38 protein-coding genes, 3 tRNA genes and 2 CRISPR repeat arrays (1 of these 43 running past the window's edge) are annotated in these 57,671 nt (G+C 71.4%); of the genes, 28 read left to right on the top strand and 13 right to left on the bottom strand.

From position 1 onward, the window contains the following. Positions 1 to 1,138, top strand: the 3' portion of a protein-coding gene (gene dnaG, locus ACIG3E_RS07130) for a DNA primase (protein WP_399612302.1). It extends 761 nt beyond the left edge of the window; only the last 1,138 of its 1,899 coding nucleotides appear in the window; the start codon falls outside the window, past its left edge; the stop codon is at positions 1,136 to 1,138. A gap of 227 nt (positions 1,139 to 1,365) precedes the next feature. Further along, the gene (locus ACIG3E_RS07125; protein ID WP_399612300.1) at positions 1,366 to 2,691 is read left to right on the top strand and encodes an RNA polymerase sigma factor; all 1,326 of its coding nucleotides are present in this window, start codon (positions 1,366 to 1,368) and stop codon (positions 2,689 to 2,691) included. 111 nt (positions 2,692 to 2,802) lie between these two features. Here the strand turns inward: ACIG3E_RS07125 and ACIG3E_RS07120 are convergent, their stop codons facing one another. The 4 genes from ACIG3E_RS07120 to ACIG3E_RS07105 form a co-directional block, all read right to left on the bottom strand. Then, on the bottom strand, positions 2,803 to 4,701 hold the full coding sequence (locus ACIG3E_RS07120; RefSeq protein WP_399612297.1) for an ABC transporter ATP-binding protein: 1,899 nt from the start codon (positions 4,699 to 4,701) through the stop codon (positions 2,803 to 2,805). Positions 4,702 to 4,727: 26 nt separating this feature from the next. Next, complete coding sequence (locus ACIG3E_RS07115) at positions 4,728 to 6,461, bottom strand: ABC transporter ATP-binding protein (RefSeq protein WP_399612294.1); 1,734 nt, start codon at positions 6,459 to 6,461, stop codon at positions 4,728 to 4,730. 456 nt (positions 6,462 to 6,917) lie between these two features. Continuing rightward, complete coding sequence (locus ACIG3E_RS07110; protein WP_399612292.1) at positions 6,918 to 8,345, bottom strand: FGGY family carbohydrate kinase; 1,428 nt, start codon at positions 8,343 to 8,345, stop codon at positions 6,918 to 6,920. Between the two features lie 175 nt (positions 8,346 to 8,520). Further along, the gene (locus ACIG3E_RS07105; RefSeq protein WP_242717777.1) at positions 8,521 to 8,823 is read right to left on the bottom strand and encodes a YtxH domain-containing protein; all 303 of its coding nucleotides are present in this window, start codon (positions 8,821 to 8,823) and stop codon (positions 8,521 to 8,523) included. Positions 8,824 to 8,991: 168 nt separating this feature from the next. On the opposite strand from ACIG3E_RS07105, the gene ACIG3E_RS07100 reads away from it, so the two are divergent. From ACIG3E_RS07100 to ACIG3E_RS07075, 6 genes are all read left to right on the top strand, one after another. After that, positions 8,992 to 9,064 (top strand) — tRNA-Asn (locus ACIG3E_RS07100). 5 nt (positions 9,065 to 9,069) lie between these two features. Further along, positions 9,070 to 9,142: transfer RNA gene (locus ACIG3E_RS07095), tRNA-Asn, on the top strand. Between the two features lie 264 nt (positions 9,143 to 9,406). Next, positions 9,407 to 9,480 (top strand) — tRNA-Ile (locus ACIG3E_RS07090). 301 nt (positions 9,481 to 9,781) lie between these two features. Beyond that, positions 9,782 to 10,408, top strand: coding sequence for a hypothetical protein (locus ACIG3E_RS07085; protein WP_399612290.1), 627 nt, complete (start codon positions 9,782 to 9,784; stop codon positions 10,406 to 10,408). Between the two features lie 278 nt (positions 10,409 to 10,686). Beyond that, entirely contained in the window at positions 10,687 to 11,754 is a 1,068-nt protein-coding gene (locus tag ACIG3E_RS07080) for a hypothetical protein (RefSeq protein ID WP_399612287.1), read from the top strand. Between the two features lie 80 nt (positions 11,755 to 11,834). Beyond that, positions 11,835 to 13,052, top strand: coding sequence for a hypothetical protein (locus tag ACIG3E_RS07075; RefSeq protein WP_399612284.1), 1,218 nt, complete (start codon positions 11,835 to 11,837; stop codon positions 13,050 to 13,052). Positions 13,053 to 13,133: 81 nt separating this feature from the next. Here ACIG3E_RS07075 and ACIG3E_RS07070 read toward each other — a convergent pair whose 3' ends face one another. Beyond that, complete coding sequence (locus ACIG3E_RS07070) at positions 13,134 to 14,060, bottom strand: nucleotidyl transferase AbiEii/AbiGii toxin family protein (protein ID WP_399612281.1); 927 nt, start codon at positions 14,058 to 14,060, stop codon at positions 13,134 to 13,136. A 1-nt stretch (position 14,061) separates the two neighbouring features. Next, complete coding sequence (locus tag ACIG3E_RS07065; protein WP_399612279.1) at positions 14,062 to 15,303, bottom strand: hypothetical protein; 1,242 nt, start codon at positions 15,301 to 15,303, stop codon at positions 14,062 to 14,064. A 90-nt stretch (positions 15,304 to 15,393) separates the two neighbouring features. Here ACIG3E_RS07065 and cas3 point away from each other — a divergent pair, with 90 nt between their 5' ends. The 6 genes from cas3 (at position 15,394) to cas6e (ending at position 23,718) form a co-directional block, all read left to right on the top strand. Continuing rightward, positions 15,394 to 18,294 (top strand): CRISPR-associated helicase Cas3', encoded by a 2,901-nt coding sequence (cas3, locus tag ACIG3E_RS07060; RefSeq protein ID WP_399612276.1) that lies wholly within the window; start codon positions 15,394 to 15,396, stop codon positions 18,292 to 18,294. A gap of 116 nt (positions 18,295 to 18,410) precedes the next feature. Next, positions 18,411 to 20,192 carry a type I-E CRISPR-associated protein Cse1/CasA gene (casA, locus tag ACIG3E_RS07055; protein ID WP_399612274.1) on the top strand — a complete coding sequence of 594 codons (1,782 nt, stop codon included), beginning with the start codon at positions 18,411 to 18,413 and terminating at the stop codon, positions 20,190 to 20,192. Beyond that, positions 20,189 to 20,851: a type I-E CRISPR-associated protein Cse2/CasB gene (casB, locus tag ACIG3E_RS07050; protein WP_399612271.1), complete on the top strand. Its 663-nt coding sequence runs from the start codon at positions 20,189 to 20,191 to the stop codon at positions 20,849 to 20,851. The genes casA and casB overlap by 4 nt, the downstream gene beginning before the upstream one ends. 35 nt (positions 20,852 to 20,886) lie before the next feature. Next, entirely contained in the window at positions 20,887 to 22,035 is a 1,149-nt protein-coding gene (gene cas7e / locus ACIG3E_RS07045) for a type I-E CRISPR-associated protein Cas7/Cse4/CasC (protein ID WP_399612268.1), read from the top strand. Next, positions 22,032 to 22,895 carry a type I-E CRISPR-associated protein Cas5/CasD gene (gene cas5e / locus ACIG3E_RS07040; protein ID WP_399612265.1) on the top strand — a complete coding sequence of 288 codons (864 nt, stop codon included), beginning with the start codon at positions 22,032 to 22,034 and terminating at the stop codon, positions 22,893 to 22,895. Before cas7e ends, cas5e begins: the two co-directional genes overlap by 4 nt. A gap of 4 nt (positions 22,896 to 22,899) precedes the next feature. After that, the gene (cas6e, locus tag ACIG3E_RS07035) at positions 22,900 to 23,718 is read left to right on the top strand and encodes a type I-E CRISPR-associated protein Cas6/Cse3/CasE (protein WP_399612263.1); all 819 of its coding nucleotides are present in this window, start codon (positions 22,900 to 22,902) and stop codon (positions 23,716 to 23,718) included. A gap of 10 nt (positions 23,719 to 23,728) precedes the next feature. Here the strand turns inward: cas6e and ACIG3E_RS07030 are convergent, their stop codons facing one another. From ACIG3E_RS07030 to ACIG3E_RS07020, 3 genes are all read right to left on the bottom strand, one after another. Continuing rightward, a complete protein-coding gene (locus tag ACIG3E_RS07030) occupies positions 23,729 to 23,947 on the bottom strand; it encodes a hypothetical protein (RefSeq protein WP_399612258.1) in 219 nt (72 codons plus the stop codon). 696 nt (positions 23,948 to 24,643) lie between these two features. Beyond that, positions 24,644 to 25,396 carry a class I SAM-dependent methyltransferase gene (locus tag ACIG3E_RS07025; protein ID WP_399612256.1) on the bottom strand — a complete coding sequence of 251 codons (753 nt, stop codon included), beginning with the start codon at positions 25,394 to 25,396 and terminating at the stop codon, positions 24,644 to 24,646. A gap of 156 nt (positions 25,397 to 25,552) precedes the next feature. Next, entirely contained in the window at positions 25,553 to 25,993 is a 441-nt protein-coding gene (locus ACIG3E_RS07020; protein ID WP_399612253.1) for a glycine-rich domain-containing protein, read from the bottom strand. Positions 25,994 to 26,193: 200 nt separating this feature from the next. Between ACIG3E_RS07020 and ACIG3E_RS07015 the strand changes: the two genes are divergently transcribed. Both ACIG3E_RS07015 and ACIG3E_RS07010 read left to right on the top strand, forming a co-directional pair. Beyond that, entirely contained in the window at positions 26,194 to 27,501 is a 1,308-nt protein-coding gene (locus ACIG3E_RS07015) for a helix-turn-helix domain-containing protein (RefSeq protein WP_399612251.1), read from the top strand. Positions 27,502 to 27,943: 442 nt separating this feature from the next. Further along, the gene (locus ACIG3E_RS07010; RefSeq protein ID WP_399612248.1) at positions 27,944 to 28,405 is read left to right on the top strand and encodes a hypothetical protein; all 462 of its coding nucleotides are present in this window, start codon (positions 27,944 to 27,946) and stop codon (positions 28,403 to 28,405) included. A gap of 43 nt (positions 28,406 to 28,448) precedes the next feature. Here the strand turns inward: ACIG3E_RS07010 and ACIG3E_RS07005 are convergent, their stop codons facing one another. Next, a complete protein-coding gene (locus tag ACIG3E_RS07005; protein WP_399612245.1) occupies positions 28,449 to 29,867 on the bottom strand; it encodes a hypothetical protein in 1,419 nt (472 codons plus the stop codon). A gap of 522 nt (positions 29,868 to 30,389) precedes the next feature. Beyond that, positions 30,390 to 30,966: a CRISPR direct-repeat array (repeat unit 25 nt; unit sequence CCACCCCCGCACGCGCGGGGACCAC). A 611-nt stretch (positions 30,967 to 31,577) separates the two neighbouring features. Here ACIG3E_RS07005 and ACIG3E_RS07000 point away from each other — a divergent pair. Next, positions 31,578 to 35,876: a DNRLRE domain-containing protein gene (locus tag ACIG3E_RS07000; RefSeq protein ID WP_399612242.1), complete on the top strand. Its 4,299-nt coding sequence runs from the start codon at positions 31,578 to 31,580 to the stop codon at positions 35,874 to 35,876. Next, positions 35,873 to 36,313, top strand: a complete 441-nt coding sequence (locus ACIG3E_RS06995; protein ID WP_399612240.1) for a hypothetical protein — start codon at positions 35,873 to 35,875, stop codon at positions 36,311 to 36,313. The genes ACIG3E_RS07000 and ACIG3E_RS06995 overlap by 4 nt, the downstream gene beginning before the upstream one ends. A gap of 155 nt (positions 36,314 to 36,468) precedes the next feature. On the opposite strand, the gene ACIG3E_RS06990 is transcribed toward ACIG3E_RS06995, so the two are convergent. From ACIG3E_RS06990 to ACIG3E_RS06980, 3 genes are all read right to left on the bottom strand, one after another. Further along, the gene (locus tag ACIG3E_RS06990) at positions 36,469 to 36,960 is read right to left on the bottom strand and encodes a hypothetical protein (RefSeq protein ID WP_399612237.1); all 492 of its coding nucleotides are present in this window, start codon (positions 36,958 to 36,960) and stop codon (positions 36,469 to 36,471) included. A gap of 142 nt (positions 36,961 to 37,102) precedes the next feature. Next, the gene (locus tag ACIG3E_RS06985) at positions 37,103 to 37,777 is read right to left on the bottom strand and encodes a response regulator (protein ID WP_399612235.1); all 675 of its coding nucleotides are present in this window, start codon (positions 37,775 to 37,777) and stop codon (positions 37,103 to 37,105) included. 14 nt (positions 37,778 to 37,791) lie between these two features. After that, positions 37,792 to 39,018, bottom strand: coding sequence for a sensor histidine kinase (locus ACIG3E_RS06980; protein WP_399612233.1), 1,227 nt, complete (start codon positions 39,016 to 39,018; stop codon positions 37,792 to 37,794). Between the two features lie 191 nt (positions 39,019 to 39,209). Further along, positions 39,210 to 39,726: direct repeats of the CRISPR family, unit length 29 nt; unit sequence GGGACCACCCCCGCACGCGCGGGGACCAC. 467 nt (positions 39,727 to 40,193) lie between these two features. On the opposite strand from ACIG3E_RS06980, the gene ACIG3E_RS06975 reads away from it, so the two are divergent. The 10 genes from ACIG3E_RS06975 to ACIG3E_RS06930 form a co-directional block, all read left to right on the top strand. After that, positions 40,194 to 40,820 carry a flavin reductase family protein gene (locus ACIG3E_RS06975; protein ID WP_399612232.1) on the top strand — a complete coding sequence of 209 codons (627 nt, stop codon included), beginning with the start codon at positions 40,194 to 40,196 and terminating at the stop codon, positions 40,818 to 40,820. Between the two features lie 545 nt (positions 40,821 to 41,365). Then, complete coding sequence (locus ACIG3E_RS06970) at positions 41,366 to 42,349, top strand: LuxR C-terminal-related transcriptional regulator (protein WP_399612230.1); 984 nt, start codon at positions 41,366 to 41,368, stop codon at positions 42,347 to 42,349. Between the two features lie 704 nt (positions 42,350 to 43,053). After that, entirely contained in the window at positions 43,054 to 43,914 is an 861-nt protein-coding gene (locus ACIG3E_RS06965; RefSeq protein ID WP_399612228.1) for a 3-hydroxyacyl-CoA dehydrogenase family protein, read from the top strand. Next, positions 43,914 to 44,585, top strand: a complete 672-nt coding sequence (locus ACIG3E_RS06960) for an O-methyltransferase (RefSeq protein WP_399612226.1) — start codon at positions 43,914 to 43,916, stop codon at positions 44,583 to 44,585. The genes ACIG3E_RS06965 and ACIG3E_RS06960 overlap by 1 nt, the downstream gene beginning before the upstream one ends. 14 nt (positions 44,586 to 44,599) lie before the next feature. Then, positions 44,600 to 44,875, top strand: a complete 276-nt coding sequence (locus ACIG3E_RS06955; RefSeq protein ID WP_242717732.1) for an acyl carrier protein — start codon at positions 44,600 to 44,602, stop codon at positions 44,873 to 44,875. Then, positions 44,868 to 45,968, top strand: coding sequence for an acyl-CoA dehydrogenase family protein (locus ACIG3E_RS06950; protein WP_399612222.1), 1,101 nt, complete (start codon positions 44,868 to 44,870; stop codon positions 45,966 to 45,968). Before ACIG3E_RS06955 ends, ACIG3E_RS06950 begins: the two co-directional genes overlap by 8 nt. 28 nt (positions 45,969 to 45,996) lie before the next feature. Further along, the gene (locus ACIG3E_RS06945) at positions 45,997 to 47,088 is read left to right on the top strand and encodes an HAD-IIIC family phosphatase (protein WP_399612220.1); all 1,092 of its coding nucleotides are present in this window, start codon (positions 45,997 to 45,999) and stop codon (positions 47,086 to 47,088) included. A gap of 87 nt (positions 47,089 to 47,175) precedes the next feature. Continuing rightward, positions 47,176 to 49,041 carry a BTAD domain-containing putative transcriptional regulator gene (locus ACIG3E_RS06940; RefSeq protein ID WP_399612217.1) on the top strand — a complete coding sequence of 622 codons (1,866 nt, stop codon included), beginning with the start codon at positions 47,176 to 47,178 and terminating at the stop codon, positions 49,039 to 49,041. Positions 49,042 to 49,124: 83 nt separating this feature from the next. Beyond that, positions 49,125 to 55,556 (top strand): SDR family NAD(P)-dependent oxidoreductase, encoded by a 6,432-nt coding sequence (locus ACIG3E_RS06935; protein WP_399612214.1) that lies wholly within the window; start codon positions 49,125 to 49,127, stop codon positions 55,554 to 55,556. A 46-nt stretch (positions 55,557 to 55,602) separates the two neighbouring features. Then, positions 55,603 to 57,671: type I polyketide synthase (locus tag ACIG3E_RS06930; protein ID WP_399612212.1), on the top strand; the 2,069-nt coding region annotated here is incomplete at its 3' end.

Below are 57,671 nucleotides of genomic sequence, written 5' to 3'. Positions count from 1 at the left end.
GAAGGAGATCGCCAAGTCCAGCAGGGCCGTCGTCGTCGAGGGCTACACCGACGTCATGGCCTGCCACCTCGCGGGCGTCACCACCGCCATCGCGACCTGCGGCACCGCCTTCGGCGGCGACCACATCAAGATCCTCCGCAGGCTCCTCATGGACAACGGCTCGGCGCGCGTGATCTTCACGTTCGACGGCGACGCGGCCGGGCAGAAGGCGGCCCTGCGCGCCTTCGAGGACGACCAGAAGTTCGCCGCCGAGACGTACATCGCGATCGCGCCCGACGGCATGGACCCCTGCGACCTGCGCCTCGCCAAGGGCGACGCGGCCGTCACCGACCTGGTCGAACCGCGCACGCCGCTCTTCGAGTTCGCCCTGCGCCAGATCGTCGCGCGCTACGACCTGGAGACCCCCGCGGGCCGCGCCGCCGCCCTGGACGAGGCCGCACCCGTCGTCGCCCGCATCAAGAACAGCGGCGCGCAGCACGAGGTCGCCGTACAGCTCGCGGGCATGCTCGGCATCCTCGACACGCAGTTCGTCGTCAAGCGGGTCGCGCAGCTCGCCCGCTGGGCGCGGGACCGGGGCGGCAAGGGCCCGGCGCCGGGGCGCGGCCCCCAGGCCCTCACGCAGGCCGCGCCCGCGGTCCCCTCGGGCCCCGCCCTGAACCTCCGCAACCCCGTCTACGCCACCGAGCGCGAGCTCCTCAAGCTCGCCCTCCAGCGCCCGGACCTGGTCTCCCCGGCCTTCGACGCGTACGGCGTAGACGAGTTCACGGCCGCCCCGTACGCGGCCGTGCGCCAGGCCGTCATGGAGGCGGGGGGCGCCGAGCTCGGCGCCCAGGACCCGCAGGAGTACCTGGTCCGCGTCCGTGACGCCGCCCCCGACGACGCGGTCCGCGCCATGGTCACCGAGCTGGCCGTGGAGGCGATCATGCGCCGCACGGTCGACGAGGCGTACGCGGGGGAGCAGCTGGTCACCGTGCGGCTGCGGGCCGTCGACCGGCGCATCCGCGACGTCCAGGGCACCTTCACCCGCCTCAGCGGCGGCCACGGCGACCCCCAGCAACTCGCCAACGTCCAGAACGAGTTGTGGGTACTCCAGCAGTACGCCCGCGCCCTGCGCGAACGGGGCGCGGCGGCGCTCTGACCTGTGCGTCTCGTCGGGCGTGACGGAGATCTCCCAGCCCGTCCGGCGTTTGAGGACGAGGCGCGGAGCGCCGATTTCGGGGGGTACGGGGGGCGGAGCCCTCCGGAGCGGGAAGGGGAGGGTCTGGGGCGCCCCGCGAGGGGTAACCGACTGGTTACGGACCGGACTCAAAAAGTCACCGCACGCCCCTCGTGGCGGCCGTGTGTCGTACTCCACACTGGGTGGCGGTGCCTGAGTCCTCGGAGCGCGGCCGGCCCGCAGACAGTGCCTGCGGGTCCGACGATTCCGCGGTTCCACACATCGTGTTCGGGACGGACAGCGGCGAGGCCGTCGACGCCGGTCCCGTTGTACCGCTGCCACCCGCCTCAGCAGCGATCACCCTGGAGGTCGCCCCCGTGCAGACCCAGACCCTCACCGAAACCGACACCGCGCCGGGCACGGACGTGGAGGCGGAAGCCGACGTCATCACGACCGTGCCGCCGCAGAGCCGCGGCACCCGGCACCCGGAGCTCGCGCCGGACGAACGCCTGGCCGACCCGCCCGGGGCCGAAGCCGTCGAGGCCGCCGAGCCCGCGGAGGCCGCCGAGACCGTCGTCGAGACGATCGAGCTGCCGAGCCCGCGCGGCCGCGCGGATACCGGCGGCCCCTCCTCCGACCTGTTCCGCCAGTACCTGCGCGAGATCGGCCGCATCCCTCTGCTCACCGCCGCCGAGGAGGTCGAGCTCGCCCGCGCCGTCGAGGCCGGGCTCTTCGCCGAGGAGAAGCTGGCAGGCACCCCCGACCTGGACTCCCAGCTGGCCCTCGACCTGGACAAGCTGGTCGTGGTGGGCCGCATGGCCAAGCGCCGCCTCATCGAGGCGAACCTCCGCCTCGTGGTGTCCGTGGCGAAGCGGTACGTGGGGCGCGGCCTGACGATGCTCGACCTCGTCCAGGAGGGCAACCTGGGCCTCATCCGGGCGGTCGAGAAGTTCGACTACGCGCGCGGCTACAAGTTCTCCACGTACGCGACCTGGTGGATCCGCCAGGCCATGTCCCGGGCGCTCGCCGACCAGGCCCGCACCATCCGCGTGCCGGTGCACGTCGTCGAGCTGATCAACCGGGTGGTGCGGGTGCAGCGCCGCATGCTCCAGGAGCGCGGGTACGAGCCGACGCCCGAGGAGGTCGCCGCCCACCTCGACCTGCCGCACGAGCGCGTCAGCGAGGTGCTCCGGCTCGCGCAGGAGCCGGTGTCGCTGCACGCGCCCGTGGGCGAGGAGGACGACGTGGCGCTCGGCGACCTCATCGAGGACGGCGACGCGGCGAGCCCCGTGGAGTCGGCCGCCTTCCTGCTCCTGCGCGAGCACCTGGAGGCCGTGCTCTCCACGCTCGGCGAGCGCGAGCGCAAGGTCGTCCAGCTGCGCTACGGCCTCGCGGACGGCAGGCCCCGCACCCTGGAGGAGATAGGCCGGATCTTCGGCGTGACACGCGAACGCATCCGCCAGATCGAGTCCAAAACCCTCAACAAGCTACGGGACCACGCCTTCGCGGACCAGCTGCGCGGCTATCTGGACTGAGGAGGAGCGCCCCGAAGGGGCAGGGGGAATTAGCGCCCCGAAGGGGCGCGGGGAACTGCGCGACCAGCCACGATGGACCCGCACTCGCAGAACGACCCGGCCCCGACGGCGCTAGCCGACCTCCGCCACCGCCTGGGCGAACTGCGCGGCGTACAGGCGGGAATACGCCCCACCCGCGGCCAGCAGCGCGTCATGCGTGCCCTGCTCCACGATCGCCCCGTCCTCCATCACGAGGATGGTGTCGGCGTCGCGGATGGTGGACAGCCGGTGCGCGATCACGAACGACGTGCGCCCGTGCGCGAGCCGCGCCATGGCCTTCTGGATGAGCACCTCGGTGCGGGTGTCGACCGAGCTGGTCGCCTCGTCCAGGACCAGGATCACCGGGTCGGACAGGAACGCCCGCGCGATGGTGATGAGCTGCTTCTCGCCCGCGCTGACGCCCGTGCCCTCGTCGTCGATGACCGTGTCGTACCCGTCCGGCAGGGTGCGGATGAACCGGTCGGCGTGCGCGGCCCGCGCGGCCTCCTCGATCTGCTCGCGCGTGACCTCGCCCGCGGCCCCGTACGCGATGTTGTCCGCGATGCTGCCGCCGAACAGCCAGGTGTCCTGGAGGACCATGCCGATGGCGCCGCGCAGCTCGTCCCGCGTCATCTTCGTGATGTCCGTGCCGTCCAGCGCGATGCGGCCGCCCGTGACCTCGTAGAACCGCATGAGCAGGTTCACGAGCGTGGTCTTGCCCGCGCCGGTGGGGCCGACGATGGCGACGGTGTGGCCCGGCTTCACGACGAGCGACAGGTCCTCGATCAGCGGCTTGTCCTCGGCGTACCGGAACGACACGTGCTCCATCTCCACGCGGCCGCGCAGCTCGGCGGGGCGCTCGCCGGGGACGGGGTCGGGCCCCTGCTCCTCGGCGTCGAGGAGCTCGAAGATCCGCTCGGCGGAGGCGACGCCGGACTGCACGAGGTTCGCCATCGACGCGACCTGCGTGAGCGGCATCGAGAACTGCCGCGAGTACTGGATGAAGGCCTGGACGTCACCGATCGACAGGGCACCGGAGGCGACCCGCAGACCGCCGACCACGGCCACCAGGACGTAGTTCACGTTCGACATGAAGAACAGCAGCGGCTGCATGAGCCCGCTGTTGAACTGCGCCTTGTACGACGCCTCGTACAGCGCGTCGTTGTGCGCGGCGAACGCCTTCGCCGACTCCTCCTGGCGGCCGAACACCTTCACCAGGGTGTGGCCGGTGTACATCTCCTCCACGTGCGCGTTCAGCTGGCCGGTGGACTTCCACTGCTGCACGAACTGCGGCTGCGACCGCTTGCCGACCTTCGTCGCCACGACGAACGACAGCGGCACCGTCACCAGGGCGACGAGCGCGAGCAGCGGCGAGATCCAGAACATCATGATCAGGACGCCGACGATCGTGAGCAGCGAGCTGATGAGCTGCCCCAGCGTCTGCTGGAGCGTCTGGTTGATGTTGTCGATGTCGTTCGTGGCCCGGCTGAGCACCTCGCCGCGCTGGCGCTTGTCGAAGTACGACAGCGGCAGGCGCGACATCTTCGCCTGGACGTCGCCCCGCAGCCGGAACACGGTGCGGTTGATGGCGCGGTTCCCCAGGCGCGTGCCCACGGTCATCATCAGGCCCGCGACCGCGAACACGGCCGTGGCGAGCAGCAGCACCTCGCCGACCGCGCCGAAGTCGATGCCCTGGCCCGGCGTGAAGTCGAGGCCGGTGAGCATGTCGGCCATGCCGCCCTCGCCGTGCGCGCGCAGCCGCTCGATCGCCTCGCCCTTGGACTCGCCCTCGGGCATGGTCCGCCCGACGATGCCCGCGAACACCAGGTCGGTGGCGTGCCCGAGGATCTTCGGCCCGAGCACCGACATGGCGACGCTCAGGACCACGGCGGTGAGCATCCCGTACATCGTGGCCCGCTCCGGCCGGAACTGCGCGAGCAGCCGCTTCCCCGAGCCCTTGAAGTCCATGGACCGGGAGTCGGGTCCCATCATGGGTCCACCCATGCCACCAGGGGGCATTACGCGGCCTCCGCTTCCGTCAGCTGGGAGAGGACGATCTCCCGGTACGTCTCGTTGTCAGCCATCAGCTCGTGGTGGCGGCCGGTGCCGACGACCCGGCCCTCGTCCAGGACGACGATCCGGTCGGCGTCGCGGATCGTCGACACGCGCTGCGCGACGATCACGACCGTCGCCTCGCGGGTCTCGTGCGTGAGCGCGGCCCGCAGCGCCGCGTCGGTGGCGTAGTCGAGCGCGGAGAACGAGTCGTCGAACAGATAGATCTCCGGGCGCTGCACGAGCGTGCGCGCGATGGAGAGCCGCTGCCGCTGCCCGCCGGACACGTTCGTGCCGCCCTGTGCGATGGGCGCGTCGAGCCCCTCCTCCAGGGACTCCACGAAGCTCTTGGCCTGCGCCACCTCCAGGGCGTGCCACAGCTCCTCGTCGGTGGCGTCCGGGTTGCCGTACCGCAGGTTGCTGGCCACGGTCCCGGCGAACAGATACGGCTTCTGCGGTACGAGCCCCACGGTCCGCGCGAGCAGCGCGGGCTCCAAGGAACTCACCGCCACGCCGTTGACGAGGACCTCACCCTCGGTGACGTCCATCAGGCGCGGCACGAGGCTCAGGAGCGTGGACTTGCCGCTGCCCGTGGAGCCGATCACGGCGGTCGTCTCGCCGGGCCGCGCGGTCAGCTCGATGTCCTTGAGCACCGGCTCCTCCGCGCCCGGGTAGCGGAACCCGGCGCCGCGCAGCTCCAGGTGGCCGTGGCCGCGCAGCGCGCGGACGGGCTCGGCGGGCGGCACGACGCTGGTCTCGGTGTCCAGGACCTCCTGGATGCGCTCGGCGCACACCTCGGCCCGCGGGATCATCATGAACATGAACGTGGCCATCATCACGGCCATGACAATCTGGAGCAGGTACGCGAGGAACGCGGTGAGCGCGCCGATCTCCATGGCGCCGCTGTCGATGCGGTGCGCGCCGAACCAGACGACGGCGATCGACGACAGGTTCACCACCGTCATGACGACCGGGAACATCAGCGCGAGCAGCTTGCCGCTGGCGAGCGAGACGTCGGTCAGGTCGCTGTTGGCGCCCCGGAAGCGGTCCTTCTCGTAGGGGTCGCGCACGAAGGCGCGGATCACGCGGTTGCCGGTGATCTGCTCGCGCAGCACGCGGTTGACCGTGTCGAGCCGCACCTGCATGGTGCGGAACAGCGGCCGCAGGCGGCGCACGATCAGGCTGACGCTGATGCCGAGCACCGGCACGACGGCGAGCAGCACGCCCGACAGCGGCACGTCCTGGCCGAGCGCCATGACGATGCCGCCGACGCACATGATCGGCGCCGACACCATCAGCGTGAACGCCATCAGGACCAGCGTCTGCACCTGCTGCACGTCGTTGGTGGTCCGCGTGATCAGGGTGGGCGCGCCGAACTGGCCCATCTCGCGCGCGGAGAACGACTGCACGCGGTCGAAGACGGCGGACCGTACGTCGCGGCCGAGCTCGGCGGAGGTGCGCGCGCCGTACAGGACCGCGCCGATGTTGCACACCATCTGGACCACGGTGACGGCCAGCATGACGGCACCGAACGTCAGGATGTAGCCGGTGTCCCCCTTCACGACGCCGTTGTCGATGATGTCGGCGTTCAGGGTGGGGAGGTAGAGAGAGGCACAGGTCTGCAGGAACTGCAGGAGCACCAGCAGGGCGATGGGCTTTTTGTACGGACCCAGATGGGTCCGCAGAAGTCGTATGAGCACGCTCGTCTCTCGGCAGAGTCTCGGAGTTGGGACGGAGTCGGGGCGGCGGGCGAAGGGCCGCCCACCATCCTGCGCCACCGACCCCGGCCGTGTGCAACCGATTAACCCATGACCGGGTCAAAAATCAGCCCTGGTCAAGTTCTGGGCACACTGAATGCTTCATTTCCCTCACGGAACGTGGCGGAATGCCTCATTCCGGGCCGGGGGATGTGTGGGGGCGTGCCAAGGCGTGCCAAGGCGTGCCGGGGCGGGGCGCGGCGTGCGGGTGTCCGGGGCGCGGCGTGCGGGGCGTGGGGCGCTGGGCGCGGTGTGTGGGGCTGGGCGTGGGGCGCTGGGCGCGCGGGGTGAAGGGCGGGGGCGTGGGGTGTGGGGGCGGCTCAGGGCGCCGAGAGTGCGGGGCAGCTCAGGGCGCCGGGGGTGTGGGGCAGCTCAGTGCGCCGGGGGTGCGGGGGTGGCTCAGGGCGTGAACGCGCCTGGGTGCGCCTGCTCGCGCACCGTTACGTACTGCTGGCGCACCGCCTGCCCCACCGCGAGCTCCTCGCCCGGCTCGAAGACCTGCGTGACGGCACCCTGCCACTGCGGCAGCTGCCCGGTCAGGGCCCACGTCGCCTGGCGCGCGGCGCCGATCGCGGCGTAGTCGGCGGGCTGGACCACCACGACCTGCGTACCGAAGAGCATCGGCGCGACGGCCCGCACGGCGGGCAGGTCGGCGGCGGACCCGAGCAGGAACACCCGCCGCACCTCCACCCCGCGCCCGCGCAGCACGTCGAGCGCGTCGCCGAGCCCGCACAGCATGCCCTCGAAGGCCGCCCGCGCCAGGTGCTCCGGCTTCATGGACTCGCGCCGCAGCCCGGTCAGGGTGCCCGCCGCGTGCGGCAGGCTCGGCGTCTTCTCGCCCTCCAGATAGGGCAGCAGGACGAGCCCGTGGGCGCCGGGGGTCGACTTCAGGGCCAGGTCGGAGAGCGTCTCCAGGTCCGGGACGCCCAGCATCTCGGCGGTGCCGCGCAGCGCGCGCACCGCGTTCGCCGTGTGGACGACGGGCAGGTGCATGCCGGTGGCGTCGGCGAGCGAGGTGATCGTGCCGGTCGGGTCGACCAGGGCCTCGTGGTGGACGGCCATCACGGAGCCGGAGGCGCCGAGCGACACCACGGCGTCGCCCCGCATCACGCCGAGCCCGAAGGCCGCCGCCATGGTCGCGCCCGTGCCCGCCGAGATCAGCAGCCCCTCGGGCGTCGTCCCCGCGGCGTCGGCGGGGCCGATGACCTCGGGCAGCATCGCCTGGTGGCCGAGCGCGAGCTCGACCAGATCCGGCCGGTACCCGCCGGTCGCCGCCGACCAGTAGCCGGTGCCGGACGCGCCGCCCCGGTCCGTCGTACGCCGCGCGGGCCGCCCCAGGAGCTGCCACACCAGCCAGTCGGGGGCCTGCATGAGCAGGTTCGTGCGCAGCGCCGCCTCCGGCTCGTGCCGGGCCAGCCAGCGCAGCTTCGCGACCGGCTGGGCGGCCTGCGGGACGCAGCCCACGGCCTGCGCCCAGGCCTGGCGGCTGCCGAGCCCGTCGACGAGGTCGGCCGCGGCGACCTGGGCGCGCGGGTTGTTGCCGACGAGCGCGGGCCGCACGGTCGCGCCCTGCGCGTCGAGGGGGACGAGGGCGTGCTCCTGCGCGCAGACGCCGATCGCCTGGACGCCTTCGAGGAGCCCGCCGCCCGCGGCCTCGCCGAGGGAGAGCAGCCAGGCCTGTGGATCGACGTCGCTGGGCCGCGCGCCGTCGGGGCCCTCCAGCGGATGCGGGGCGTACCCCTGCCTGAGTACGGCGCCCGTGTCGGTGTCACAGACCACGATGCGTGTGAAATCGGGTGAGCTGTCCAACCCCGCGACTATCCCCATGCCGAGGATTCTGCCGCACCCGGGGGGATGCCCCGCACATACGTCCGGGAAGGCGGTGGGCACGGCTCCGGGCATGGCTCCGCCCCGGGCGGAAAGTGCCAGCTCCGGCCCGGGGCGGCGGCGCGGCAGAGGGGAAGGGTGACGATCACGTCACCCCTCCGCCCCGCCGGACTGTCTAGGTGTTGCTGGTCCCCCAGTCGTCCTCGGCGTCGCCCTGCCCGCGCTCGCGCAGCGACCGCACCCGCTCGGCCACGGACTCGGGCATGCGGTCGCCCACCTTCTCCGAGACCGTGTGGAAGGCCTTGCCCGCGACCTCGCGTCCCTGGAGGGCGGCGGACTCGACGGTGTTGCGCACGGCGGGGTTCTGCGAGACCTCGCGGAGGGATTTCTTCAGCTGCTCGTAACGCTCGCGCCCGGCGCGCGTGCCGAGCACGTACCCCAGAGCCAGACCTGCCACGAACGTGAGCCGGTAGCGCATGACGGCCACCCTTTCCCTTGCCTCGACTGCCGACGTCGGTCGCCTGGGGATACCGATTGGCGGAGCACCCCCCTGCTTGCGCTAATGTATGTGTCGCAGCGAGCGCACGCCGCCCGGGAATCCCCAGGCAGGTGACATTGTTGCAGTGACTCCGTCACCAAGAGTCATTCCCCTGTAGCTCAATTGGCAGAGCAGCCGGCTGTTAACCGGCAGGTTACTGGTTCGAGTCCAGTCGGGGGAGCTCGGTCTCCTGTAGCTCAATTGGCAGAGCAGCCGGCTGTTAACCGGCAGGTTACTGGTTCGAGTCCAGTCGGGAGAGCTGTACGACGAGGACCCCTGAGGCACCACCACGGCGCCCAGGGGTCCTCGCGCGTACCGGAGCCGCCCCCCGGCCCCGCCCCCAACGACCCCTTGCCCGCGCCCTCGAGACCCGCGCACGCGAACTCGTTCCGCCCCTGGTGGAACCGCGCGGGCCGCAGCGGCATCCTCATGGTCGTGCGATGCCGACCAGCCGGAGCAGGAGATCGTATGAGCGGCTATGCTGCGGCAGACGGCGCGCACAAATGTGCGCGACGCGCCGTTAGGGGCGGTAGCTCAGCCGGTTAGAGCAGCGGACTCATAATCCGTCGGCCGTGGGTTCGAGTCCCACCCGCCCCACTGCGCGGCGCAGGTGCAGAAACGTGACACCTGCCACGCGCCGAGGCCCCCAGCGCCCCCCACCGGACCTGATCCGGCTGGGGGCGCGGCCGTTTAGGAGCCAGGGCGGCAGCCGGAGGACCTCCCCGCGCGCGGGGAGCAGTCCGGTCATCCGCCATAGCCGATGATGGTGCGGGGACCGCTCGTGCCAGGGCGGGGGACCAGAGGCCGCGGGGTTCGAGGGGGCTCAATGGCGCGAGTGCCAGCATGTGAGGTCGTTGGACAGCACGTCGGTTCTAGGGTGGCCTCTGGTGTTCCAACCGTGTGCGACGACCTGGTCGGTGCGGTGTTGCTGGCAGCCCTGGAGCAACGCTTCACCGAGGGCCTCCTCCCGCCGCTGGGGCCGCAGGCCATCATCCACCCCAACGGATTCATCAAGCTGCCCCTCGCGCGGACAGCGGGCGGTGCTGCCAGGCTCTTCCTGCACGTCTGGCAGACGGACAGTGCCGACGCCGACGCACATGATCACCGATGGGCGTTTGCCTCCGCCGTGCTGAGGGGCGAGCTGTCCCACACATTGATGGACGTGACCGTCGCTCCCGGTTCCACCGGAAGTAAGGGCGCGGATGAGTTCGTCGTGGCGCGCTACCAACCCGAGGTCGGCAAGCATTGCTTCGATGTGTCCCGCCGTGAGAGGGCCGTCGTCGACCGTAGGCGTACACACGTCTTCTCGGCCGGGCGGCGCTACGGCATGGAGGCATTCGCCTTCCATCGGGCGCACGCCCTGGCGGGCGCCATGACCTTCGTGGCCAGAGGGCTTCCGCAGCGGTCCCACGCACGCGTGCTGCTGGATGACGAGACTTCCATGCCCGTGATGAAGCCGTGGAGGCCGCTCGACGTGGTCGAGAGGCGGCGGCACCTGCGCGACGCGTTGGAGGCGTTGGGATGAGTGGGCCGCTCGCAGGTCCTCAAGGCCCCGTCGGCCCTGGGCTGAACGATCCGGACATGCTCCACCGCCGCCAGGCGGTGCTGATCGCCGCCGTACGAGTCGAGCAAGCACCGGACGAATCCTTCACTCCCGGGCCTCTCGAACGGCGCTGGCGCGTCGGCCGTCCGAACGAGGTGGTATCGGACGCCGCACGACGCTCCTCGTACACCACCCCTCGGCTAGCCCCTCTGCTGTGGACACCTGACGTCAGGTGGCACAAGCGGTGCGAGGGAGCAGTCGTGTGTCCGGTCGGCTTCCAGCTGAGTGCCGTCGAGGTGATCAGGATCGGTGCGCCGACGGACGCCGCGCTCACGGACATGGACACGCCCGCGGCGGCGAATGGTGTGGTCCTCCTGCATGGCAGGCTCCCGGCCGTCAGACCCGCGGACCTTCCCAAGACGTTGCAGTTCTGCGCGAACATCGACGCGCACCATCGCCAGGGCGAGCAACGCCACTGGGTGTCGCAGCAGCTGCCGAGAGGCTGTCGCATCGCCGAGACGGAGCGCGAGATGGTGCACGGCGTGCTCGTCACGTCGCGGGGTGAACTGCCCGTCTTCCACGAAGATTTGGACCTCCCCGCGGCGGAGCAATGGCTGTGGAAGATGCTGTACACAACGGAATACGCACCTCCGCACGAGGCCGGGGAGGAGCTGCGGGAGTTGCATCTGCGGCTCCCGAACGCCATCCGGGGGGTGGCCGGCGCCCGCGGACTGGCCCTCGTGGGGACCGCGGCCGATCCCAACCCGGAGCAGCCCCCGAACTACCAGTACTACGACGCCTCCAGCTTCCACTTGGCGACCTTGCAGAGCGACGCCCTGGCACTGGCTTGCCTGCAGCGGATCGTCCTTGACGCCTTCGGCCAGGAGGTGGCCCGCATGGGGGAGCACGAGCCGCTGCGGCGCAAGGTGGGCCAGTTGGAGCGGGACCTTCTGGTCTTCCGCCGCAGCTACTGGGCCGCGGACTTCGGACGGCAGGCCGTGTGTACGGCGATCATGCGGAACTTCCAGCGGGGCTGTGGTCTGCCCGAAGCGCTGCAAAGCCTGGTCAGTGACCTGGGCGAGCTGTCCCGGCAGGTCCAGGCGGCGGAGACCGAGACGACCAACGCCATTCTGGGCCTGCTGGCCGCGATCGGTCTTCCCCTGGCGACCGGCCTGGCGATCTGGCAGGGACTGCCGCAGGCGGACGTGGCTTCCCTGTACCGGACGCTGGGGATCACCTGTCTGGTCACGGCGCTGCTCATGAGCTCCTTCCCAGGACTGCGGCGCCTGTTCGTCAGCCTCTTCCGCCGTCGCAGGAGGCAACGGTGAGCGCCGCGTTCGCCTGGCCGCCACGACACGCACCAGGCTTTCCACCCGGCTGCGCGGACGCCGGGGACGTCCTTGGCAAGGTGGCTGAGGCGGGTGGACGCGAGGTCACGATGATCGTGGTGACCAGCGCGCTGCGGGCCAGTGTGGAGGAGGCCGGGGACCACGACGCCGGACTGCGCGAGGTGCGCGACAGCCTGGCCCTGGTGGCGAGGGGCACGGACAGCGACCGATGGTCGGCCTCGTACTACGGCAAGGACCTGGTCCTGATCCGTCCTGGCGCGGCAGATCCCCCTCGGATGCGGTTCACCAACGGGGTGCGACATGGGTGGGCATGGGATCGCGTGGAGCTCGACGGGGACAGCATCCAGCGGCGCGAGTCCCTGTTGTTCGCCTGCTATGAGATGTCGATGGCCGCCCGACTGAGGCGTGACCGGCCGGAAACCCAAGAGGCTCGCGCCGCCTCAGTGATCGGCGAGGTACCGCGCGTCCTGGGGGTGGCGCAGGCGGCGTCGCTGCTGGCCGGTGTGCTGGTGCGGCCCCTGGGCGGGGGACACGGCGTACGAGGTGCGGCGCTCGACGAGGACCCGCGCATGCCCGGTGTACCGTCTGCCGACGGCTGGACCAAGACCGCGGAGGGGTGCGCCTCCACGGACTTCTACGCGGTCACGGACGTGCATGACATCGAGTGGGGCACGCTGAGCCGCCCCAGCGGAGCACGCCTCACCGAAGGCAACGCTCACGAACTCCTGCCGTGGGCAGAGGCCTGGTTGGCGGGCAGGTTGAGCACGGCAGCGGTCCTCAGGGAGACGTACCGGCGCCGCTTGGCCAGGGAGTCCGACCTGGTGGAGCACCTACGCACACTGAGCGACGCCGTACGGCCGACCGGCCAGCTGCACGCGACCTTGGGCGATGGGCTGAGCGGCCTTGTACCGGACGCGGAGATCATGCGGGCAGCGGTCACGGCCGCCAACCGACGAACCGACGGGCGCATGCACAGCGGCGTCGGTGTGGCGCCGCTGTCCTCCATGGGCCTGGCCGCGGCACGTGAGCGCGCCCACTTCAGCCTGCACGTGACGAAGACACTGAAGGGGACCGCGTGCCCGGAGGCAGCGCTGCACGAGTTCGGGAAGCCGTTGGACAGCGAAGGCGCGGCGTACGCGGTGGACCACCTCACCGGTCTCGCGCGCGCGGGAGCCGGTCAGGTCGGCCACCACCACCTGGTCCACGCCCGGCGGTGGCGCAACTGGTGGCTGGAGCACTTGCCGTCTTCGGTTCGCGCGGCCTTCGTACGTCTGTGAGTCTGCGAAAGGCTGTGAACTGAGGCAGGGCGGCCTCGCTGGCGACAGACACGCCCATGCGGCGGAAGCCGCGAGGACGGCTCAGGGAGTGATCCAGTCCCACGTACCCGGTCTCCACACCGCGCCCATGGCGCCTCCGCCATCCGCCGTCGCGTGCCCCGGGCCTCGCAGCACGGGTTCCCAGAAGCGGTCAAGGCGGTCCGCGGCCTCGGGCAGCCGCCCGAACGGCAGCCGTTGCACGAAGGTTGCCGCGTCCCAGAAGTCGAGCCACTCCACAGGTGGTGCTGGGAGGAGGGCCGGAAGGGTGCGGCCGAAGTCCCTCATCTCGGTCGTCAGATCCCGATGCAGTGCCCCGAGGCGCAGGGGCGGGTAGGAGGGGTGGGCCGCGGCGAGGAGCATGTCGGCCAGGTCCTGCCAATGGGTGTTGACGCGGCCGCCACTGCGGCGCCGGGTGTAGCGCACCAGCTTCTGCGTCAGGAACCGATACCCAGTGACCGACGGGACGGTGACCGCTCCCACCGGTCCAGGGAAGTCGAGAAGCGTGGTGCGCCCATCGTTCCTCAAGTCGGCTTCCGGCATGAGCTGGAGGCCAAGAAGTACGGGGGGCAGCATCCCCGGTCCGTTGACGTCCACCAGCACCCGGTACACCGTGGGCGATGCTCCTGAGCTGAAGGTCACCGGCTCGTGGCGTGTCACCCGCAGTGACTCTCCGCGAGGGCCGGGTGGCAGCGCGCCCGACGCCAGCAACTGGCGGCCGAATTCGTCCGGCACGACGAGGTCCAGGTCGTTCGGCAGCCGGGCCGCTGGGCCGATCCAGGCAGCCAGCGCCGCGGAGCCCTTGAGGTACCAGGTGCCCGGGGCGAGTGCTTGCTGGAACGAGTGCAAGGTGATCGCGACGGCCTCTAGACGATGGCGGACCGCGACGGGCTGGGAGGGGGAGTACCAACCGTTGACCAAGGGTGAGCCGGAAGCGCTCGACGCACCTGCTTTCGCCCCCGCCTTCTCCATGTCACAACAGCGTAGTGATCTGTGGCCGTTGATGGTGGGGGCGGGCGCCCGAGGCCAGCCAGTCCCGCATGCGTGACGTCGGAGGACGCGGGTGACGGCGTCCGCGCAGCACGTCGACCCGGAAGGCGAGTTCGCGCAGCGGGACGAACTCGGAGCCGTCCGCCGCTGCCACCAACCGGTCGGGTACTCCAGGGGCCAGGCCCGGATGCCGAGCCGCGAGAGCCAGCAGACGCGCGGCGGCGAACGCGTCGGCCTCTGCGGTGTGCAGCAGCTCCGCTATGGCCGCATGACCAGCAGGCGTGTGCGCGGCGCGGTCGAGATAGTGGACTGCCCGGGGCAGGAGGGCCGGATGGTCCCGGACGGCGGCGACGAGCGTCCGGCTGACCACCTCGTCCGGCGCCGTGCGCGACAGCCCGTACCGGAGGGCCTTGACGTCGCCGCTCGCCAGACCCGTACGCCACATCTCTTCGGGACGGCCGTCGATGACACGGGCGGGACCGGCCAGCACGGAGGCGGCAGGAGCGACGGTGCACTTTTCCTGCGACAGACTCAGCCCGAGCTGCCGCAGAGCCACCACTACAGCGGAGCGAATGTCGTCGACCTCGGCCTGGCCCCGCGTGAAGACGTGGAGGTCGTCGCCCCAGCGTGCCCAGCGGCCTGGTGCGAGTGCCGCCACCGTGTCGTCCAGCGGGGCGAGCGCCGCTGTGCCGAGCCGATTGGACCAGCGATGCCCGGGCAGAAGTGTGCGGTCGGCCACTGCTTGCAGGGCGGCGAGGGCCGTGGCGAGGCTTTCGGTCATCCAGGGGGCCTGGATCAGGGCGCTCAGTGGGAGGGACTGGCCGAACCGGTGGACGTCGAGTACGAGGACCAGCGACAGGTCGGGGCGGGAGGCCAGCGCCTGGAGATGGCGCTGCCGCGCTTGGTACGCAGGCCGGTACCGCCATGCCAGGGAGCGGTAGCTGAACACCTCGGGACGTGGCGCGTGAACGGCCAGGGCCTGCTCGGTGAGCAGGAGCATGCGGGCCCGAACGGCGCAGGAGAGGACCGGTATGGTCTCCGTCCGCCGGGCGAGCGGCACCCGCATCCGGCCGACGTGGAGCGGACCGTCGTCGAGTGGCCGACCGAGGTCCAGCTGACGGCGGACGTCGGCGGCCCCGAGCGCGTCGGGCACGTAGTCGGTGAGCAAGTCCGAGTCGAACGCGGCGGACAATGCCTGAGCGCTTGGGGCCGCGTCGTCCGTCATGGGGGCAGGATGACACAGACCGCAAGAGGAAGATCGCGCCGACGGGCTCCGGCTGGCAGTACAACGCCAGCTGTGTGAGGGGGAGTTGTGATGAGCGAGGCGGGTCGTGAGGGTGGCGAGGACATCGAGCGGCAGGTGTGGGCGCTGATCGGCAAGACCGCCGACTACGCGGACGGAACCCCGAATCTTCTCCTGTCCCACATGCTCGACACGGGGGCAGTGGCGGAGCGCGTCTGGGAGGACTACCTCGCCCCCGCCACCCGAGGCATGCTGGACCGCGTCGCCGGGGGCCCCGGCCGGGGGCGCGCACTGCTCATGTGGCTCGCGGCCTTGCACGACCTGGGCAAGGCGACGCCCGCCTGGCAGGGCAAGTACCCCGAGGCGGCGAAGGCGGTCCGGGAAGCCGGGCTCACCTGGCACGCACCGACCGTCGAGCGGTACGGATGGCCGCATCAGCACGCCGGTGGGCATCTCGTACGACGCTTCCTGTCCGAGGAGGGGTGGCCGCCGGAGCACGTGGAATGGGTCTGGCCGCTGATCGCCGGGCACCACGGGTTCTTCCCGCTCGCCAGCGGGATCAAGCCCCCTCCGCCGACGCGCGGACAGGCGGAGGGACGCCAGGGGTGGCGCGAGGTCCAGCGCGTCCTCTTCCACAGAGTGGGCGAACTGTTGGAGCTGCGTTCGGCGGCACGCCTTGTTCCCTCCGAAGTTCCCTCACGAGCACTGCAGTTGCACCTCGCCGGGCTGATCGCGATGGCCGACCAGATGGCCAGCGGCAAGGAGTACTTCCACGGCATCGACGACCCCGCGAAGGTGACCCTCGGCAGTGCGCGTGAGCGCGCCCACAGGTCCTGGACGGCGCTGGGCATGCGCCGAGGGTGGGAGGGGCTTCCCGTACCCGACGACGAGGTGTTCGAGCGCCGCTATGGGGACCCGCCCCGGCCCGTGCAACAACTGGCGACCGAGACGGCCCGCACGATGCCCGCCCCCGGAATGCTGATCATCGAAGCTCCCATGGGTGAGGGGAAGACCCGGGCCGGGCTGGTGGTGGCGGAGATCCTGGCGGCCCGCTTCGGCTTCGACGGCGTGTTCGTCGGCATGCCGCGCTGGTCGACGGCCGACCCCATGCTCCGCGAGGTCAAGGAGTGGGCGGAGGCCACGCAGGACGGCCTTGGCGCACACGTCGCTCTGCTGCACCTGTGGCACAACCTCTCGCCCGAGTGGACGGCCCTGCACGATGCGACGCCCGAGCAGCGCACGGAGGCCCTGGGCCACTGCGGAGAGGACACGGATACTCAACCCGAGGAGCGCGCAGGCGATCAGAGCCCCTCGGAGTTCTTCTTCAGCTCTGGGCGCGGACTGCTGTGTCCGTTCGTGGTCAGCTCGCTCGACGAGCTGCTGTACTCGGCCGCGCGCAGCAACTGGGCGTCGATGCGGATGGCCGGGCTGCTGGGCAAGGTAGTCGTCCTGGACGAGGTGCACGCAACGGACGTGCATGGCTCGCAGTTCCTCCAGGAAGCACTGCGCTGGCTTGGCCAGGCCCGCGTGCCGGTGGTGCTGCTCTCGGCGACGCTGCCGTCCGAACAGCGCCGACAAGTCCTGGAGGCCTACCTGACCGGCGCGACCGGCCGGGACGAGTACGGCGGTGACTCGACGGCGGCCCTGGAGGGGCCCGCCCGCGTCACGGCGGTGTGTGTACCTCCCGACGGCGGGACGACTCCCAGCACCCCGCTGGCACGGGCTTGCGGGAGCTTCCGCCCGGACCGCGCCTACACCGTGGAGATCCTGTCCGAGGACGTGCTCCGTCCGAGCCCGGAGGCCGCCGACGCGGCAGTCACCGCGCGGCTCGCGGAAGAACTGGAGAACGGCGGCAGCGCCCTGGTGATACGCGACACGACGCCCCGCGCCCAAAGCCTCTACCAGTCACTTCGGGACCACTTCGGCCCGGATGACGTGGTGCTGCTGCACGAGCACATGACTGCGCGGGACCGCGCGGTGCGCACGGACTTCTGCCTGCGCTCTCTCTCCCCGCGCGGCGACAGCCATCGGCCACGTCGGCTCGTGGTCGTCGCCACGAGGGTCGCGGAGGAGTCCTTCGACGTGGACGTCGATCTGCTGGTCACAGACCCCGCCCCCGTCGACCTGTTGCTGCAGAGGGCAGGCCGACTGCACCGCGCTCCCCTCAGGGAGCGCCCCGCGCGTCTGGGCGTGCCTCGGATCCTGGTCACCGGCATGACCACAGGCGACGCGGGGGCGAGCGCCATGAGCTCCCCGCACATGCCCGGCTTCCTGCACTCGTGCGAACAGCGGTACGGGCGCTACCCGCTGCTGATCGCTGCCCATGTGGTCACGGAAGCCGCCACCGGCACGGGAGAGCCGTGGGTGCTGCCGCGCCGGATCCCGGCCCTGACAGCTGCCGGGTACGGCGACTCGTCGAGCCTGCCCGCCGCATGGCGCGACGACGCGGACGTCGCCCAACGGCAGTGGCTGGACGTACGGAGAGCCCGTGCCGACCAGGCGCGCCGCCTGCTGTTGTCACGGCGCGGCAGCGGAGAGGGCGGCACCCTGGCCGGGCTGCACTATGTGGCGGCCCGCGTCCTGCCGGGTGGCCGCGACCTGGCGGCGCTGGTACGCGGCGAGGAGCCCTCTGCCGAGGCCGTGGTGGTGGTGCGGGACGGCCGCGGCTACCGCACCTTGTCGGGCATACGGCTTGGCGAGGGCGGAAAGGTACCCGCCGCACAGATCGATGATCTGCTCACCCACACGATCGAACTCCCCGCGGACTACGCCCCGTTGCATCCACCCGTTCTCCACCCGCTCCCCGCGTGGAACAAGTGGCCGCGTGAGCAGGGGGAGGCGGCGGAGCCGCGGCTCAGCGTCCGTCGGGCGCTGGTGTTCGACGCGTGGTACCAGGTTGTGCTGGAGGGCCGCCGCCTGCGATACGACGCCGAGCTCGGCTTGGTCGACGAGGGCGTCGTGGGCGGGCCGTAGCGCCGGACACCGGGAAATCGCTTGTTTGCCCTATGCGTGCGATTCCGTTGTGGAAAGCTGGCGCCGGGTCCGGAGTCCGGGCGGGGCGGAGATGACCGTGCCGAGGGGGATGCGCGTTGTGGAACCTGCTGGATGAGCCGTGGTTGCCCGTGCGCGCCCGCCCGGGCGGCAGCCAGACGGGGGACCATTGGTCCGCACGTCCTCGCGAGCTTTGCGTCCGTGAGCTGCTACTCGACTCCCATCTGTACGCCGAACTCCTCGTCGACGCCCCCACCCAACGTCCGGCGATCTACCGACAGTTGTTGCTGCCTCTAGTGGTGGACGCCCTGGGCTTCCCTGCGGACGCCACTGAGTGGGGGCGCAAGTTCACCGCTGGCCGATTCCGCGACGAGGAGCGCGAACAGCTGTCCACCTACCTCGACGCACACCACCACCTCTTCGACCTCTTCGCAGCCGACGATCCCTTCGCCCAAGTCGCCGGTCTGACCACGTCCGGCGACGCCACCAAGAGCGCCGCCGTCCTGGTCGCCACCGCGGCCCTGGGGAACAACGTGCCGCTGTTCTCCTCCCGCACCGAGGGCGACCCACTGGAGCTGACTCCGGCACAGGCGGCCCGGTGGCTGTTGCACGTCCACTGCTGGGACACCGGCGCGATCAAGACGGGGGCGACAGGGGACCCGAACACGAAGGCGGGGAAGACGACAGGCAACCCCGTCGGACCCCTCGGACAGCTCGGGGTCGTCATGCCCCTGGGCACCACGGTGTACGAGACCCTCCTGCTCAACATTCCGTACGGCAGGCAAGCCCTCAAGGACGACCTCCCCCAATGGCTGCGCCGCGCCAAGGACGGCGAGGTGGCGCAGACGCTCTCCTGCGCGACACCGGCCTGGACCACCCGGGCCGGCCGGGGGCTGCTCGACGTGTGGACCTGGCAGTCACGCCGCGTACGCCTCGTGCCCGAGCGGACCTCCCGCGGCGAACTGCGCGTGTCCCGGGCCGTCGTCGCCGCCGGAGACCGGCTGCTCCCCGACATGGACCACGAGCCGCACACCGCATGGCACGTCGACAGTGCCCAGACCCGGGCCGGGCGGTCCGCGCGACGCGGCGACCGGCCGGATGAGGGAGCGCACTTCCGTCCCGTACGCCACCGGACCGGCCGGGCAGCATGGCGCGGACTCGACGCCCTGCTGGCCGTGCGCAAGTCCTCCGTGGAACAACACGCCACGAAGAAGGGCGACGGCTTCCACACCAGCATCCTGCTGAGCCAGCTCGTCGACGTCGGCGACTACCTGCCCGGCGGGTACGGCGCCCAGGTGGAGCTGACAGGCATCCGCTACGGAACGAAGCTCGGCAACATCGAGGACGCCTACCACGACGAGATCCCGCTGCCGCTCGCCGCCCTGCGACCCGACAGCGACATCCGCGGCGCCCTCCTCGGCATCGTCGAACAAGCCGAAGAGCTCGCCAGGGCTGTCAACGCCCTCTCCGCCGAGCTGCGCCGCGCGGCGGGAGCACCACCCCCGCCCCTCGGGGCCTGGCAGTACCCCGGCGAGACACTGCTGCACGCCCTCGACCTGCTGGTACGTCGGCTCCTGGTCGGGTTGCGCGAAGTCGGCGAGGAGGACTTCGACCGCACCGAGCAGGGCCTCCTTGCCTGGGAGGAGAGGGCCTACCGGGAGGCGTGGAAGATCGCCGACGACCTGCTCTCGACCACCAGCACGGCGTCAGCGTTCTCCGGCCGAGAGGTGAAGGGCAAGGAGGGCCAGACCCGGATCGCGCGCGAGAGCACCGCCGAGGCCTTCTTCAGGGCCAACCTCCGCAAGATCCTGTTCCGCCGCGCCGCTCACCATCAGGGACGGCCGCCCACGACTGACAACTCGCCGACGACGGAGCAGTGACCACCGTGACCAACCCTCCGCTCCCCGGGCCGGAGAGCACCGAGCCGGGCCGAGTCCCCTACTGGCGCCGCTACCTAAGGACTGACGGCACCTGGATCCCCTCGGTGGAGGGCAGCGGCCCTCCTGGTGAGGAACTGGCGGACTTGAGGTCCGGACTCGGCCAGCCGGCCGGATCGGTGATGGCTCTGTGGCCGTACTACGCCACGGAGACGGATGGCGAGCTCACCCCCGAACTCCTGGCCGAGCACGGCGCGGTGACCCTCTACGGCCTGCACCAGCAGGGCCAGAACCGCCCTATGCACCAAAAGCACGTCAACCTCGGCCGGGCGCTGCGCAGACTCCGCGACAGCGAGAAGTTCCTCGACAGCGCCCTGGACCGCAGAGTGGAGGCCGCGGCGACCACCACGTCCGTCCCCGCCCTGCTGTACCGCCTGCGCGGCCTGATCACCCAACTGCGGGGCCAGGGAATTCCGTTGGACTACGACCAGCTCATGCGCGACCTGCGCCAATGGTCGCACCCGGAGCGGCGGCAATGGGTGCGGCGCAGGTGGGGCCTGGCCTACTACGCGCGCGGCGGTCAAGGCAGTGCCGACAGCAACGACGCCACGGCAGCCGACAGCACCGCAGGCGGCACCACCGAAGTGCCACCCGGAACCTGACCACCACCGAACCGTCTGACCCGACCGGAGCCTCCGTGACGCTTCTCCCGCCTCGTCTGTACGTCGACGTGCACATCCTGCAGACCGTGCCTCCGGCCAATCTCAACCGAGACGACCAGGGCAACCCCAAAGAGGCCTACTACGGAGGCACGCGTCGCTCCCGGGTCTCGTCTCAGGCGTGGAAGCGCGCCACCCGGATGCACTTCACCGAGCACATGCCCGCGCACGATCTCGCCACCCGGACGCGCCGGGTGGCGAGCGCACTGACCAGCAACCTCAGAGAACGCACCGGCCTGGCCGAGGAACCCGCGGGCAGGCTCGCGGACGCACTGCTGGCACCCCTGAAGATCAGCGTGGGCCGGAAGAAGGGCGACACCGCCTACCTGCTCTTCTACGGACGCCGTCAGCTCGACAACGTCGCGGCGCTCGTCAGCGACCGCGCCGCCGAACTCATCGACCTCGATGACAAAGAACTGCAGGCCGAGATCGAGCAGTTGCCTGTGGAGGAACAGTTCAGCACGGGCCATTCCCTGGACGTGGCCCTCTTCGGCCGCATGGTGGCCGACATCGCCGCGCTGCGCGTGGACGCCGCGGTCCAAGTCGCCCACGCCCTCTCCACGCACTCCGCGATCCTGGAGTTCGACTACTTCACCGCCGTCGACGACCGCGCGGAGGAGGAGCGGGAAACCGGAGCCGGAATGATCGGCACCATCGGCTTCAACTCAGCGACGCTCTATCGGTACGCCACCGTGGGCCTCCACCAGCTCCGGGAGAACCTCGGCGACGACGCGGCCGCCGTCGAGGGCGTCCGGAAGTTCATCACCTCCTTCGCCCGCTCGGTGCCCAGCGGATACCGCAATTCCTTCGCCCACCAGACGCTGCCCAGCCTGGTGTCCGTCGCCGTACGCACCGACCAACCGGTCAATCTCGTCACCGCGTACGAGGAACCCGTCACTCCCTCCTCCGGAATCGCCGCGGAGTCCGCCCGCCGCCTGGCCGCCGAACACCGCACCGCCGTCGACGCGTGGGGCGACGCCCCCGCCTTCAGCGCGGTCTGCCACGCCTTCCGGGACGAGACGGCGCAGCTACTGGAAGGGGCGTTCGGACCCGCGGTCACCTTCCCCGAGCTGCTCAATGGCCTCGGCGAGCACCTGTCCACCGCGATCGCCGAGGCCGGTCGATGACTCCTGGAGCACCGGACGAATCGCCGCGAACCGAGCCCGACGACCGGGCCGTCCTCGTTCTCAGGCTGGCCGCCCCCCTACAGTCCTGGGGCGCACAGGGGGCGTTCAACGTACGGGGCACCAAGCCCGAGCCCACCAAGTCCGGTGTGACAGGGCTCCTCGCGGCAGCCCTTGGCCTCTCGCGGGGAGCGGCACTGGACGAGCTGCTTGCCCTCCGCCTCGGGGTGCGGGCCGACGTCCCGGGCACCTTGCTGCGGGACTACCACGTCGTCAGCGACTTCCGTGGCAAGCCGCTGCCGCAGTCCGGCGTCTCGGCCAAGGGGGTCCAGAGGCCCACTGCCCCCGCCAAGTACACGCACGTCACCACCCGGTACTACCTCCAGGACGCGCTGTTCGTCGCCGCGCTGGCGGGCCCGCGCGACCTGCTCGTCCGACTCGACACAGCTGTGCGTGCGCCCCACTTTCCCCTCGCCCTCGGCCGCCGGTCGTGTCCGCCGACCCAGCCTCTCGTCCTCGGCATTGAGGAAGGAGACCTGGAAGGCGTACTCCACGAGCTGCCTTGGCAGGCGTCGACGCGGGCGAAGGAGAGCTACGCCTACAAGCTGGGGCACAGGCGCGGCCTCGAAGGACCGTTCCGGCCTGCGACCGTGCCGTGCTCGGTGACGCTGGAAGATGCCGAGGGCGACGACGTCCTCCAGGACGTACCGCTCTCCTTCGGCCCGCACGACCGCGCCTTCCTGGGCCGCCGGGTACGCCACGAGTGGCTGCGGATTCCCACCGGCTTCCCCGACCCCGACGCCGCCACGGAGACCGAGGCGGGCGCCGACCTGCACGACCCCTTCGAACTCCTGGGCCGGTGAACACATGCCGTACCTGTCCCGCATCCGCATCAACCCACTCCGCGCGGAGAGCCGCCGCTATCTGGAGAGCCCGCGTGCCGTGCACGGAGCGGTCATGGGCGGTCTGCCAGCCTCCACGAGCGACGAGCGGCCGCTGTGGAGGATCGACTCGGACGACCCGCACCGCCCGCACCTGATCGTCCTCACCCGCACCCGGCCCGACTGGTCTCACATCGTCGAGCGAGCGGGCTGGCCGGACGCGACCGGAGAACACGCTCTGGTACGCGACTACGCGCCCCTGCTCGCCCTCATCGAGCCGGGACGCGAGTTCGCCTTCCGCCTCACGGCGAACCCCGTGGAGAACTCCCCGACGCCCACGTCTCCCACCGCCGCGCAACGAAGGCGCATCGCTGCGGAACAGGACCCTGCTCGCCGACGCGGCTTCCGCATGGCCCACCGCACGGCCGCGGAACAACTCCGCTGGTTCCTCCGGCGAATCGACCGGTGGGGCTTCACCGTCCCGGCATCGCGCACGGACCCACCAGCGGTCGGCCTGGAACCCGTGGGCGCCGCGACCTCCACCGGCTCGGGCCGCGAGGTCGCCCAGATCGACTCGGCCCCCCGAGAGGTACGCATCACAGCCCGCCACCGGCGCACCTTCACGAAGAACGGCAGAGGACCAAAGGTCATCGTCAACAGCGTCACCTTCGAGGGCCACCTCCAAGTCACCAACGCCGAGTCACTGACCCACCACCTGCTGAACGGCATCGGCCCGGCGAAGGCGTACGGGTGCGGGTTGTTGACGTTGGGGCCGATCAGGGGCGGGCGCGAGGCGGCTGGGTGAAGGTGCCCCGTCAGGGCACAGGTTGGGTGAGGACGGTTCCGAGCGTCTCGCAGACCATGGCGACGCAGCCGAGGACTGTCAGTGCCCAGATGGTGGTGGCTCCCATTTCCTCCTGCAAGATCCGGATACCGAGGGCGATGCTGGCGAGGAAGCTCCAGACCGGGAGAAAAGGCAGCGGTACCGAGAAGTTGAGCCAGGTGGGTTTGGTGTGTTTGTCAAGCTTCGACATCTCAGGGATTCCTCCAGTGCCTATGAGGCCTTAGCGGAGGTGTTTCAATGTAGTGCGCCGGGTTGGAGCGAGAGGGGAAGCTCAAGTAAGTCGTAGTGCGAACACGGTGGTTGCTGTAGGTGGTGATGAAGCGAAGTTTGCCCGTGGACCGGAGGTCTGCGACATGATGCGCGTGTTGTCCCTGGATTGGTCAGGGGTGTTCCGACCTCGGCTAAGTCGATTTGGTGGTCCCCGCGTCGCGGGGCTGTGCACCCTCACAAGCCAACCGTGTGAGGGTGCTCTGGTGGCCGCTACAACGCCCGTGGCTGGGGCTGATCGACGGTAGGGGGCGGGGGCGCATGGGAGGAGCATGGCCTTGAGCCTCCGCTGTTGGGAAGAAGCCCTCCATGAACGCACGTTGTGCACTTCGCCGCCCATGGGTTTGAGAAGCTTGCCGCGGGCCCACCCTCGCACGTGCGGGGGTGGCCCCGTGGTGTCCGTGCTCGTCAGACCATGCAGTCCGTGGTCCCCGCAGGCGGGGGTGCTCCGGGAGCTATCGATGCAAAGGTCCGCGCGCAGGCATAGTCCCAGCAGACGCGCGGGGGTCATCCGCTCTATTCGCCATCAAGCACTACTAGCCGCTGAAAAGCCTCAGGCAGTGGCTGATGGCCAGGTCGACGGCCTAACCCTATATCTGCTGCGGATGCAGTCTCGGTGTCAACTCGTACTCGACCTGCTCCCGCAGAAGCGCAGGCCCTTGTCCTCGCTGGCCGTGAGGCGGGCGCGGCCGTCAGCGGCAGCGTGGGCACGAACCAGAAGGGTGCCGACCGGCTCGTCGGCGGGGGATGGCAGGACCGAGGCCTCCACGTCGGTGAAGCCGTGCCGTTTGAGCAGGTCCGTCCAGGCCTCGGGGCCGTACTGCCAGCGCAGCACGGTGAGTTCGTGCTCGCGGCCCTCCAGCCACTTGCCGCGCATGGGCTGGGGTCCGTACGTCCCGCCGGTCGGCTCGGCGTGGGCGAAGGCCAGGACGCCGCCGGGGGCGAGGCGGCGGGCGATGAGGGGCAGGAGCCGGTCGGGGTCGGTGAACCAGACGGCTCCCCACACGCTGTAGACCGCGTCGAACGTCATTGAGGTGCTGGCGAGGAACTCCACGGCGTCGGCGTGCACGAACTTCAGCCGCGGGATGTCCTGCCACCAGGCGCGGGCGCGCGCGACCTGGACGGCGGACAGGTCCACGCCGGTCACCTCCACGCCCTGCCGGGCGAGGTGCGCGGCTTCCGCGCCTTCCGCGGGGCCCAGGTCGAGGGCGCGCCAGGGCAGGGGAGTGCCCAGAAATTCGGCGCCGGGCCCGTGGCCGGGGTACTGCGTCCACTCGAACACCGCCGCGTCCGGCCGCGGCGCGGGGCCCTCGCCGCGGTGGGGTTTGTAGGTGTCCCAGTACTCGGCCGGGGTCTGCGGCGCGCGGGGCATGAGGCTCCTTGAGGGGGCGACGGGGCCGGTGGAGTGGGCCACCGTACCGATCCGTCCGCACCCGCGCAGGGAGAGGACGCAACCGGCTCAAGGAGCAACGGGAACGGGCCGGAAGCACGCGGTGCGCTTCCGGGCCCGTTCGGGTGAGGCCGGTTCTCAGTGGCAGTTCGACCCCGGTCGGCAGGGGCCGCACTTGGCGAAGTCGGCCTCCCACAGCTTCCAGTCCACCTCGAAGCCGTTGTCGGCGATGATGCGCGCGGTGCGCTCGACCGAGCCGTCGTACTTGAAGGCTATCTCCGGAATGTGCTCCAGGAAGAGGCCGTCGAAGTGCTCGGCGCAGAACTCGCGGTAGTTCCGCGTGTCCAGGATGAACACGTGCACCGCGATGTCCACGATGCGCCCGCAGCACATCTCCAGTCCCTGGCCCCACTTCTCCATCGCGGTGATCAGATAGCTCACGGCCGCGTGGAAGAGGCGGGTGGCCATCACCTCGTCGAAGGGGTAGTCGCGCATCAGGAGCTGTACCTCGCGCTCCCACACCTCCGGCTTCACGTACGTACGCGGATCGTGTACGAAGGTCTCGACTGCTGTGGCCATGCTGCCCTCCCGATGTGCTGGTGCCCGGTGTCGCCGACCGCCCGTCGGGGTCGACATGCCTCCACGAAAGCGCCGGTGAGAGCGCAGCGGCAGTCAACTCCCTCATCGTGCATGGCGCTTGCAGGCCGTGCACATGTGGTCGACGGCGCGCGCCCGGGCCTCTACCGTGGACGTTCCTGCCCCCGCGAGCGGAGGTGGGCATGCCTGCCACCGGTACCGACCCGCTGTGGAACAGCGCACTCGCCCGCGCCCTCGTCGCCCGCTGCGACCCGGGCGGGCTGATCCGGCTGGGCCGCGAGCACCGCGGCTGGCGCCAGAGCGACCTCGGCGAGCGCATCGGCTGCTCGGCCTCCACCGTCTCCCGAATCGAACAGCGCGGCAGACGCACCGACCTCACTGTCCTGCGGCGTGCCGCCCGCGAGGTGGGCGTACCGACACACGTGCTGGCTGCGTCGCTCGGGCTCAGCGCCTCTCCAGCCACTAGGGTGGCCCGCGACAGGCCACGCTGCGCCGAGGAGGCCGATCCCATGCGCCGTCGTACGCTTCTCGCCGCCGCGGGGTTCGTCGGCCCTGCCGCGCTGCTGAGCTCGTTGGACGATGCGCTGGCCGTCACGCCTGACCCGACCGGGTCACCGGTCCCTCTCGACGCCCGGTTGGCCGCAGCCCGTGCCACCTTTGACGCTGGCCGCCACACGGCATTCCTCCAGGGCCTGCCCGGCCTCCTCGGAGACCTGCACCACGACGTTCGTACGCGTGGTACCGACCACGCCCACGCTCGCCTGTCCGTCTGCTACGGCCTGGCCACAGCCGCCCTGATCAAGATCGGCCGCTACCCGCAGGCCCGCTTGACCGCCGACCGCGCCACCTCTCACGCCGAACTGTCCGGATCTCCGTTGGCTGCTGCGGCCGCCGCCCGCGAGCTGAGCATCGTCCTGCGCCACCAGGACCAGTCCCCGGCCGCGCAGCGGCTGGTCCACCAGGCCCTCCGGGGCGTCGAGCAGACCGGGCTCAGGACCGACGCCCAGGCCTCGGCGTACGCCCAGATGCTCTGCACCACCGCGTACACCGCGGCCCGCGCCAACGACCGCGACCAGGCCCTCACCATGATCGGAGAGGCCCGCCGCGCTGCCCGCGACCTTCCCAGCCATGCTTCCGAGGGGCGGCTGTTCCCTCTCACCCCGGCCGCGGTCGACCTGTACGCAGTCGGGGTGCACTGGGCACTCGGCGACGCGGGTACGGCTCTCGACGTGGGCCGTGGCCTGCATCCCGGCCACTTCAGGACACCCGAGCGCAAAGCCAGGCTGCACACCGACCTCGGCCGCGCGTGGTGGCAGTGGGGCAAGCCCGAGCAGACGGCGACGGAGCTACTCTCGGCCGCCCGGGTCTCACCGGGCGAGGTACGCGACCGCCCCGCGATCCGGACGATCATCTCCGACCTCCGCGCCAAACACCCACGGACACCGGGCGTACGCGAACTGGCCGCGGCCGCGGGGCTGACCGCCGCCTGATAGCTGGCGCTCGCCCTGGCCGTCGCCCTCACGGGCGAGGAGTGAAGGCGGCGGCCGCGCGGAGTCTCTCCAGAACCGCGATGCACTCTGCGCGGAGTCCCAGCAGAGGACGATGTGATCAGGGGGGACCTCGCACGCGCGGGACCACACGGTCCGGTACCAGGACCGCACTCCGAGCACGGGACCACCCCCGCACGCGCGGGGACCACAGGCCGCGACCTGCGGCTCTATGTCGTCGGCAGTGGATTTCCCCTTACTTCGTGAGATCTCGATGATGTCTGTCAGTGGAACGCCCTTGTGCGTGATGGGTGTTGGCTCGCTGGTGTACCCATGGTGCCTTGAGGGCCGTGCATCGGTGGATTGTTGGGATGTCACGGCGAGTTTGGGGTGCGGGGATACGATTCTGAGGGTCGTCTGGGGTTGACGGACAGGGAGAGGTCTCGTGGCCAAGTTGGTTCAGGAGCAGCTGCTTGAGGTGTTCGTGGACGACTACGCGTTCGCCTTTCAGGAGTCGTGGGATGCCGAGCTGCCGGTCGAGTTTCCCGACGGCTTGAACGCCGATGTGTTCGTGAATGCGTTTCCGGGCCGGGTGGACGTGTCCAGTGCCGGTCACATTCATACTGCCGCGGTGAAGGTGCAGGTGTGGGACGGAGCGCCGCCTGCTGAAGGTGCCGCTGTGTGGGATGTGAGTGACGAGACCGGGTTCGAGTCGGTGAGCGGTGAAGTCGCCGTGTGGACGCCAACCTTGGGGCGCACCGATGATCTGATCAAGCTCGGCGGCAAGGGCTCGTGGCGGGTGCGGGTGCACTGTGCGGGCCGCGAGGAGGTGGCCGCGTTGAGGGGTTCGGAAGCGTCCATTGTGGGCGTCGAGCGCTATCTGGTGCAGTTCTTCCCGGGCTGCTGACTGGAACGGGGGCGGCCGGTGGGCGGCGACCGCCCCCGGTTCGTCACGTTGTGATTTTTACGAGGAAGGCGTCGTCCTTGGTGTCAGCGAGCATCCTGTTCTTGGCGTAGAAACCTTTCAGCAGCAGTCCGGCGTCGCGGTTGTGCTCTGCCCGAACCGGTTTGGCTGAGAAGTTGAACTTCCGGGCGTCCGGGTCGTATTGATGTTCGGCGGCTCCTTCCAGTGTGGAGCGGAAGGGGTACTCATCGCACTGCTTCTTGCCGCCCTCCGTATAGTTCGGGCCCCAGTACCTCTTGCATTGAGCGATGGCGGCCTTGCCGTTGTCCTCGTTGCGCCTACTGTCTCGTGTCCGGTGCAAGGGGGCATTGGGATTCTGTCCGGGCACCTTCTTGGCGGACATGTACGGCTTGGTGTCGTCCGGGCTGAGGAAGGCGAGCCGGATGTGCTTGGCGACTTCCTGCTCCACCGCTCCGTTCTTGGCGCTGTACACGAGCGGGACGGCGTAGCTGAAGGTCGCTGCACCGCGCCGGGCGGGGTTGCCGCTGCCGGTGGAGTTGGCCAGATAGCCGGCGGCTTCCCACCGGGGAGCGAGCAGGAACAGCTTGGTGCTGGAAGGGGGCTTCACGGTCCACGGGGCGGGAGGTGTGACGGTGATGGTCGGCTGGTAGACCGCGAAGATCGTGTCGAGCCGACCGCTGCCCTGGCCCGGTTTGGCATGGACGGTGTGCGTGAACGACTTCTGGCGCTTGGCCTCGGCGAAGGTCTTGGTGCCGGGCATGGTGCCGCCGTAGGTGTAGCGGGCGCGGGACGGCCAGCTCTGGGTGATCTCCGGCTTCACCGAGATCTTGAGGGCGTTGGCGGGGACGCTGCCGACCTTGCCCATCTCGCTGAAGTGGAACTCGTAGTCGGTCTCCCGGCTGTTCTTGGCGACCGTGCCCACCACGCGCAGGTTGAACCAGCTCTTGCCCTTGACGCGTCCGTTCTTCAGCCAGGTCTGGAGGAAGGACGTGCCTGTGCACACGGCGAAGCGGGACTTGACGAAGAACTTCTTGTCGCTTCCCAGCCCTTTCCTGCATTCGTCCAGGGTCATCTTCCGCGAGGGCTCGGGGTAGATGGCGTCACCGGGAGCCAGGGCCGAGGGCAGTGAGGCGGGCGGCGTGGGTGCGAAGGACGACTCCTTGGCGACTTTCCCATGGGCGGCGGCAGGCCCCACTGTCTCGGCTGCGGTGAGGGGCTTCTGCGTTCGGCTGGTCCGGGCCATCGCGTGCAGTCCTTCCAGGCCGCCGTCGGCTTGAAGCTGCGTGAGTGAAGGAAGGGGCGTGCCCAGTGGCAGCGCGTAGGTGAGCACAGCTGCGTCCGAGCCGTCGTCGGCGAGCGCGGGTGCGGCGGTGGGCAGGGCGGTGACGGCCAAGGCGACGGCCAGGGTCGTGCGGCACGATATGCCCAACCACGGTCTTGTCATGGGGCGTTCTCCTGTTCGGCACGTGCCGGGCTCGTCCGGCACGGAGGCGCAAGATTTACCGAACTGGTGACCGAAGCGTGGCGTGGGGGGCCCAAGGCGGCGCGATACAGCGCTTCGCTGGCCAGAAGCGCCCCGGCCGTCCCTGGGGCGTTGAGGAACCTGGTGGTGAGGCGGAGTACCGCAGCGCGTCCTGACTGATGCGAACCGACACACTGAACCCGTGTGGAGCTGCCGCGGGAGCGGCGGAAGGCTCACGCCCCGCAGCAGATGCTCACGCTCGTCTGGCTCGCGGCCGCCCACCGTGAGTGCTGTCGCGTGATTCCGGGTCGTGCGGCGCGGCCTCACGATCGCGCAGACCGTTGCAGGCGGTCGTGCGGATGCGACAGTGGCGGGACTTGTGTGCGCGCCATGAGTGCTTGATCGAGGGGCCCGTGGAGCCTAGAGGGCGGCGAAACTTGTGGGTTCTACTCGGCGGTGAGGCCGGAGGTGGTGCGCAGCAGGGCGCAGTACTGGCCGTTTGGTGGGGCCCCGCAGGCGCGGGGACCACGGCCCGCCACGGCGGCCCGGTCGCTGCTGGCCGGGTCCACCCCCGCACGCGCGGGGACCACGAGCGCTCCAGCCTGTACGGGACTGACTCCCTGGGGCCACCCCCGCACGCGCGGGGACCACCGGACGACGGCCGCGGGCGCGCCCACCGTGTGGGGACCACCCCCCCCGCACGCGCGGGGACCACGGCTGGGACAAGCAGGACGACCTGGCCGCAGCGGGACCACCCCCGCACGCGCGGGGACCACACGTTCGGGCCGGGGCGGGCGGACGGCGCGCGGGGACCACCCCCGCACGCGCGGGGACCACGACGGCGGACGTGGATGCCCGCGCCGGGTCCTGGGACCACCCCCGCACGCGCGGGGACCACCTCCCGCTTGGCTCATGCCTGATGAGGCCGTGGGGACCACCCCCGCACGCGCGGGGACCACAGGTCAAGCTGTTCCGGACCGACGGCAGCGTCGGGACCACCCCCGCACGCGCGGGGACCACGGATCAATCGCGCCGGTGACGTCCACCTGGACGGGACCACCCCCGCACGCGCGGGGACCACAGGTCGCGACCTGCGGCTCTACGTGGTCGGCAGTGGAATTTCCCCTACTTCTTGAGAAACCGGCATTCCACCTGGATGCGCACAAACCCCTTCCACGAACCGCAGCACCTCCCCAGCCACAGCCTCCCGGCAATGAACTCGCAATGGCGTCACGCCTGTAGAGACGCGTCGCCGTGAGCCTTGGTTGGGCGGCATGGGCAGGGGCCGGGTGCGCCCCTGCCCATGCTGGGTGGCTGCGTGTGCGTCAGCAAAAGCCTTCGCCGTTTCGGGTAGGTCGCCGTGTCTCGCCCCGGCCTGGGCGGGAGCGAATCACGTGGACAGATCCGACTCTCCGGCAATGCCGCAGGGCCACCCGCCCCACCGCGTGGGCCGCGGCCGGTGGAGGGGCTCCCCGTACGCGCGGGGCGCCGCCGTGCATCCGGCCAGTGAAGCCCGTCGAGCGCGGCACCCAGGCAGCGACATTACGGACTTTCGCCCCGCCCGTTTTGGGACCAATGGCCCCCTGTTGCCCGCGAACGCATGGATACCTTTGCCCCTTCTTGACGCTTTCTTTAACTGGGAGGGGACCCGTGTCAGAGAGCCCGCCGAGGCGCTCGTTCCGGAGGGCGGCGGTGCTGAGCACCTGTCTCGCGCTGTCCGGACTGCTCGCCTTCGAGGCCGTCGTATCCGGCGCCACCGCTGTTACCGCCACCGCCGCTCCACGGCCCAGCGAGGCCGACAACGGGCCCGCGCCGAAGCCCCCGACCGACGCCTCAGGCGCCGTGCTGAAGGCGCGCCTCGACGGCAAACGCGTCGAGGTCGTCGACGGTCGCACCGAGACCCGCACCCTGTGGGCGAACCCGGACGGGACCCTGACGGAGGACCAGGCGGCAGGCCCCGTGCGCTTCCGCGCGGAGGACGGCTCCTGGCGGAGCGTCGACATCAACCTTGCCGAGCGGGCGGACGGCAGTGTCGCCGCCAAGGCCCATCCGCTGGGCCTCACGCTCGCGGGCCCCGCCCCCGAGCGCGCCGACGCGGCGGCCACCCGTCGGCTCCGAGCCGGTGAGCCGGTGCCCGCGGCCACTCCCTTGGTGTCCCTGAAGTCTCCGGAGGGGCAGCGTGTCGAACTCGGCTGGCGGGGTGCCCTGCCCGCGCCCCGGATCGACGGCACCAAGGCGACCTATCCCGAAGCCCTGCCCCGCGCCGATCTCGTCGTGGACGCCACCCGTACGGGCTTCGAACAGTTCCTGTCCCTCAAGTCCCGCGCGGCCGTGGACGAGGCGGGCACCCTGCGCATGACCCTCACCGCGAAGGGCCTGACCGCCAAGGCGTCGCCGGACGGTGGCGTGACCTTCATCGACGCCAAGACGGGGAAGGCGGCTGGGACGCTGCCCGCCCCCGTCATGTGGGACGCCCGCGTCGACGCGCGCTCCGGGGAGCATCCGCATCGCGCGCCGGTCGAGATGGCCTTCGCCCAGCGCGGTGACATGGTCGATCTGACGCTCACCCCGGACGCGGATTTCCTCGCCGACTCCGAGACCCGGTTCCCGGTCACCGTCGACCCGTCCGTGAACCTGCTGTCCACCTTCACCACGTTCGTCCAGGAGGGCTGGACCACCGACCAGTCCACCGCCAAGGAGCTGAAGCTGGGCAACAACGGGTCGGGGCAGGTCGCCCGCTCCTTCCTGAAGTTCGACAACCGGCCGGTGAAGCACGCCGAGATCAAGTCGGCGACGCTCAAGCTCTGGAACCACCACGCGTGGTCCTGCCAGGCCCGCGCCTGGGAGGTGTGGGACACCAACTCGGCCAGCACCGCGACCCGTTGGGACAGTCAGCCCAAGTGGAACCGCAAGTGGGCGACCTCCACCCAGACCAAGGGCTTCGGCAGCGGCTGCGAGGACGGGTGGGTGAGCGCCGACATCACCAACCTGGCGCGGGCGTGGGCCACCAACCCGTACAACGAGAACGTCCTGGGCATCCGGGCCACGGACGAGAAGGACCCGTACGCCTGGAAGCGCTTCAACTCCCGCAACGCGGCGCGCGACGTGCCGGTCATCTCGGTGACCTACAACCGCCTGCCCGCCGCGCCGAGCGCCGTGAAGCTCGACCCCTCGGCGTCCAACACCTTCAACAAGCGGACGTACGCCACCTCCAACACCCCCACCTTCTCCGCGAAGGTCTCCGACCCGGACGGCGGCACCGTCAAGGCACAGTTCGAGGTGACCGCCGACCCGGGCCCCGGTGACGCGGGCTCCTACTCCTGGACCGGCACCAGTACGGGCGTCGCGTCCGGCGCCGTCGCCAAGGTGACGCTCCCCGCAGACAAGAAGCTCGGCTCCTTCGCCTACCGTGTCCGCGCCCGCGCCCACGACGGCTCCGCCTACGGCCCGTGGAGCGAGTACGCGCCCTTCAGGGTGAACACGCTCAAGCCCGTGCGCCCTACGGTCAGTTGCGACGGATATCCGCAGGACGAGTGGACCGCCAAGAACGGCGAGCTGAGCTGCACCTTCACCACCACCTCCAGCGACGGCCGAGGCTTCCTGTACGGCCTGGACGACCCGAACACCCCGCAGCAGGTCAATGACCCGGCGGGCACCGGCGGCAAGCCGCAGACCGTGAAGCTCAAGGCGGCCAAGGGCTGGCACACCCTGCACGCCCGCACCGTCGACTCGGCCGGGCTGCTCTCGGGCACGAGCACGCTCCAGTTCGGCGTCGGTACCAAGCCCGCCGCGCTGCCCGTCCCGGACGTACCCACCACACTCCAGGAAGGCGCGACCGACACCCCGACGCCGCTGCTCTCCGGCGTCGTCACCTCCGGCGACCAGACCCGGGTGAGCGGCGAGTTCGCGCTCTACGACGCCTCCGGCAAGGCCCTGTCCGGTGTCGCCCTGCCGCCGCCCACCGAGGAGAGCGGCAGCCGTGTGGCCACGGTGATCCCCGAGGACACGCTCGTCCCGGGCACCACGTACCAGTGGGCCATGCGCGCTTGCGGCGAGGCCGCGTGCTCCCCGTGGACGCCCAAGCGCACGTTCACCGCGAAGGCCCCGAAGGCCGACCCGGTCCCGGACACCCGCACGCTGGAGATCGCGGCGCTGACGGACGCCACCGCCCCGGTCGGCGCCGAGGACTGCGCCGGAAAGGACTGTGCCGCCGTCCGTGACGAGACGCTGCGCGTGGGCACGCCCGGCGGTGCCTCCTGGCGCTCCTGGCTCAAGGCCGACCTCGCCGCCGTCCCCGCCGGAGCGCGCATCACCGACGCCCGTCTGAAGCTGCACCGCGCGGACTGCTCCGCCGACGACGACTGCGCCGAGCCCGCCGCGACCCTGAAGGACCTCGCCGAGGCGTGGGGCCCCGAGCAGAGCGGCCAGGCCCTCGCCGCCGCCGCGAGCGACGAGGCGTTCGAGACGGAGGAGGGACTGCCGCTCGCCCTCGGTGACCTGAACATCGGTCCGCTGGTCGAGGGCTGGCTGGAGACGGGCGAGAACGACGGCCTGAGCCTCCAGCTCGGCGACGAGAAGGACGCCGCCCCGGGCGTGGTCTACCACTCCTCGCGCGCCACGGACCCGGCGAAGCGTCCGAAGCTCGTCATCTCCTACATCCCCGCGGCCGCGCCCGGCGTCCCCCAGGACGTCAAGGCCGTTCCGGCCGACGGCGGGCTGCTCGCCACCTGGAACGCCCCGCAGGACTCGGGCTCGGCCACCGACGCCCTGAAGTACACCGTGGTCCTTCGCGAAGGAAAGGAAGAGGTCGCCCGCCAGACGGTGGAGGACACCCGCGCGGTCTTCTCCGGCCTCGACAACGGCGCCGCCCACACGGTCACGGTCACCGCGGCCACGGAGTTCGGCACGTCGAAGACGGCCACCTCGCAGACCGCGAAGCCGGTGGCGGTCGCCTCTCAGGACCGCTACGCCCAAGCCGTACGGGACTACTTCGCGGCCCGCGCCGCGCTTCTCAAGGGCACGCACTCCACCGCGGAGAAGGCCGCGGCCGCGTCCCCGCACGGGGCGATGTTCCGGGACCTGCTCGCCGACCAGGAGCCCGAGCTGACCCGGACCCGCGAGGCCCACACCCGCCACGACCGCCACTTCTCGGAGGTCAAGGCCACCTTCGAGGACCTGCTCACGGGACCGGGCCCGGACAAGACGGTCGTGGTGCGCGGCCGGGTCACTGAGCGGACCGTCCTCACCCACAAGGACGGCACCCAGGAGCCCGAGGAGGGCGAGGCCCCCGGCCGGTTCGTCTTCGCGGACGGCGTCCTGCGCATGGAGGCCAACGACGCCGCCGTCGAGGTCACGATGCCCACCGACCAGGCCGCCGTCCAGGCCGCCACGGTCGCGCCGCCCGCCGAGGACAGCGTGGCGGAGATCGCGCCCCCCGAGGACGAGGCGCTCCCCACCGAGCTTGACGAGGACGGCATGCTCGTCGACGACCCGGCCGCGTCCGGGCCGCCCCTCGCCTACGCCGCGCCGAACCACAGCGGCACCGCCTCCTGGGCCAAGCGCAACGTCAACATCGGCTGGGACCACGGCAACGACTGCGCCAACTTCGTGTCCAAGGCCCTGCACCACGGCGGCAAGATGAAGATCCGGAAGGGCCCGCGCAGGAACCTGTCCAGCTGGTACCGCGGGAAGATCTTCTGGAAGCGGGTCGACAGCTTCACGTGGGCCGCCGCGGCCAACCTCCGCCAGCACCTGAAGAAGCACCGGGGCGGCCGCGAGATCTCCCGCTACGACGCCCGGCCGGGTGACGTGATCTTCGCGTACTACAAGAAGGACCGGCAGTGGAACCACGCCGGCGTCGTCACCGGCGGCAAGCGGGGCAACCTGAACATCACCCAGCACGGCAGCAAGAACCACACCACCCTCAACCAGTGGCTCAAGCCCAAGAAGATCACCGCCATCAGCGTCATCAGGCCGGGGAGGCGCAAGTGAGGGGAGCACGCGTCGCGGGCCCGCTGGCCGCGGCGGCGCTGCTCCTGAGCGCCTGCACCGCGCAGGACCACACCCCGCCGTACGTCAAGGACGGCACGGCCGGCCTCGACCTGTCCGTGACGGGCCAGCCGGTCCCCAAGACCCTGGCCCTCGTCGAGAAGGCGCTCGTCCGCATCCAGCGGCACGACGCCGAGGGTCTCGCGAAGCTGTCGTACGACGGCGAACACGCCGAGGAGAGCGCCGAAGGGTGGGTCACGAAGTGGGGTGACGCCGCACAGAAGCCTATGGTGGCGAACTTCCTGGTCAGCCCGAAGAAGTACGTGGACGTGAAGATCCGCTTCAAGGGGGTGAAGGGCGCCCTGTCCCTCACCCTGCAAGAGGACACGGACGACTGGACGTACGGAATCGTGACGCGCGAAGGCTTCTACGACGACTGATCCGGCGGTGTGGCGCCCTGGGGCAGCCATCCGCTCATGGTGCGAGCCCGGCCGCGTGACGCGGCCGGGCCCGCTTCCCCCGTTGGCGCGCGGGCTCTGCGCTCGCACGGCGGTACCGGACGGGGCGCCCGCCGTCAGGAACCGCGCTGAGTGCCTCAGTACTTGTTCAGACGCCAGTTGCTCCAGTGCCCGGGGGCACCGCCGGTGTTGCCGCCGTTGAACCGCTCCTTGTACCAGGCCCTCCCGTCGGTGCCCTTACAAGTGATCGCGAAGTTCCACCCGTTGGCCCAGGCCATGTCGATGGAGTGGTTGCCGGGCTGGGTGCACTGCCCCCCGAGCGAGGTCCAGCCGCTCGTGCCGCTTCCGGAGCCCCACTTCGTGTACGCCTGCTTGTTCGTGCCGATGACGAAGACCTGCCACTGCCCATTGGGCAGCTTGTGCTTGAGCTGACTGTCGCAGTAGAAGCTTCCGCCCCAGTTGCTGTAGTGGCACCACCCGCCGCTCTGGTAGGTCGTGCCGGGGTCCGACACGGCCAGGGCCGCGCCGCGGCTCTCGGCGCCCGTGGCGGCCTGGGCCGTCACGGCCGTGCCTCCGAGGGCGAGCGTGGCGCCCAGGGCGAGGCCCGTCAACGCGTGTGAGGTGCGCATGGTGATTCCCCCTTGTTCTCCGGTGGTGTGCTCGACACGAGAACTTAAGGGGAGGGCCTCGGGGTTCGCGTCCGCCGCTCGTTAGACCTTGCTCGTCAACCGAGCACGTAACCGGGGTAAACCTGCGCGGCAGCCGACCGGCTCAGTCTCCCGGCCCGGACCCCGGCACCACGAGTCCGCTCTCGTAGGCGACGACCACGGCCTGGGCGCGGCTCTTGAGGTCCAGCTTGGTCATGATGCGGTGCAGGTGCGTCTTCACCGTGCCCTCGCTGAGGAAGAGCTCGGCGGCGATCGTGTCGTTGGTGAGTCCGCGGGCCACCAGGGTGAGGACGTCGAGTTCCCGCGCGGTGAGCTCGGCCAGCTGCTCGGGGCGGCGCAGCGCGGCACCCGGGCGGGGCGTGTACGCCTCGATGAGGCGGCGCATGACCGTCGGCGCGAACAGGGCGTCACCACCCGCGATGGTGGCGATGGCGCCGAGCAGCCGCTGCGGCGGGGTGTCCTTGAGGAGGTAGCCGCAGGCGCCGATGCGCAGCGCGTCGTACACGTACTCGTCCACGTCGAACGTGGTGAGGACGACGACGCGCGGCGGTGGCGCGAGGTCCAGGGCGAGGATGCGCTCCGCCGCGGTGAGGCCGCTGATGCCGGGCAGACGGACGTCCATGAGGACGACGTCGGGCCGGTGCCGCTCGGCCAGGGACACGGCTTCCTCGCCGTCCGCGGCCTCCGTCACGGACGTGAAGCCGGGCGTGGCGCGCACCAGCGCGGCCACCCCCGCCCGGATCAGGTCTTGGTCGTCGACGACGAGAACACTGGTCATGTACGAGCTCCCCCTTAAGCTTCGCTGCCGTCCGGCGCGTCGGGCGCCGGTGTCGCGGCGCCGGTCGGGAGGGTGAGCCGGACCTCGTACCCCCCGTCGCGCCGCGGTCCGGCGGACAGCGAACCCCCGCAGAGGTTCGCCCGTTCCCGCATCCCGATCAAGCCGTACCCGCTCTCCGGCGCCGACATGGCCGGTTCGTGACTGCCGCCGGGCGCCCTGCCATCGTCGCGTACGACGACCGTCACCTGGTCCTGCTCGTAGGCGATGTGGACGTACGCGCTGGTGGGCGCCGCGTGCTTGACCACGTTGGTCAAGGCCTCCTGGACGACGCGGTACGCGCACAGGTCCGGGCCCAGGGCCAGCTTCCGGGCGGTGCCCCGGGTGTCGACGGTGACGCTGACGCCCGCCGCGCCGAGCCGCTCGGCGAGCTCGCCGACCCGGCTGAGCCCGGGCGGGGCGTGCCGCGGCGCGCCGCCGCCCTCTTCGTCGCCGACGTCGTCCACGCGCAGCATCGACAGCAGGCGCCGCAGCTCGTCCAGGGCCTCCCGGCTGGAGTCCGCCACGGCGGACAGGGCCGAGCGCGCCGTCGCTCCGTCGGAGTGGAAGACGTACGCGGCCAGACCGGCCTGCACGGAGATGGCCGACAGGTGGTGGGCGACGACGTCGTGCAGCTCGCGGGCGATGCGGACCCGCTCGCCGAGGACGGCGTTGCGCGCGTGCGCCGCCTGCTCGTTGGCCAACTGGGCGCTGAGGCGCCGCAGTTCGAGATTGCGCTGGGTGATCAGACGCATCGCGTGCCCGAAGGCCAGGGCGATCGCCGGGATGAGGATCCCCTGGGCGAGGACGAGGATCGCGGGAAGGCGCCCGCACACCCCGTTGTACAGGAGCACGGCGCCGGTCAGCGCGGCCGAGGCGAGCGACACGCGTGGCGCGCGCGTCGCGGCCACGCTCACCAGGGCGATCATCGGAGCCCACCAGTTCAGCGAGGGCTGGTAGCCGAGCGCGAGATATCCGGTGTACGCCGCGCAGGAGACGACGAGGGCCACGACGGGGGCCGAGCGGCACCAGGCGAGGGGCAGCGCGACCAGGCACGTGAGCAGGTACGCCCGCGCGTCGAACGGCGCCCACCCCTCCGGGTGGTACTCGTGCCCCGCGACACCTCCGCTCACCGCGAGCCCGGCGGCGAGCGCGGCGTAGACGCTCCGCTGCACGGCCACGGACCGCACTGATCTCACCTGCATCGGTGGATGGTAGGCCCACGCTCAACGCCTGTCGTCAGCCCCGCGGTTGAGTCGCCGTCAACCGTACGCGTACGCGCACTCGTACCTCGGGGATGCCCGCCCGGCTGACGCCGTGGTCTCCGCCGCGGTCGGCTCGGCCGGGCGGGGGGCGTCGTCCTTGACGGGCTTGGTGGGGCGCGCTGATGCGTGCGAGGGTCAGCCCCGCATGCGCGGGGACCACACGCCTGGCCACGGGTCGTCGCCGTCGCCGAGGGGGCCACCCCCGCACGCGCGGGGACCGCACCGTTCAAATCGACGCCGCATTCGGGAGTGCGGGACCACCCCCGCACGCGCGGGGACCGCAAGTCCGCTGGGGTGTTCGGCGGCTTCGGCCCGGGACCATCCCCGCACGCGCGGGGACCACGTGGTGCTCGCCAAGGTGGCGCGGCGTAAGCCGGGACCACCCCCGCACGCGCGGGGGCCACACGGTGACGCCGACGGTGCGCAGGATGTCGACGGGACCACCCCCGCACGCGCGGGGACCACAGGTTCGCGAGGGCGTCGTCGATGGCGTTGAGGGGACCACCCCCGCACGCGCGGGGACCACCGCGGATCCGGCCGGGTACTCGCTGACGACCTGGGACCACCCCCGCACGCGCGGGGACCACTGCGGCCATGAAGTACGGCGCCTTCAGGCAGCGGGACCACCCCCGCACGCGCGGGGACCACAGGCCGCGACCTGCGGTTCTGCACCGTCGGCAGCGGGGTTTCCCTTACTTCTCGAGATACCGGCATTCCGTCTGGGTACGTGCAAACCACTGATAGGTGCCGCAAACCCCTTCCCCGTCGCCGCAGTTGGACGCGAACTCGTGCTGGAGCCAAGCCTATAGAGACGCGTCGGCCTGAGCCTTGGTTGGTCGTTGTCGACAGGGCTGTGTGTCCATGTGTCGCAGATGGGGCCTCGGTCGGCGCGTGGGGCCGGGCCCGCGCGGCCCCACCCTCGCCTGGCGGCTGCGGGGCCGTCAGGCCCGGGGCGCCCACGTGCGCGCTCGCGTGGGGCCGGGCCGCCCCGAAGGGGCGACTGCGTTCGAGGGCCAAAACCGGGTGACGGTCTTGGTGGCTCGTCCCAACATGGGGTTCTCGGGGCTCCATATACTTTCGATATATCGAGGAGTCGGCTAGTCGAGGAGTCGGTTATGGTTGCCCCGTTCGACGCGACGGAGTTTCGGCGGACCCTCGGCTATCTGCCGACCGGGGTTACGGTCATCACCAGCACCGGGGAGCTCGGTGAGCCGGTGGGCATGGCCTGCAACTCCTTCATGTCGGTTTCGTTGAATCCGCCGCTGGTCATGTTCTGCGCCGGGCACGCGTCGGCGACTCTGGTCGATCTCCGGCGGAGCGGCAGATTCTGCGTGAATATCCTGGGCAGCGACCAGGGAGAACTGTGCCGACGGTTCTCGATCAAGGACATCGACCGGTTCGCCGGTGTTCCGTGGACCGATTCGCCCGTCGGCCCTGAATTGGGCGGTGCCGTCGCCTGGCTGTCCTGTGTCATCGAGGTCGAGCACAATGCCGGGGACCACGTCATCATCATCGCCAGGGTGACCGCGCTGCGAGTGAATCCGGACGAGCCCGCGCCGCTGGTGTTCCACCGCGGGAAGTTCGGGACATTCCACGAGAGCGTGGAACCGCTTTCCGGCGGCCCGCGCGCCGCGGCCGCGCTGCCCCGGCAGGCGGTCGGCGGCAGCAGACGCGTGCCGCCGGTAGCTCCGGGCGCGTACGGATACGCGCGGGGATACGCCTACGGATACGCACACGGATAAGGGGCGCAAGCCGCCCGCGTCCCGTACCGCGGCTTCGGCCGTGGAACAGGACTGGGGCATGTGCTGTCCAGAATCTGGACTTTCCGCAAAAGCCGATCTCCGGAATTCATTGGTCCGGATAACTGTGTCAGGGTGGGCGGCGGCGCGGCCAACGGTGGTCGGCACGCCCGCGCCCGCCCGCGTCCACCGCTCTGATATGCCCCCGCGTGATGGGTGATTGCCGCGCCTCTTTGCAGGTCAGCGGCATTAGGTGGAGGAGCGGAATCGCGCGTTCGGCGCCCCGGTCCGCGCACTTCCTCGTCTCTCCGATCGCCGGAGCGAAGGCACGGCGCGCCCGCAGAAACGATTCTTCTTCTCGCAAGTCGCCCATGGCGGCTCAGAAGCTAATAAACCAGACCTATGCTAGCAACCACGGCTAATGGCACCTGGCTCATCGGGGGTGAGTCCTATACATTGGCGTATTGGTAGAAACATCGAACACCGCTCGGGCAGATTATCCCATCCTGGGGGAATTGGAGGGGATACTTAGTGAACTTGGAGCGCCTTTGTTTCCCAAGCCGGTTGCTGGAGTTTTTGAAGTTTATGAATGGAGTTTAGACAGGGACGGCTTCGCCGTCGACGACGTCGCCCACGAGCTGGGCTTCCGTCCTGCCGAGAGCGAGGAGATCGTCGCCAAGCTCCTGGAGCTCCAGCTCATTCAGCCGTCCCGGGACCGGGACGCCTGGTTCATTCCGACGGACCCGGGCATCGCCTCTTCGCAGCTCCTGAACCAGGGCGAGCTCGACCTGCTCGAACGCAAGCTGGCGGTGGGCCAGCTCAGAAACGACCTGGCGCGGCTCTCGCTGCTTTTCCGGTCGAGCAAGTTCGGTAGTCAATATACAAACTCGTTCGATATTGTGAAAGTCCCCGAGACGGTCCGACTGCTGCTCTCGGAGGCGGCCGCGAACAGTTCCCAGGAAGTCGTCTGCATGCAGCCCGGCAGCGGCTGGCCCGCCGACGATCTGGTCGAGTCGCAGAACAACGATTTTCAGGCGCTCAAGCGGGGGGTGCGTCTGCGAGTCCTCTACCAGCATGCCGCCAGGTTCGACACGCCGACCCGCGAGCACGCGGGCAAGCTGATCGAGTCCGGCGCCGAGATCCGGACGGCCGGTGCGCTGTTCGGCAAGATAGTCATCTTCGACCGCACCACGGCGTACATCCCGGCGAGTGGCGAGGACGGCGGTGCCGTCGTCATCCAGGAGCGCTCGCTCATCGACTTCCTCCACTCCTGTTTCGAGCACGTCTGGGCGACCGCGAAGGAGTTCGACACCCGGCGGGCGGAAATCGATGTCATCGGCGGTGACATGAAAAAGGAGATCGTCAAGATGTTGATCTCCGGCGCCAAGGACGAAGCCATCGCCCGGCGCCTCGGCGTATCCGTGCGCACCTGCCGCAAACACATCGGTCAGGTCATGCAGATGTTCGGCGCGACAAGCCGCTTCCAGTTCGGCTACCTCGTGAAGGAGGCGAATCTGGAGGAGGACGTCTGACGCGCGATCCGAGGAAGCCGCACGGCGTCCGGCCTTACGCAACACGGCCGGTCGCCGCGCGGCCGCGCGCTGCCCCGGGGCCCTGGCCCGCGCCCGCCGCACCGGTGGGCCCGCCCTGCCCCGGGGCCGAGGTGTGCCCAGGTCGGACGGGGCGCGGGGGAGGTTCCTCAAGTGGAAGTGCAGCTTGATGAGCGGGCTACGGGGTGGAGCCGCCGTGCGTTCTGTCAGACACTGTGGGCCGTTGCAACAGTGCAACCGCGGAGTTGTTCGCTGAACACCAAGGGGGCCGCGTCCATCCATTCATTCCTCGTTTCGCAGGCCTGTCGGGGCCGTACATGTGGTGCCTCCGAAGCCATCGCGGCGGGGTAATCTGCGCATAGGGCGGTGCACGCGAGTTTCGTGGCGCGCGACCCATGCGAATGTTTAATATTTCTTGGTTACTTCCTTTGGGTCGAGTGTCGTAAAGTCCTCGGTGGCGAGGGCTCAATCGTCGGCGCCGCGCATGCGGCTTGGCCGATCCGCCGATCCATTTTCGTGTTCGCATACATCAAGCGCGATTCTCTGAATTCGGCTATTTTCTTCCGGAAAATCTCTGTCGGACGTAAAGCTGAGGTGTGCTCAATGAGCGGGTCTGTCGTGTGTGGCACCGGTCGGGGGCCGGGAAACCCCCCGGCCCCTCGGGAACGGACGGGTGTGGTCGTCCGATGACCGGCAACGGGGGAGAGCGGCGGCTCGCGGTCTTCGGCGCGGGCGTGATGGGCATCGGCATCGCGACGCTGGCCGTCGGCCGCGGCGTACCGGTGACGCTCGTGGACGTGGACCAGGAGCGCCTGGGCACGGCTCGGCGTCGGCTCCGCGACGAGCTGCGGCTCGCGCAGATGATGGGCGCCCTGCCGCGCGGCGGACCGGCCGGTGAGCTTCAGCTCGCCGACTCCGTGGCCGCCGCGGCGGACGCGACCTGGGTGATCGAGGCGATCACCGAGGTCGCCGAGCTGAAGACCAAGGTGCACCGGGAGATCGCCGCCGCGGTCGCGCCCGGCACGCTGCGGGTCACCAACACCTCGTCCATCCCGGTCGACGAGCTGGCAGGGCAGGTGCCCGGCCCCGAGGACCTGGCGGGCATCCACTTCATGAACCCGCCGTACTTGATCGGCACCCTTGAGGTCGTGCGCGGCCCGCGTACGGCGGAGCGGACGATGACGGCCGTCCAGGAACTCCTCGCCGTCCTGGGCCGCAAGGGCATCGTGGTCGGCGACGGCCCCGGCTTCGTCACCAGCCGGGTCCTGCACCGCATGATCAACGACGCGGCGAACGTCGTCGAGGAGGGCCGGGCCACCGCCGAGGACGTCGACGCCCTGATGGAGGGCTGCCTCGGCCACCCGACGGGCCCGCTGCGGACCGCCGACCTGATCGGCATCGACAACCTTGTCGACTCCCTGTGGGTGCTGCACGAGCGCACCGGGGACGAGGGCTGCCGCCCCAGCGAGCTGCTCCTGCGCAAGGTCGCCGAAGGCCACCACGGCCGCAAGACCGGGCGCGGCTTCTACGAGTACGAGGTCCGCTGATGGCCGGTCAGGTAGAGCTGAACGAGAGCGTCCTGGACTACGTGCGCTCGGTGTCCCTGCGCGACGACGAGATCCTGCGCGACCTCGTCAACGAGACGGCGTTCATGCCGTCCCTGAACGCCATGGTGACCATGCCCGAGGAAGGGCAGCTGCTCGCCCTCCTCGTCGGTCTCACCGGCGCATCGCGGGTCCTTGAGGTCGGCACGTTCACCGGCTACAGCACGCTGTGCATGGCGCGCGCGCTGCCCGTCGGCGGGTCCATCGTCACCTGCGACATCAGCGCGCGCTGGACGAAGATCGCCCGGCGGTACTGGGAGCGCGCCGGGGTAGCCGACCGCATCGAACTGCGGCTCGGCGACGGCGCCGAGTCCATGGCGGCCCTGCTCGCCGAGCACGGCCCCGAGACCTTCGACCTGGTCTTCATCGACGCCGACAAGACCGGCTACGCCCGCTACTACGAAGAGGCGCTGACCCATCTGCGGCCCGGCGGCCTCGTCGTGCTCGACAACACCCTCTACTTCGGGCGGGTCGCGGACCCCGAGGCGCACGACGCCGACACCGAGGCCATCCGCGAGCTCAACGCCTCGCTCCACGTCGACAGCCGGGTGGAGCTCTCGCTGCTCCCCATGGCCGACGGCATCACATTGGCACGCAAGAACAAGGCGCAGTGAGAAAGGGACTTCCCATGACGGACTCGACAACGGAACTGCCCGTCGCCGCCATCGAGCAGCAGATCGGCGCGTTCCTTGAGGCCAAGACCAAGATGACCTGGGAGCCGGAGGTGGACCTGTTCGCCTCGGGCGCGGTCTCCTCGCTCTTCGCCATGGAACTCGTGGTGTTCGTGGAGAGCACCTTCGACGTCGAGGTCGAGGGCCCCGACCTCGCCCTGGACAACTTCCGCACCCTGCGGACCATGAGCGCGCTCGTGACCCGGCTGCGCGGCGGGGGCACCGGTGCTTGACGCCCTGACGGCGCTGGTGACCGAGACGGTCGGCGACGCCGCGAGCGAGTGGGACGTCACGGGCGAGATCCCGCTCGGCGTGCTGCGCGGCCTCGGCGCCAAGGGCGTGCTGTGCGCCGAGGCGAAGCCGCAGTTCGGCGGGCTCGGCCTGTCCGGCCTTGACAACGCCGAACTCACCGCGCACACCGGGGCGCTGTGCAGCTCGCTGCGGTCGGTGATGACCTCGCAGGGCATGGCCGCCTGGACGCTCCAGCGGTTCGGCGACAAGGCGCAGCGCGCCGAGTACATCGGCCGCCTCACCGGCGGCGAGCTCGCCGCGGTGGCGTTCAGCGAGCCGGGCGCGGGCAGCGACCTCGCCGCGATGAGCACCGAGATCCGCCGCGACGGCGATGACATCGTCGTCAGCGGCACCAAGACGTGGATCACGGTCGCCGGGTACGCCGACTGGATCCTCGTCTTCGGCCGCCACGAGGGCGGCGGGGCCGTCGCCGTGGTGCCCGCCACGGCCCCCGGGGTCCAGGTGACGCGGGTGCCCGAGCCGCTGGGCTGCCGCGCCGCCGGACACGCCACCGTCCAGCTCGACGACGTACGGTTGCCCGCCGGGCACCTGCTCGCGGTGGCGGGCCAGCCGGTCGTCATGCTGACCACCATCGCGCTCACCTACGGACGGCTCTCGGTGGCCTGGGGGTGCGTCGGCATCCTGCGCGCCTGCCTCGCCGCCGTCGCCCGGCACGCCAAGACCCGCGAGCAGTTCGGCAAGCCGCTGCTCCAGCACCAGCTCGTCGCCCGGCACCTGGCCGAGCTGTACGCCGCCGAGCGGACGGCGACGCTCGCCTGCGAGCGGGCCAGCGCCGCCTGGGACGGCGGTTCGCCGGAGCAGGTGCCCGCGTCGGTCCTCGCCAAGCACGTCGCCGCCACGAACGCGGCCCGGGGCGCGGCCACCGCGGTGCAGGTGCTCGCCTCCGCCGGAGCGGTGGGCGGACACGTGGTGGAACGGGCCTTCCGGGACGCCAAGTTGATGGAAGTCATCGAGGGCAGCAACGAGATCTGCCAGCTCATACTCGCCGAGCACGCCGCCGCGGCGGCGGGCTGAAACGGCCCCACGGAACGGGGGAGCGAACATGTCAGAAGCACAACCCATCGTGAAGTGCCTGGTCTGGGATCTCGACAACACCCTGTGGCAGGGCACACTCGTCGAGGACGGCCACGTCGAGGTCGACGACACCCTCCGCAAGGTCGTGACGGAGCTCGACGCCCGGGGCGTCCTGCAGGCCGTGTCCAGCCGCAACGACCACGACGAGGCCTGGGCGAAGCTGGAGGAGCTCGGCCTCGCCGAGTACTTCGTCCTTCCGCACATCGGCTGGGGCCCGAAGTCGGAGTCCGTGCGCTCCATCGCCGAGCGCCTCAACTTCTCCCTGAAGACGATCGCGTTCATCGACGACCTGCCCACCGAGCGCGCCGAGGTCACCTACCACCTGCCCGAGGTGCGGTGCTACCCGGCCGAGCAGGCGGGCCAGCTGCTCGACCTGCCCGAGTTCAGCCCGGCGGTGGTCACCGTCGACGCGCGCAGGCGCCGCGAGATGTACCAGGCCGGGTTCCAGCGCGACCAGCAGCGCGAGGAGTACCAGGGCGCCGACGAGGAGTTCCTGCGCTCGCTCGACCTGGTGATGCGGATCGGCAAGGCCAGGGACGAGGAGATCACCCGGGTCGAGGAACTGACCCTGCGGACCAGCCAGATGAACGCGACCGGCGTGCACTACTCGGACGCCGCGCTGCGCTCCCTGCTGTCCGACGAGGACCACGAGGTGCTCGTGGTCTCCATGGCCGACCGGTTCGGGCCGCACGGCGCGGTCGGGGTCATGCTGATCGAGAAGACTCCGGGCGCCTGGCGCGTCAAGCTGCTCGCCACCTCCTGCCGGGTCGTGTCGTTCGGCGCGGGCGCGGTGCTCCTGCGCTGGCTCACCGACGCCGCCGCGCGCGCCGGTGTGCACCTCGTCGCCGACTTCAGGCGTACGGAGCGCAACCGGATGATGGAGGTCGCCTACCGGTTCGCGGGGTTCGCCGCCGCCGAGTGCGCCTGCCTCGCCGCGTTCTCCGCGCCCGAGGGAACCGAGTGCCTGCATCTGGAGCCGGTCCGTCAGGACCCGCCGACCACCCTGCGCGTCCTGGCCCCCGAGCCGCTCGTCGGCGGGGCCGAGGCGGAGTGGCGGTAGGCGGGGACAGCACGCACGGCTCACGCTGAACACGCACGATCTACGGGGGATGTCTTGCAGTTCTTGGTACTTGGCCCGTTGCAACTGATGGACGAAGAGACGCCGATCGCGCTCGGCGGCGACCGCCGCCGGGCCACGCTCGGCCTGCTGCTGCTCAACGCCAACCGGGAGGTGGCGACGAGCAAGCTCCTCGACGGGCTGTGGGGCACCGACGAGACGCCCGTGACGGCGCGCAAGGTCCTGCAGAACGCCGTGCGGGGCCTGCGCGTCACGTTCGCCGAGCACGCGCACGGCGACGCGCGGCCGCCCGCCCTGCTGACGTGCGCGCACGGCTACCGGCTCGACGTCGACCCCGAACAGGTCGACATGTTCCGCTTCCACCGCCTCGCGCGCTCGGGCCGCGCGGAGCTGGCGGCCGCCCGCCCCGGCGCCGCCGCGGCCACCCTGCGGGAGGCGCTCGGCCTGTGGCGCGGGCGGGCCCTCGCCGACCTCGTCGAGTCCGGGCACTCCTGGGCGGAGCTCACCGCCCTGGAGAACGCGCGGCTCGACGTGATGGAGGACTACTACGAGGCCGAGCTCGCGGGCGGCCGCCACCAGGCCGTCCTCAGCGAGCTTGAGGCCATGGTCGAGGCCGAGCCGCTGCGGGAGCGGGCGTGCCACCAGCTGATGCTCGCGCTCTACCGCGGCGGACGGCAGGCCGACGCCCTCGCCGCCTACCGGCGGGTGCGGGTGCGGCTCGCCGAGCAGTTCGGGCTCGAACCCGGGCGCGAGCTGCGCCTCCTCCAGCACGCGATCCTGGTGCACGACCCGTCCATCGCGGCGCCCGCGGCGCCCGCACGACCGGTGGTGATCTCCGGCCTCGGGCAGGAGACGGAGCCCCGCGAGCGCCCGGTCGCCCGGCCGGTCCAGCTCATCCCCGCGCAGCGCTCCGTCACCCGGAGCGGCGTGAGCACCGTACTGATCCGCGCCGACTACGCCACCGGCGGCCGCGTCAGGGACGTCGGCCGGGCCCTGGAGCGCACCGCGAGGATCGTGCACGAGGAGGTGGGGCGGCTCGGCGGCGTGGTCGCCGGGTCGACCGGCTCGGTCACCCTCGCCCTGTTCCGGGCCGCGACGCCGCGCGACGAGGGCACCGCGCAGGCCGCCGAGCGCGCGGTGCGGGCCGCGATGGCGCTGCGGCAGCGGATCTGCTTCGACGTCCCCGACGGCGAGCGGCCCGTGCTGCGCGTCGCCGTGGCGACCGGCGAGATGCGCGGCCGCCCCGGCGGATCCGCCCGGGAGCCCCTGCCCGTCAACGGGGCGCTGCTCGTCGACAGCGAGTCCCTGCTCCAGGCAGCCGAGGACACGGAGATCGTGGTGTGCGGCCGTACCAGGAGACTGACCGGAGCGGCCATCGCGTACGGCCGTGAGGGCGGGACCCGGCCGCGCTGGGCGGTCAAGGGGCGCTACCGCGACTCCTTCGCCAAGGCGGAGGTCCTCGACCGCGAGCCCGAACTCGGCGTGCTCAACAGCCTCCTGGAGCGGGTCAGGCGCCGCTCGCGGCCGCATCTCGTCCTGGTCGTCGGCGGGCCGGGAATCGGGAAGTCGCCCCTGCTCGCGGCGTTCGAGCGGCGCGTGGAGAACGCGGCGACCGTGCGCCTCGCCGCCACCGGGGCGAGCACGCCGAACGTGGCGAAGCTCGCCGAGCACGGCCCGCTGGTGGTGTTCGCCGACGATCTGCACCGGGCCGACCCCGCGGTACTGGAGTTCGTCGAGGACCTCCTCGACGCGCCGCGGCCCCTCCCGGTGCTCGTGGTCGCCGCGGCCCGCCCCGAGCTGTTCCACAGGCGCCCGGGGTGGGGCGCGGGGCAGCGGCACGCCAGCCGGATGACCCTCGAACCGGTGGCCGTCGAACCACGCGTCGAGGCACCCCGGGGCCCCCGTCTGGTGAGGCTCTGCCATGTCGCCAGTTGAGAACGCGCCCACCGGTTGGTTCCGGGGGCCAAATTCGCCGCCCGGTCCGGTGTTCTCGAACCCGGCTGCCCACCACCCCCGCAATGTTGACTGGCCGAGCTGAGTACCCCGGCCGGAGGAGTGACGAGACGATGGAGAACGAGGGCAGGCTGCGGAACTACCTCAAGCAGGCCGTCGGCGAGCTGCAGGACACGCGCGAGCGCCTGCACGAGCTGGAGCGGGCGGCCAGCGAGCCGATCGCGATCGTCGGCATGGCCTGCCGCTACCCGGGCGGCGTCGTCTCGCCGGACGGCCTGTGGGACCTGGTGACCGAGGGCCGGGACGCCATCGGGGCGTTCCCCGCCGACCGCGGCTGGGACGTCGAGGGCCGCTACGACCCGAACCCCGGCGTGCCGGGCACCTACTACGCCCGCGGCGGCGGATTCCTGTACGAAGCGGCCGAGTTCGACGCCGAGTTCTTCGGGATATCGCCCCGGGAAGCCCTCGCCATGGACCCCCAGCAGCGCCTCCTCCTGGAGACGTCGTGGGAGGCCCTGGAGCGGACCGGCGTCGACCCGCAGGCGCTGCGGGGCAGCGACACCGGCGTGTTCGTGGGCCTCATGGGCCACGGCGGGCAGCGCTACGGGCTCGGCGCGGAGGAGTCGGGGCAGGGCGGCGAGGGCTTCGGCGGCACCGGCAGCGCGGCCAGCGTCGCCTCCGGCCGGATCGCCTACCTCCTCGGCCTCGAAGGGCCCGCGCTCACCGTGGACACGGCGTGCTCGTCGTCGCTCGTGACGATGCACCTGGCCGCCCGGGCGCTGCGCGGCGGCGAGTGCTCGCTCGCCCTCGCGGGCGGCGCCGCGGTGATGGCGACCCTGGACACCTTCGTCGAGTTCAGCCGGCAGCGCGGCCTCGCCGAGGACGGCCGCTGCAAGGCGTTCTCGGCCGCCGCGGACGGCACGGGCTGGTCCGAGGGCGCGGGCATGGTCGTCCTGGAACGGCTCTCCGACGCCCAGCGCCTCGGGCACCCCGTGCTCGCGGTGATCCGCGGCAGCGCGGTCAACTCCGACGGCGCCTCCAACGGCCTCACCGCCCCCAACGGCCCCTCGCAGCAGCGCGTCATCCGCCAGGCCCTCGCCGACGCGGGCCTCACCGCGGCCGACGTGGACGTCGTGGACGCGCACGGCACCGGCACCCGCCTCGGCGACCCGATCGAGGCACAGGCCCTCCTCGCCACCTACGGCCAGGAGCGCCCCGCGGACCGGCCGCTGTGGCTGGGCTCCCTGAAGTCCAACATCGGGCACACCCAGGCCGCCGCCGGGGTCGGCGGCGTCATCAAGATGACCCAGGCGCTGCGCCACGGCCACCTGCCGCGGACGCTGCACGCCGACGAGCCCTCGCCCGCCGTGGACTGGGACTCGGGCGCGGTGGAGCTGCTCACCGAGGCGCGCGACTGGCCCGAGACCGACCGGCCGCGCCGGGCCGCGGTGTCGGCGTTCGGCATCAGCGGCACCAACGCCCACCTGATCATCGAGCAGGCGCCGGAGCCGTCGGCCGGGGCGGACCCGGAGGCGGGCCCGGCCCCGTCGGCCGTGGCGGAGGCAGGAGCGCGGACCGCGACGGAACCGGTCGCCGGGGCGGAGCCCGCGCGGCTCCCCGACGCCACCGCCCTGCCGCTGCTCCTCTCCGCCTCCTCCACGGCCGCGCTCGCCGCCAGGGCGGAGCAGCTGCACGCCCTCACCCCGGCGGCCACGGGCGGGCCCCTGGCCGTCGCGCTCGCCACCCGCGCGCCCCGGCTGCCCCAGCGCGCGGCCGTCACCGGCGACGACCCGGCGGCGGGCCTGCTCGCCCTCGCCGAGGGGCGGCCGTCGCGGGACGTCCTGACCGGTGTCGCGCGCCCGCGCGGCAAGACGGTGTTCGTCTTCCCCGGGCAGGGCTCCCAGTGGTCCGGCATGGCGCTCGACCTGTACCGCGACTCGGACGTCTTCCGCGCCCAACTGGACGCCTGTGCCGCCGCCTTGGAGCCGTACGTCGACTGGGACCTGCTCGACGCGCTCGCCGGGCCCCTCGACCGCGTCGACGTCGTCCAGCCCGCCCTGTGGGCCGTGATGATCTCGGTCGCCGCGCTGTGGCAGCACCACGGCGTGACCCCCGACGCGGTCCTCGGCCACTCCCAGGGCGAGATCGCCGCCGCGTACGTCGCCGGGGCGCTGTCCCTGGAGGACTCCGCGGCCGTCGTCGCCCTGCGCAGCCAGGCCATCACCCGGCTCGCGGGCACCGGAGGCATGGCCTCCGTGCAGCTGCCGCAGGGGGAGACGGAGCGGCGCATCGAGGCGTACGGCGGCTCCGTGGAGGTCGCCGCGGTCAACGGCCCCGGCAGCACGGTCGTCTCGGGCCGACCCGAGGACCTCGCGGACCTCGTCGCCTCCTGCGAGGCCGACGGCGTCCGCGCCCGCCTCGTCCCGGTGGACTACGCCTCGCACTCCGCCCACGTGGAAGCCCTGCGCGAGGAGATCCTCACCGCGCTCTCCGGCATCGCCCCCGGCCCGTCCCGGGTGCCGTTCCACTCCACCGTCACCAACGAGGTCGTGGCGGGACCCGAGCTCGACGCCGCGTACTGGTACGGCAATCTGCGCAGGACCGTCGGCTTCGCCCAGGGCACGCGCGCCCTGCTCGACCAGGGCCACGGGGTGTTCGTCGAGGTCAGCGCGCACCCCGTCCTCGTGAACGCCATCGGTGAGAGCGTCGAGGATGCGGAGGCCGACGCCGTCGTCCTGGAGTCGCTGCGCCGCGACGACGGCGGACGGGCCCGCTTCCACACCGCGCTCGCCAAGGCGTACGTCCACGGCGTCGAGGTCGACTGGCGGATCCCGCCCGGCGCGGCGAGCGCCGTGGAGCTGCCCACCTACCCCTTCCAGCGCACGCGCTACTGGCTTGAGGAGCCCGCGGCCGTCGGCGACACCTCGGCCCTCGGTCTGCGCAGGGCGGAGCACCCGCTGCTCGGCGCGGCCCTGCGCACGGCCGACGCGGACACGCTCGTCCTCACCGGACGGCTCTCCCGCGGCGCGCAGCCCTGGCTCTCCGACCACGGGCTCGGCGCCTCGGTGCTGCTGCCCGGCACCGCCCTGGTCGAACTGGCCCTGCACGCCGGGGACCAGGTCGGCTGCGGACACCTCGCCGAACTCACCCTGCACGCGCCGGTCGTCCTGGACGCCGACCTGGACCTCCAGGTCCTCATCGGCGCGGAGAGCGGTGACGGACGCCCGGTGAGCGTCCACACCGCCCCGGCCGGGACGAACGACTGGACCCGCAACGCGACGGGCCGACTGACCAACGAGAGCCACCCGGCCCCCGACGACCTGACCGCCTGGCCGCCGCCCGGCGCCGCCGCCGTGTCCCTCGACGGGTTCTACGAGACCCTCGCCGAGCGCGGCTACGCCTACGGCCCCGCCTTCCAGGGCCTGCGCGCGGCCTGGCGCGACGGCGACGCGCTCTACGCCGCGGTGGCCCTGCCCGACGAGCAGGACGTCACCGGCTTCGGCCTGCACCCCGCGCTGCTCGACGCCTCGCTGCACGCGGCGGGCCTCTTGGGGGCCGACGGCGTCCGGGCCCCGTTCAGCTGGAGCGACGTGCGCCTGCACGCCACCGGCGCGCGGACCGCCCGGGTCCGCCTCACCCCGGCGGGGCCCGACGCGGTCGCCGTACTCGTCACCGACGAGGCCGGGCAGGCCGTCGCCTCGGTCGGCGAACTGGCCCTGCGGCCGGTGGACGTGGCCGCGCTCGGGCACCGGCGCGCCGACACCTCGGCTCTCTTCGCCCTGGACCTGGTGCCGGTGGACCTGCCGGAGCCGCCCGCCGAGCGGACCTGGATCGAGCTCGGCGCCGACGGCCAAGGCCGCCCGGCCGCACCGGTGTCGGCGACGGCCGCCCTGTGGACCTGCCCCGAGGGCGAGGTCGAGGACGTCGTCGACCGGACGCTGCACGTCGTACGGGAGTGGCTTGCCGAGCCGCACCTCACCGACGTCCCGCTCACCGTCCTCACCCGCGCCGACGACCTCGCCCACCGCGCGGTGACCGGGCTGCTGCGCACCGCGCGCAGCGAACACCCCGGCCGCCTCCGCCACATCGACGCCGACGACCACCCGCTGGCGCGGGCCGCGCTGCCCGCCGCGATGGCCAGCGACCACCCGGAGCTGGCCCTGCGCGGCGCGACCGCCGCCGTGCCCCGGCTCACCCGCGCCGCCGCGTCCCCGGCCCTGCCCGAACCGGCCGAGCGGCCGTGGCGCCTGGGCCTGACCTACCGCGGCGACCTCGACAGCCTGTCGCTCACGCCGTGCCCCGAGGTGCTGCGCCCGCTGGAGCCGGGCGAGGTGCGGGTCGCGGTGCGCGCGGGCGGCCTGAACTTCAAGGCCGTGCTCCTGGAACTCGGCATGGTGGCCCGCGACGAGTGGTCATCCCTCGGCGAGGGCGCGGGCATCGTCCTGGAGACCGGCGCCGACGTCACCGGGCTCACCCCCGGAGACCGGGTGATGGGCCTGTTCACCGGCGGCCTCGGCACGGTCACGGTCACCGACCGCAGGCTGGTCGTCCCGATGCCCAAGCGCCTGACGTTCGCGCAGGCCGCCGGGGTGCCGGTGGTGTACCTGACGGCGTACTACGGCCTCGCGGACCTCGCCGGGCTCACGGCGGGCGAGTCGCTGCTGCTGCACGCGGCGACCGGCGGCATGGGCTTCGCCTCCCTCCAGCTCGCCCGGCACTGGGGCGCCGAGGTCTTCGGCACCGCCAGCTCCGGCAAGCGGGACGTGCTGCGCGCCTGGGGCTTCGACGACGACCACCTCGCCGACTCCCGCAGCCTCGGCTACGCCGAGCACTTCACGAAGGCCACCGGCGGGCGCGGCGTGGACGTGGTGCTCAACTCCCTGGCGCACGAGCACGTCGAGGAGTCCCTCGCCCTGCTGCCGCGCGGCGGACGGTTCATCGAGATGGGCAAGACCGACATCCGCGACGCCGACGAGATCGCGGCGGCCCACCCCGGCGTGCGCTACCGGGCGTTCGACGTGATGGAGGCCGGGTTCGACCGCATCGCGGAGATGCTGGAGGAGATCCGCGTCCTGTTCGACGAGGGCGCGCTGCGGCCGATGCCGCTCACCACGTACCCCGTGCACCGCGCGCCGGAGGCGTTCCGGTACCTCAGCCAGGCCCGGCACGTCGGCAAGATCGTCCTCACCCTGCCCGCGCCGCTCGACCCCGACGGCACGGTCCTCGTGACCGGCGGCACCGGGGTGCTCGGCGGGCTCGTCGCCCGGCACCTGGTCGCCGAACACGGCGTACGGCGCCTCCTTCTGACGAGCAGGCGCGGTCCCGCGGCCGACGGCGTGGACGCCCTGGTCGCGGACCTGCGGGCCGCGGGCGCCGAGGTGTCCGTGGTGGCGTGCGACGTCTCCGACCGGGAGTCCGTCGCCGAACTCGTCCGCTCCGCGCACCGGCTCACCGGCGTGGTGCACGCGGCGGGAGTGCTCTCCGACGGGGTCCTGGAGGCCCTGACGCGGGAGGACCTCGACGCCGTACTGCGTACGAAGGCCCGCTCGGCGTGGCACCTGCACGAGCTGACGCAGGACCACGACCTGGCCCTGTTCGCGCTGTTCTCCTCGGTCGCCGGGGTGCTCGGCAGCGCGGGCCAGGGCGGCTACGCCGCGGCCAACGCCTACCTCGACGGACTCGTGGAGCACCGGCGCGGCCTCGGCCTGCCCGGCACGTCGATCGCGTGGGGCCTGTGGGCGCGGGAGAGCGCCATGACCGGCCACCTGAGCGAGGGCGACAAGGACCGCCTGGCCCGGATGGGCCTCGGCGCGATCGACGACGAGCAGGGGCTCGCCCTGTTCGACGCGGCGCTCGCGCTGCACCGCCCGCTGGCGGTGGCGGTGCCCGTCGACGTGGCCCGGCTGCGGGAGAGCGGACAGCCGGTGCCGGACCTCCTGTCGGCACTCGACCCGGCCGCGCAGGTCCGGCGGCGCGTCGTCGCGCGGGCCGCGGCCACCACCCAGGCGGACCGGCTCCTCGAGCTGCCCGAGCGGCAGCGCCGCAAGGAACTCCTTGAACTCGTACGGGAGTCCGCGGCGGTCGTCCTCGGCCACAGCACGGCCGAGTCGGTCGACGAGGACAGCGCGTTCAAGGACCTCGGCTTCGACTCGCTGACGGCGGTGGAGCTGCGCAACCGCCTCGGCACCGCCACGGCCCTGCGGCTGCCGCCGACGGTCGTGTTCGACCATCCGACACCGGCCGGGCTCGCCGCGTTCCTCGACGGACTGCTCGTCCCCGCCGAGGAGACGACCGTCGGCTCGCTCGTGGCGGAACTCGACCGGCTCGCCGTGGCCGACCTCGACGAGGACGAGCGGGACGTGCTGGCCAAGCGGCTCCAGGAGGTGCTGCGCCGCCTCGCGGCGCCGGTCGACGCGGGCGGGGAGGAGCGGGACTTCACCGAGGCCTCCGACGACGAAATCTTCGACTTCATCGACGGCGAACTCGACATCGCCTGATCTCGCCTCTCCGAACGAAAGTCCGAACGAAAGGGGGCTGCCCGGGATGTCCAACTCCACCGAGCAGAAGCTTCGAGAGTATCTGAGGCGGGTCACGACGGACCTGCAGCGAGCACGGCGGGAGCTGCAGGACGCGCGGACCGCCGCCCGCGAGCCGATCGCGATCGTCGGCATGGCCAGCCGCTTCCCGGGCGGCGCCCGCACCCCCGAGGAGCTGTGGGAGCTGCTCCGCGACGGCGGCGACGCCCTCACCGAGTTCCCCGACGACCGGGGCTGGGACCTCGACCGGCTCTCCGACCCCGACCCGGAGACGCCCGGCACCACGTACCTCACCAAGGGCGGCTTCCTGGCCGACGCGGCCGGGTTCGACGCCGAGTTCTTCGGGATCTCGCCGCGCGAGGCGCAGGCGATGGACCCGCAGCAGCGCGTCCTGCTCGAAGCGTCCTGGGAGGCCCTGGAGAGCGCCCGCATCGACCCGGCGTCGCTGCGCGGCAGCTCCGGCGGCGTGTTCGTCGGCGTGATCCCGCAGGAGTACATGCCGCGCGCGGGGGAGACGCCCGAGGAGCTGGAGGGCTTCGTGCTCACCGGCGGCACCACGAGCGTCGCCTCGGGCCGCATCTCCTACGTGCTCGGCCTGCTGGGCCCGACAGTGACCCTCGACACGGCCTGCTCGTCGTCGCTGGTGTCGATGCACCTCGCGGAGCAGGCGCTGCGCAACGGGGAGTGCGACATCGCCCTCGCGGGCGGCGCCACCGTGATGTCGGGCCCCAGCGTGTTCGTGGAGTTCTCACGCCAGCGCGGCCTCGCGCCGGACGGCCGCTGCAAGGCGTTCGCGGCCGCCGCGGACGGCACCGGCTTCTCCGAGGGCGTCGGCGTCCTCGTCCTCGCCCGCCTGTCGGTGGCGCGGGAGCGCGGCCTGCCCGTACTCGCCCTGGTCCGGGGCAGCGCGGTCAACTCCGACGGCGCCTCCAACGGCCTCACCGCCCCGAACGGCCCGTCGCAGCAGCGCGTCATCCGCCAGGCCCTCGCCGACGCCGATCTCTCGCCCGCCGAGGTCGACGTGGTGGAGGCGCACGGCACCGGCACGAAGCTGGGCGACCCGATCGAGGCCCAGGCGCTGCTCGCCACGTACGGGCAGGCGCGTACGGACGGCTCGGACGACCAGCCGTTGCTGCTCGGGTCGTTGAAGTCGAACATCGGTCATACGCAGGCCGCCGCCGGTGTCGCGGGTGTCATCAAGATGGTCATGGCGATGCGGCACGGCGTGGTCCCGAAGACCCTCCACGTCGACGAGCCCACCCCCGCCGTCGACTGGACCGCCGGTGCGGTCGAGCTGGTCACCGAGGAACGCCCCTGGCCGGAGACGGGACGGCCGCGCCGCGCGGCGGTCTCCTCCTTCGGGATCAGCGGCACGAACGCCCACGTCATCCTTGAGCAGGCCCCGGAGGCCGAGCCCGGCGACCCGGTAGAGTCGACCGTTTCTCTGCCGGTGGTGCCGGTGGCGGTGTCGGCCAAGACCGAGCAGGCGTTGCGGGCGCAGGCGGGGCGGTTGGTGTCGGTGGCCGGGGACGGGGTGTCCCCGTTGGATGTGGGTCTGTCGGCGGCGAGTTCGCGGTCGGTGGCGTTCGAGCACCGCGCGGTGGTACTCGCGGCCGACGGCGGTGAACTGGTCGCCGGTCTGGAGGCGTTGGCTCGTGGTGAGTCGGTGCCGGGTGTGGTGTCGGGGGTTGCTGCTGAGGGGCGTACCGGGTTCTTGTTCACGGGACAGGGCGCCCAACGCCCGGGCATGGGGCGGGAGTTGTATGAGGCCTTCCCGGTGTTCGCGGCAGCCTTTGATGAGGTCTGCGCTGGATTTGAAGGTCTGTTGCCGGGGTCACTGAAGGATGTGGTGTTCGGCGGGCAGGGGCTGGATGAGACGGGGTGGACGCAGCCGGGGTTGTTCGCGGTTGAGGTGGCGTTGTTCCGGTGGGTGGAGTCCTTGGGTGTGGTGCCGGACTTCGTGACCGGTCACTCCATTGGTGAGTTGGCGGCGGCGCATGTGGCGGGTGTGCTGAGCCTTGAGGATGCGTGCCGGGTGGTGGCCGCGCGGGGCCGGTTGATGCAGGCGCTTCCTGC

The organism is Streptomyces sp. NPDC053474, from assembly GCF_044544845.1.
Taxonomy (GTDB): domain Bacteria; phylum Actinomycetota; class Actinomycetes; order Streptomycetales; family Streptomycetaceae; genus Streptomyces.
Note: the sequence above shows the minus strand (reverse complement) of the source record. Positions and strands in the feature narration are given on the sequence as shown.

What these genes read in the sequence shown, in the direction of transcription:
- ACIG3E_RS07120 (WP_399612297.1), bottom strand. Translation starts at nt 4,701, where the DNA reads ATGATGGGACCCGACTCCCGGTCCATGGACTTCAAGGGCTCGGGGAAG.
- ACIG3E_RS07110 (WP_399612292.1), bottom strand. Translation starts at nt 8,345, where the DNA reads ATGGGGATAGTCGCGGGGTTGGACAGCTCACCCGATTTCACACGCATC.
- ACIG3E_RS07105 (WP_242717777.1), bottom strand. Translation starts at nt 8,823, where the DNA reads ATGCGCTACCGGCTCACGTTCGTGGCAGGTCTGGCTCTGGGGTACGTG.
- ACIG3E_RS07070 (WP_399612281.1), bottom strand. Translation starts at nt 14,060, where the DNA reads ATGGAGAAGGCGGGGGCGAAAGCAGGTGCGTCGAGCGCTTCCGGCTCA.
- ACIG3E_RS07065 (WP_399612279.1), bottom strand. Translation starts at nt 15,303, where the DNA reads ATGACGGACGACGCGGCCCCAAGCGCTCAGGCATTGTCCGCCGCGTTC.
- cas3 (WP_399612276.1), top strand. Translation starts at nt 15,394, where the DNA reads ATGAGCGAGGCGGGTCGTGAGGGTGGCGAGGACATCGAGCGGCAGGTG.
- cas5e (WP_399612265.1), top strand. Translation starts at nt 22,032, where the DNA reads ATGACTCCTGGAGCACCGGACGAATCGCCGCGAACCGAGCCCGACGAC.
- cas6e (WP_399612263.1), top strand. Translation starts at nt 22,900, where the DNA reads ATGCCGTACCTGTCCCGCATCCGCATCAACCCACTCCGCGCGGAGAGC.
- ACIG3E_RS07030 (WP_399612258.1), bottom strand. Translation starts at nt 23,947, where the DNA reads ATGTCGAAGCTTGACAAACACACCAAACCCACCTGGCTCAACTTCTCG.
- ACIG3E_RS07025 (WP_399612256.1), bottom strand. Translation starts at nt 25,396, where the DNA reads ATGCCCCGCGCGCCGCAGACCCCGGCCGAGTACTGGGACACCTACAAA.
- ACIG3E_RS07020 (WP_399612253.1), bottom strand. Translation starts at nt 25,993, where the DNA reads ATGGCCACAGCAGTCGAGACCTTCGTACACGATCCGCGTACGTACGTG.
- ACIG3E_RS07015 (WP_399612251.1), top strand. Translation starts at nt 26,194, where the DNA reads ATGCCTGCCACCGGTACCGACCCGCTGTGGAACAGCGCACTCGCCCGC.
- ACIG3E_RS07005 (WP_399612245.1), bottom strand. Translation starts at nt 29,867, where the DNA reads ATGACAAGACCGTGGTTGGGCATATCGTGCCGCACGACCCTGGCCGTC.
- ACIG3E_RS06990 (WP_399612237.1), bottom strand. Translation starts at nt 36,960, where the DNA reads ATGCGCACCTCACACGCGTTGACGGGCCTCGCCCTGGGCGCCACGCTC.
- ACIG3E_RS06985 (WP_399612235.1), bottom strand. Translation starts at nt 37,777, where the DNA reads ATGACCAGTGTTCTCGTCGTCGACGACCAAGACCTGATCCGGGCGGGG.
- ACIG3E_RS06980 (WP_399612233.1), bottom strand. Translation starts at nt 39,018, where the DNA reads ATGCAGGTGAGATCAGTGCGGTCCGTGGCCGTGCAGCGGAGCGTCTAC.
- ACIG3E_RS06975 (WP_399612232.1), top strand. Translation starts at nt 40,194, where the DNA reads ATGGTTGCCCCGTTCGACGCGACGGAGTTTCGGCGGACCCTCGGCTAT.
- ACIG3E_RS06965 (WP_399612228.1), top strand. Translation starts at nt 43,054, where the DNA reads ATGACCGGCAACGGGGGAGAGCGGCGGCTCGCGGTCTTCGGCGCGGGC.
- ACIG3E_RS06960 (WP_399612226.1), top strand. Translation starts at nt 43,914, where the DNA reads ATGGCCGGTCAGGTAGAGCTGAACGAGAGCGTCCTGGACTACGTGCGC.
- ACIG3E_RS06955 (WP_242717732.1), top strand. Translation starts at nt 44,600, where the DNA reads ATGACGGACTCGACAACGGAACTGCCCGTCGCCGCCATCGAGCAGCAG.
- ACIG3E_RS06945 (WP_399612220.1), top strand. Translation starts at nt 45,997, where the DNA reads ATGTCAGAAGCACAACCCATCGTGAAGTGCCTGGTCTGGGATCTCGAC.
- ACIG3E_RS06940 (WP_399612217.1), top strand. Translation starts at nt 47,176, where the DNA reads ATGGACGAAGAGACGCCGATCGCGCTCGGCGGCGACCGCCGCCGGGCC.
- ACIG3E_RS06935 (WP_399612214.1), top strand. Translation starts at nt 49,125, where the DNA reads ATGTTGACTGGCCGAGCTGAGTACCCCGGCCGGAGGAGTGACGAGACG.